Below are 57,343 nucleotides of genomic sequence, written 5' to 3'. Positions count from 1 at the left end.
TGCTTTTGCTGCTGCTGTTACTGATGATGCAACAACCAATACAATATGCAAAATAGTAGGCTATACTCACGGTATAGGCGGGCCTATGATTACAATAGTGATAATAGGTGCAGCTTTGCTGGCAATATTTGGCAGAATGCCATGGCCAGCGCTTTTTGCACTTGGTGCATTTACTGCTGTGTTTTTTGGTGCACCTGTAGTTGTTTCAAAAATAGTACCAGGTGGTGTGATTTGTAAAAATGGTGCAACTGCTTGCCCTGATGGTACAACATGGAATGCAACAACAAATACATGCGCATAATAAGCATTAAAGCTTCAAAACATTAGCAAAATGGTGCTTCTTTAAGGAGCACCATCATTGCACGAACTTGTGACTTAAGCCACCATAAAGGTGTTATTCGAGTAGTCCCTCCCTTGTCATTCCAGTGCGTGACACTGGGATCCAGGAAATTTGATTGGATATTAAGTTTATGAGCATAGAAGCAGTTAATTTTATGTTAAAACACAACATTTTTGATGAGGCTGTATTAAGAGATGGATCCCAGCGTCAGCTACTTGAATGACACCATTTGCTACGCAATTTACTTTCAAAAATGAATGCTCGTACAGCTGTATGTCAGCTACTTACATAACACCTCTCGAAAATTACTTTAGCTACAAATATTAAAAAATTTACCAAGCAAAAAAAAGCAAAAAAGTCCCCGTGTAACGAGTTTTAATAATTTAAATTGATAATGTGCTAACAAGCGTGATTTGGCTTAATGTAGAAAAAATTTAAAAAGCCGCTATAATTTTTATGTAATTTGCCAATAAATATTTGAGTTTTTTACTGATTTTTTGATTGAGCCTGCAGGTCAAAAATAAGGATAAATACTCTTATTATCATGGCAAGGGAGTTAGGGGAATTTGTAAAGTAATCTTTTTCGTTTGTATTCCCTTATGCTTGAGATAACTGCATGCAGGTTCATGGATCTCTTTACTCTTTAATTTCGATGAATTCCCTTTGAAGTTGAATATTGAAAATTAACTGGAGAATTGTGAATTACTTTGTATATGTGATAACAAGCCATGGCGCTCTCAGCAAAGCCATTTAGTATCAATTTTAGTTTGCCTGGATAAGTAGCTATATCTCCGATTGCATATATTCTATCTCTACTGGTTCTAAGTGTAGCTGGGTCGACAGTTATGCGGCCATGTTCTAACTCTATACCCCAACTGTTTATTGGCCCAAGATTCATTGACAATCCAAAAAATGGCAGCAGAAAATCAGCGGATATTTCTTTTTCTTCCTTAGAGGCAATGTTTTTTACTATCACTGCGCTCAATTGCCCATTACCTCCTGCTAGTTCGTGTAATTGATATGGCACTACCAGTTCTATCTTTCCATTATTTTCAAGTGATTCTAATTTATTTCTAGTTTCAGGAGTGCAGCGAAATTCCTTTCTCCTATGTATCACATAAATTTTCTTTGCAACTTTAGAAAGTTCTACAGTCCAATCAGCCGCAGAATCCCCCCCCCCTGCAATGACTATAGTTTTGTCCTGAAAATCAGAAATTTTATTTACATTATAAAATACAGATTTATTTTCATATTCTAATATACCACTTAAGGGTGGACGGTTAGGTTCAAACATTCCGTTACCTGCAGCAATGATAACGGCTTTGCATTTTACCTCTGTACCTATGTTCGTTATGATAGTAAAGTTTTCACCTTCGTTATTTGAAATCTTTTCCACTTTTTGACTTAAATGGTAAACAGGCTCAAACGGTGAAGCTTGCTCCATTAGTCGCTCAATTAATTTTTGGGCAGTAATTACAGGATAACCAGGTATATCATATATTGGCTTTTCTGAGTAAAGAGCTGTGCATTGTCCTCCTGCTTGATCCAAAACATCTATTACATGACATCTCATATCAAACATTCCCGCTTGAAAAGCAGTAAATATTCCAACAGGCCCTGCACCTATTATTACGATATCGGTTTCCATATTCAGATGGTGATCTATTTATAGATATTAGCTTTCTTTGCTAACAAGGTCAATTTACAAAGGGATTTATTTTTAAAAGATGTGGCTAGATTAGATAAGATTTACAGCGTTACGAATCATCTAAATAAGCTCTAAAAATTAACTAACATTTTAAATCTGAGAAGTAAGTGCGGACGGAATGGGATTCGAACCCATGGTACGTTTCCGTACGTCAGTTTTCAAGACTGGTGCCTTAAACCGCTCGGCCATCCGTCCACCTCTTTTTTACCACAATATTTAATTTCAAGCAATCTATAAAAATCTTACTTGCCTACACAAAAGCTACTAAACACACTATCCAATATTTCCTCAACATTAATAATTCCAATTACTGCACCAAGTTCAAATGCAGCAAGCCTCAAGTCTTCAGATATCAACTCAATTGGATTATAGATATTAAAACGCTGTAAATGTTCCAGTGCTTTCTGCATGTGATTCCTATGTCTTTGCCGAGTAATCACAGGAGTGTCTCTATCATGCCCAAATTTTTCCTTTGCCTTCTCTTTTATGAGAGAGATCAATTTGTTTGTACCTATTCCCTTTAGAATAGAAATGGGTAAAAGATCTATGCCATTAATTTTTATATTGTGATTATTGATAACATCGTCAGCTTTGCTCAATACATAAATAGTATCGCTATTTACAACGTTGCAATTGATATTATGACGCTGTTCAAAAGGAAATAGTTCTATTCTTAAATCAGCTTCAAAAGACCTTTTTTTCGCTCGACTTATACCTTCTGATTCTATTGGATCTGAACTCTCACGAATTCCAGCAGTATCAGAGAGAATGATTGGGTATCCACCAATGTCAATATGAGCTTCAAGTATATCTCTTGTTGTGCCTGCATATTCAGAAACAATAGCAATATCACGCTTGGCTAAGAAATTAAACAGAGTTGATTTACCGACATTTGGTTCACCAGTTATTACAATATGTAAACCCTCACGCAACCTTTCGCCCCGTCTATTATCATTTAAATGCTCTTGTATCAACTGCACGAGAGATTGCACTTCATTATTAATTTTTTCCAATTCACTTTTTTCTGCCCAAATGTTCTCTGGAAAGTCTATATATGCTTCGATTTTGGATTGTATCGTTATTAATCTTTGCCTCCAATTGCTGTATAGTCTCTCCAATTCTCCTGATATCTGCTTAATCGCTTGTTTAGCTTGCATTTTCGTCTCAGCATCAATTAAGTCTGCAATCCCTTCTATTTGCGTTAAGTCAAATTTACCATTTAGAAAAGCCCTAAGTGAGAATTCTCCAGGCCTGGCCATAACGAAAATTTTTGATAATTCCTCCAAGATGATTTTTATGACGGCCTTGCTTCCATGCACTTGTAACTCTATAACATCCTCGCCAGTGAAACTGTTTGGAGCAGGGAAATAGATGATTATTCCATTATCTATCAATTGACTGGAATCATCATATAGATCAACTAAAGTAGCAAGCCTTGGTTTAACTTCTTTCTTAATGTTAAAATGATTTAAAGCTTTAAGTGCATCGTTACCTGAAATTCTAATTACTGCAACTCCTGACTTACCAAATACAGTTGATAAGGCAAAGATAGTTTCATTTTTGTTTGTCATTAATTTATATACACTACTTAGCAATATTACACTTAAGAAACCAAAATACCTAAAAAGTCACCCAGGTGAAAATATTTATTTTGAAAACTGATAATATGATTTATAATGACTGACACAAGTTTTAAATATTTTATGCTCAAGAAATTAGCTTGGTACTGGTCTTTTGTAGAGTTAATTAAAGGGTTTGTTATTACATTAAAATATATGTTTAAGCCAAAGGTTACTTTGAGGTATCCTATAGAGAAGGGCCCTTTAAGTCCAAGGTTTCGTGGTGAGCATGCGTTGCGTAGGTATCCAAATGGTGAAGAACGATGCATAGCTTGTAAGTTATGCGAAGTTATCTGCCCTGCTCAATCAATAGTTATTGAAGCAGAGGAAAGAGAAGACGGTAGTCGCCGCACCACACGCTATGATATTGACATGACAAAATGCATATATTGTGGACTTTGCCAAGAAGCATGTCCAGTTGACGCAATTGTGGAGGGTCCTAACTTTGAATTTGCTACTGAAACAAGAGAGGAGCTAATGTACAATAAAGAAAAGCTATTGCGTAATGGTGAAGTTTGGGAAGAAGCAATTGCACTCAGGTTAAAAAAGAACAGGCCGTATTATTAACTAGGTATGTCAACAATTAAAATTTCTTACAGCAAGTATGTAATAGATCTCTTGTACAACTGTTATTTAACTGAAAGATCAGTAGCTCACCTTTTGGTGTCATTCCAGCGCGTGACGCTGGAATCTAGAAAAGAAAGAAACATGGATCCCAGTGTCAAGCACTGGGATGACAAAAGGTCTAATGAATGATAAAAGTTACCTTTTTATCCGAACAAAAAGTAAAAGAATACAGTGGTAGAGTCACTGGCTTTGATATATTACAACCGGATGCTTTGAGAGAAGCAATTGCCTTTAAGGTAAATGGTGAGTTGTATGATCTCTCACGTGAAATTGAATCTGATACAGAGATAGAGGTAATACAACTGAGTGACGAAGCGGGTTTAGATATAATAAGGCATGATGCTGCTCATATAATGGCGCAGGCAGTAAAAGAGCTCTTTCCTAATACTCAGATTACTATCGGGCCAACAATTCAAGATGGTTTCTACTATGATTTTGCTACAGATCGTGCCTTTACCACGGACGATCTTACTGCAATAGAAAAAAAAATGAAGGAAATTATAAAAAGTAACCACAGATTCGTCCGAGAAGTTTGGACTCGTAAGCAGGCAATTGATTTCTTTAGTGATATAGGTGAAAGATACAAGGTTGATATTGTTTCATCAATACCAGAAAACGAAAACCTAACTGTTTATAAACAAGGCAACTTTGTAGACCTATGTCGTGGTCCGCACTCACCATCAACTGGCAGAGTTAAAGCGTTTAAACTTATGAAAGTAGCAGGTGCATACTGGCGTGGCGATTCTAAGGGCCCAATGTTGCAAAGAATATATGGCACCGCGTGGAGAAATAAGGATGAATTAAATACTTATCTTAAACGTCTGGAGGAAGTAGAAAAACGCGACCACCGCAAAATTGCTAAGGATATGGACTTATTTCACATTCAAGAGGAAGCTGTTGGGCAGATTTTTTGGCATGAACAGGGATATACTTTATATAATGTTCTTGAGTCTTACATCAGAAAAAAGTTAATGAACAATGGCTACTTTGAGGTAAAAACACCTATTTTAGTAAGCAAAGAGCTGTGGGAAAAATCGGGACATTGGGATAAGTTTCGTGAAAATATGTTCATTATTGATGAATCTGAAAGTAAAAAGCTAGCAATAAAACCCATGAATTGCCCTTGTCATGTGCAGATTTTTAATTCTCACACCAGAAGCTATCGTGATTTACCGATACGTATGGCAGAGTTTGGCACATGCCATAGAAATGAAAGCTCAGGCTCATTGCATGGAATGATGCGAGTGCGTGGTTTTACGCAAGACGATGCACATATTTTTTGTATGGAAAAACAAGTGAATTCTGAAACTGTAAAGTTTTGTGACCTTTTAAAAGAAGTATATTCAGAACTTGGGTTCAATGAAATTTCTGTGAAATTTTCAGACCGTCCAGATACTAGATCAGGTAATGATGAAGTGTGGGATAGAGCTGAAAGAGCACTGCTTGAAGCAGTTAAAGAAGCAGGGCTTAGTTATGAACTTAATCCTGGTGAAGGTGCATTTTATGGTCCAAAGTTAGAGTTTGTTTTGAAAGATGCAATAGGTAGAAATTGGCAATGTGGAACGTTGCAAGTTGATTTTATTTTACCGGAGCGGCTTGGAGCTTTTTATATAGGAGCAGACGGACAAAAGCACCACCCTGTTATGCTACATAGAGCAATTCTTGGAACTTTTGAACGTTTTATTGGGATTTTGATAGAAAATTATGCAGGAAAATTTCCAATTTGGCTTGCTCCAACGCAACTTGCTATTCTGACCATTATAAATGAAGCTGATGGTTATGCTACTGAAATCAGCAATATTTTAAAAGAACAAGGTGTTAGAATTAAGACCGATTTGACCAATGAAAAAATTAGTTATAAGATACGCTTGCATAGTTCAAATAAGGTACCTATATTATGGGTTATAGGTAAAAATGAGATCATCAATAGAACTGTGTCAGTGAGAAATTTAGGGTCAGAAGAACAAGAGTCTTTTCCTTTGGAAAAGGCTACTGAATTGCTTTTAAAAAGTATTAATTTGAGTTAAGGGAGAAAAACTTGCAAGTTCAAAAGAATAATAAAAACAAAATTAATGAATTCATTACAGCTAAGGAAGTACGCTTAGTTGATCATAATGGTGAAATGGTTGGAATTGTGCCATTAAGACAAGCTTTGGAAGTTGCACAAGGTGTCAATTTAGACTTGGTAGAAATTGCACCTGATTCAACTCCTCCAGTATGTAAAATACTCGACTACAGTAAACAAAAATATGATGCAAAAAAGAAGGCAAGCGAGGCAAAAAAGAAACAAAGAGCATTAACTATAAAGGAAATTAAGCTGGGCCCCAATATTGATAATCATGACTATGAAACAAAATTGCGTCAAACAAGAGATTTTCTTATATCTGGGCATAAAATCAAGTGCACAATGAAATTTAGAGGTAGAGAGCTTATAAATACTGAGGTTGGAGTGGAAAAATTAGAACGGCTAATTCGAGACACTGAAGATATTGCAAAGGTAGAGCTAGCGCCTAAAAGGGAAGGAAATCAATATTTTCTAACTCTGGTTGCTAAGTAGTAAAACGACTTAAAAGTGTAAGTTAAGTTACTGCCCTATCTTCAATTACATGACGAAAATGTCTGATTAGCCCTTGCACTGGCCAAGCTGCAGCATCGCCAAGCGCACAAATTGTATGTCCTTCTATTTGAGTTGTAAGGTCAAGTAGCTTATCTACTTCACCAGGTTTAATATTTCCTGCTACCATTCTTCTCATAATTCTCCACATCCATCCAGTACCTTCACGACATGGTGTACATTGCCCACAGGACTCATGCATATAGAAATGTGATAATCTTTCTATTGCAGCTATTATGTCAGTTGATTTATCCATCACTATCACAGCAGCAGTACCAAGCCCTGATTGTACAGCTCTCAATGAATCAAAATCCATTTCAATAGTATCGCATATAGATTTTGGAATTAATGGTACTGAAGACCCACCAGGTATTACAGCAAGTAAGTTATCCCAACCTCCTCGCACTCCACCTGCATATTTTTCAATTAATTCACGTAGTGAAATTCCTAGCTCTTCTTCAACATTACATGGATTATTTACATGCCCTGAAATACAAAAGACCTTAGTGCCAGTATTATTTGGTTTACCAAGAGATGCAAACCACTCTCCTCCGCGATTTAGGATATCTGGAACCATAGATATAGTTTCAACGTTGTTTATTGTAGTGGGGCAGCCAAAAAGTCCAACACCTGCGGGAAATGGAGGTTTCATGCGAGGAAAGCCCTTTTTTCCTTCAATGGATTCGAGTTGAGCTGTTTCTTCCCCACATATGTAAGCTCCTGCACCCCTATGGATAAACACATCAAGATCATAACCTGACTTGCAGGCATTTTTTCCAATTAAGTTTTCTTTATAGGCTTCCTCAAGTGCTTTTTTTAGAACTAAATGTTCATTATAAAATTCACCCCTGATATAAATATACGCAGCTGATGCGCTGATCGCTCTGCCAGCCAGAAGAATTCCCTCAAGTAGCTTGTGTGGCTCATATCGTAATATGTTTCTGTCTTTACATGTACCAGGTTCTGACTCATCTGCATTGACTACTAAATATGCTTTTGGAGGATTTTTAGGCATAAAGCTCCACTTAAGGCCAGTAGAAAATCCTGCACCCCCTCGACCTCTCAAGCCAGATTTCTTTACTTCATCAATGATTTTTTCTGATCCTAAATCCAGTAATTCCTTTGTTTTTTGCCAACTACCACGTTTTTTTGCACCCTCAAGTAGTGGTGTTTCTTTACCATTTAAGTTTGTGAATATTTTGTCCTGTTCTTTTAGCATGCTTTTAAGATTCTAAGTGATCCCGACGCGATTCGAACGCGTGACCCACTGATTAAAAGTCAGTTGCTCTACCGGCTGAGCTACGGGATCATTTTATTTTTCAGCTATACTAAACAGTAATATAGTTTTTATCCATTTTAATCAAACTAAAATTTTCATGTGTGGTTAAATAAATTATATAATGTACTGTATTAGTGATAATTTAATCAAAAATTTTTGAAGGAAAACTTCTTGTTAATTCAAAGATTCATTTGGTAAAGCTGACGTACAACTCTAAAAAGATAGAGAATTATACATAAATGCAGAATTTGTGCACTATTTAGCAATAGCCTCACAAATAAATATTTCTTGCATTTCAGCCTGAGTGATTTATGCTTTAAGCAAAAGTTGGGGGCATAGCTCAGCTGGTAGAGCATCTGTTTTGCACGCAGAAGGTCAGCGGTTCGATCCCGCTTGCCTCCACCAATCCACAAACAAGAAAAGGGCGGTTAGCTCAGTTGGTAGAGCATCTCGTTTACACCGAGGGGGTCGGCACTGTCATCGCCCATTAAATGGAGAGTTTTTAGCCAAAATTTAAAATACAAAAATACGCTAAACACCGTTCAAATAAACACGGTATTTCACTTCAAATGTTTACCCATAAAAACTCCATATTTTTACATAATCTATTAACAATACTCTCTATTTCTCTACAATATAGGGTATTTTTCAACAATTTAGATAGAGTAAACAAGTCAATAAAAGAATTTAATTTGACAGTAGAGAGAGGTTTGTTTTGAAAAATATTTTAGATTGAGAAAAATTAGTGCTAAGTTGCAAAAATCTTTTTTTAACAGTATACTGTAATAACACTAAGGTACTAGTAGTGACAGGGATTACACAAGAAAAATACTCATCAAAAACTCTAGCATCAGAACTGCAAAATCTTCCAGAACCTAGAGCAAGTCTTAATTCAGCTTATGAAAGCAGTGATATTGATGAGAATATTATTTTAGAACTTCCACTCAATAATTTGCTTTGTCTATTAGAAGCTCCTAAAGATGGCGACGAAGGAAGAAATGCTCGGTCAGGGTATCAAACATGCGTAGATTTTATAAGAACTCATTATATTGTAAACGAGCAAGAAATAAACTCTAAAAGTATAGCTCTTTTCATAATAGTCCAAACGAGGTAAAATAAGGTTTTATAGTAGTGAAGGTAAGGATGCCAGCAGCATATAGTTATAAAAAAAGCAATGGAAGCACTAGAAGAAGGAGAAAGCAGGGAAACGGTGGCAGCAAGATTTAAAATTGGAAGAACTACGTTATGGGAGTGGCAGCAAAGAAGAAAAGAAACAGGAGATTTTCAGTCAAAAAAACTTGGAAATGGAGGTTATAATCACAAAATTACTGACTGGAATAAATTTACTGAATTTGCTAAAAAATATGGTGGTATCGGAAATGGCTAAGCTTTGGAGCAATGTTAGTATCCCAACGATCCATCGAGCTCTTAAAAAAATTGGACTCACACGCAAAAAAAGACATATGGATACAAAGAAAGAAACGAAGAAAAACGCGCTGAATTTTTGAAAATTATAGCAACAAAAGAACCTCAAAACTTAGTTTATATAGATGAGTCTGGCATTGATAACACCGAGTTATGGATATTGCCAGAAGGGACAGAGGTTTTATGCTCTAAAATCTGGTAAAAAAATTCAACGAATCAGTATGATTGCAGCCTTAAACGGCAGAAAAATAGTTGTTCCGTTAACATTTGAAGGCCACTGTAATATGGATATCTTTAATAAATGGTTTGAGCAGTTTCTGACACCGATTTTGAAACCTGGACAAACTGTTATCCTTGATAATGCTACTTTTCATAAGTCTAATAAGATTTGCTAAAGGAGTTGGCGCAGAAATTTTATATCTACCGCCTTATTCTCCCGATTTTAACAAAATTGAGCATTATTGGTTTGCTATAAAAAACAGAGCTAGGAAAAACATCCCTCTATTCACATCTTTTCGTCATGCTGTTGATTCCGCTTTTCTATAAGCTTTTCGGACTATTATGAAAAGAGCTATAAATGGCTGTTTTATAATGAATTTTGTCAGTAACTGCCAGTTCTTTTCACTTGAGCGATGCAACAAAGCCCACTGGGATCCAGCCTGTTTTATCTTTTATCATAGAATGAGACGTTCAGCATATTCATCTTTTTCCATTACCATATCATAAACAATCATTCCATGGGAGCGCATAATTTCAGGTGTATGATCACGAATCAATTTATCAATCTTGAAATAATTTTCTTTATACTTCCTTTGACGGATATCAAAACTTTATTTGGTAAAATCAAACCGTGACTTTCGATTTAACCCAATTATACAATTTACTCATTTTACCATCTTGACCGAGCATTCCAGAGTTATTTTTATAAAAAGTGTCAACTATTAGCTTGATAGAGCCTATGGCAGCAGAAAATACGGGATTTTTATCATACTCGCCATCAAGGCCACTGAGAGACTCAGGGCATCCAATGCGGACTTGTTTGTTGAATATATAGCTTGCAATCTCTTTCATGCTTGTGAGTTGACTGGTTCCACCTGTGAGCACTACTTTATTGATTGGATCTTTTTGTTCTTGAAATTGTTCTCTTACCAGTTCAAATATCTCCTCAACTCTAGGTCTTATGATGTCAATAAGTTCGGACTTGGGTACTCGAGTCGGTTCATCATTTTCACTGTTTTGCAGTGTAATATATTCGTTCTCATCTATTGAAGTTACGACAGTGCTACCGTATAGTATTTTTATGCGTTCAGCATGCTCTATACTTGTGCATAGTCCATAAGCTATATCTCGAGTGATGTGAATGCCACCAATTGGAATGCTGCTTGTGTATATAAGCTTTCCTCTCTTAAAAATTCCAATTGCAGTACACCCACCCCCTATGTCAACAATGGCAGTTCCTAGCTCTTTTTCATCTTCACTTAGACAGGCAAGGCCTGCAGAATATGCGGAAGCAATACAACCAGCCATACTTATCCCGCTATTATTAGTTATACAATTTTCAATGTTGGTAAGCGCTGGACGCGAAGCAGTGACGACATTAACATCAGCAGATAGTCTTTTTCCGTACAATCCACCAACCTCTTTTATATCAGTCATGTCATCCAAGTGATATTTCAGTGGTATATTGTGAATGATAACATTTTCTTCGATATATTTCTCAAACGTCTGAAAGACTACACGTTTTATATCTCGGTCTGAAATTTCGTGATTAGCTGCAATAATTTCGTTATATACGTTAAAAGATGAGACTCCACATCCGGCTACATTCACATATATCTGATCTATAGTCTCTTCTGATACTTGCTCAGCTAAACCTATAGTTGATGAAATAGAGTAACTTGCATGCTTTGCATCAGTTATTGATCCACCGCTTATACCTTCTGCACTTTTATAACCCGTTCCTATTATTTTATAGCTGAAGTTGCTATTGATCTTAACAATGAGACAGATAATTTTTGTTGTACCTACGTCTAAAACGGCAAAAACATTTCGCTTTGGTTTTATTATTACTGCAGAGTACATTAGTTGACCTTATGACACAATTCCATTCAAATTGTAGCTTCCTTTCATAATTTATATTTCTATTAAAAATACAGCAACATTTTAATATACCCAAAATACTGTACAAAGGAAAAAATAAAACATAAAATTTTAATTTTATGTCTAAATTGCCAATTGTAATTGCCCCTGATGAAAGGTTAACTACACGTGCCAGTGAAGTAACAGATATAAACGATAAAATTAAAGAATTAGTAAACGACATGTTCGAAACTATGTACCATGAAGATGGTCTTGGCCTTGCTGCAGTGCAAATTGGAGTGATGAAGAGAGTTTTTGTCATGGACGTTCAGCCAGAGAAGGCTGAAGATGGGCCAGCAGGATATGAATCAACTGGCAAATTTTGCATGATTAATCCTGAAATTACAGAATTATCGGGTGAACAAGTAATTCTCAAAGAAGGGTGCCTTTCAATTCCAGAGCAAAGCCATGAAATTAAGCGTCCAAAATATTTAACTGTGAAATATAAAAATTTAAATCACGAAGAACAGACGCTAAAAGCTAGTGGTTGGCTTGCAAGGTGTATTCAGCATGAGTTAGATCATTTAAATGGTATATTATACGTTAGACATTTGTCTAAATTGAAGTACGATATGGCTATGAAAAAAGCTCAAAAGGTTAAGAGGCACTATGAACAATGAAGATCTAGAATTGTTGAAGTTCTATCATGAAGTGGGTGTTGACTGCACGCTAACTGAAGGTGAAGAGGAAAAAAAAGTGGAAAATGAGAGAGCTGCACAGTCTTCTGTCATCGAGCAGAAAAAAGCCATGTTCCCAAGTGACTGGATCATTGAAGCAAGGAAGCTTGCAAGTGAATGTGGTAGTGTAGATGAACTAAGAAGTGCAGTTAAGTCATTTGAGGGTTGTGAAATAAAAAAAACTGCAACTAATACTGTTTTTTCTGATGGTAATCCGAATGCAAAAATCATGCTTATTGGTGAAGCACCAGGAGCAAATGAAGACCTGAAAGGCATACCATTTTGTGGTGCAAGCGGAATGCTGCTCGATAAGATGCTCGGTGCAATTAATCTGGACCGCACTAAGGTATATATAAGCAACACCGTGTTTTGGCGTCCACCAGGTAATAGAAAACCAACTGATCTAGAGCTTGATATGTGCAGACCATTTGTTGAGAAGCATATTGCTCTTGTTTTACCGCAGATTCTAATTTTAGTTGGAGGAATTGCATGTTATAGCCTTCTTGATAACACAAAGACTATATCGAACTTGCGTGGCAAATTTCATACTTATACTAACCAATATTTATCTCATGCAATTACCAAAGCCGCTATATTTCATCCAGCCTATCTACTTCGTCAACCAGCACAAAAACGCTTAGCTTGGGAAGATTTAAAGAAGATTAGAGAATATCTTGATAATACTAATAACCACACGGACGTTTAGCTCACTACTCGTTGTCATCCCAGTGCCGGCTAATTGCATTAAATATTGAAAAATTTACTAAACAGAGAAAAAGGCAAAAGAAAATCTATCAGCTACTACCTATTTTTTTTAATTGGCGTTTTTCATTGTATTAAATGCTTTGATAAGCGCATTTTAGCTTATGTGGGTAAAAGTTTTATAAAGACATAGAGTGCACATAGTGCAAAAAATTAAACATCAAGTATATTGAGCTTTTTGTCGTTTTATCTGCACAGACTGAAGATAAATAATATATCTTCACCCTTATTTTAAGGAGAATGGCGGAGTCCGTCAAGTAACTCTTGCCGTTGCTATAGCTGCTTGAGTTCCTGTAATCACAATGTTGGTGCAATGCACGCATGGAATTTTATTTACTCTATAATATGTTGGTTTATAGTAGTACTAATGCAGAAATAAAGGGAGGAGACATTGGAAAGCAATATAAAAAAATTGAAAGGAAATTTTTTAGAACAAGCAATTAGAGTAAATCATGCTGGCGAATATGGAGCCATTTGCATTTATTCCGGTCAAAAATTTATTCTTAAAAAATCTTCCATAATTGACAAAATAATTGAAATGGAGGAGCAGGAAAAAAAACATTTCCACTATTTTAATGAGAAAATCAAGGAGCAAAGAGTTCGTCCTACTGTTTTGTTGCCAGTTTGGGGTGCTTTAGGGGTATCACTTGGTGTTGTAACTGCCATGATGGGTAAAAAAGCCGCTATGGCTTGCACTGCTGCAGTTGAAGAAGTGATCGGAGAGCACTACAAGGAGCAAGTCTTACATTTAGAAGATGGGGAATTAAGAGAAACTATAAGTAAATTTCGCGATGAGGAATTAGAGCACAGAGATATTGCAATTCAGCACAATGCCGAAAGCGCACTTGGCTACAACGTTTTATCTTTGTTCATAAAAACAAGCTGCAAAGCTGCTATTTACCTCTCTAAATTGATTTAATCAATCACTATTTGACAACCAACCACATTTGCCTTTAGTTCTTGTGCTAATTGCTGCCCCATATCCTCTACTACAATCGAATGCGTATGAATGTTTATAATTAATTTCTTAATTATTATCCTAAAAATACATTAATTTAATTCCCTATTAGAGTTTTCTTGTTGTTGTAAACATGTTTGCATAAGACTAGTAGATGGAACGTTTTTAATAGTCTGAGTTAACTCCTCAGGAATATTTTCAAAACTCTTGCCCATAACTTCTAAAACACTTTTCCCCTGTATAAGACAATTCCCTCCAAAGCTTGATTTGTTTTCTAACTTGCTAAACCTTATTTTGCTTTTCTCATCAATTTCTACTACCATTTTGTTACCATCTTTCCGTAGATAAATACTAATCTCTCCTATTTTAGTAGTAAAAAATATTTCAATACCACCTTTTAAGATATCTGTGTAATTTCTTTTTCCATCTTCTGTAATTTCAACTTTTACTATACTTTCCTCAATCTGAAATATGCCAACTTCTAAATCCTTAGCTTTTTCATTATTTAAAGTTCTCGCAGTTTCAACAATACTACCTTGTGGATACTTAATATAAAAATATTTATTATCTACTTCTACTTCAAGATCATATTTATCAATTTGCTTGTTATTTTCTTTCACAATACCTTCATATGCTAGACCCTCTAGCATTTTTTTCTTACTCTTACATTGTTCGTTAAGATCATTTAAATAATTAGAGCCGTAATATCCGCCTTCAATATCGCTATAAAAAGATAATCCTTTTTCTACCCCACCTTTTAACACTAAATTACGAGTGATCTTTTGTATGATATTTTTTGTAGTTGAATTGTGTGGATTTGCATGAAAGCGATTAATTAATTCTTCCATTTTTTCAAATATAAAATTTGTTACAGTCTTATTATCCTTACCGTAATATGAGTTTAATCTTATTCCTTGATTTAAATAACCCTCTATTATGCGTTCCATGTACTTTAAAACGCTTTCTTGCTCATCGTGTTCTGTTATACCTTTTATCATCTCATCACAAAATTTTTTAACTAGAATTTGTTCATCTGTAATCAATGGTATTTGCAATTTCGTAGAAGATGAGTCTCGCTCAAAAAGATAAATTATTGACAATTCTTCTGCTCTTTTAATAAAGTCATAACTTCTTAGATATTCTGCAACATCTTTGTTTTTTGAGTACCTTTTCTTGATTAAATCCATATGCCTATCTTTACGACTTATAGTCGGTAATTTTGGATTTGATGAACTACTCTGTTGACTATTGAAGAAGCTGTTAGAGAACTGTTCAGGCTCTAAAATAAGATTACTTTCACCTTGTTTACCTACTTGCTTAGACATATTATATACCATAACCACTAAAACTTTTTAGTGATTACTTCAATACATAGATAAGTCAATAAAAATATCTTTTTCTCTTCAGTGCTAAAAAATTGTCAAAAATCTCAAAATTGGTTAATTGCATATAACCTACTTTCTGGTATACATCAAAACTACCGTAGAAAGCTTCAACTTTGAAAGGGATTAACAAATAAAATTCTTGTACTTTGCCTCTACTAAAGTACAATCAGGCTTTATTTAATATTTTTCATGCTTGATGAAGTACATGAGGAGTGCGGGGTATTTGGCATAAGTTATAACCAAAGTGCTGCTTTTAACTCTATACTTGCTCTCCACGCTTTGCAGCATAGAGGTCAAGAGTCTTTTGGCGTAGTAACCAGTAACAACGATAAGCTGCACTCTTATCACTTTCAAGGCCAAGTGAGCAGTGTATTTGATGATATAGATGAAATAAAGAAATCCTTACCTGGGGATTGTGCAATAGGTCATGTTCGATACTCAACAAGTGGTAGTAAATTTGGAGTGCAGCCCATGTTTGGCAAAAGTGGCAAATTTGGGGATTTTGCCATAGCACATAATGGTAATTTAATTAATATTTCTCCGATACGCGAACAATTAATTAAACAAGAGTGCGTTTTTCAGTCAGATATTGATACAGAAGTAGTAGTGCATCTGACAGCAAGCAGTGAAAAAGATAGCTTTTTAGAGAGTTTTATATATGCATTAAAGCAAATACAAGGTGCTTATTCTTTTGTGGCAATCAATCAAGAAGTAGTTATTGGAGTACGTGATCCATCTGGAATCAGGCCTCTTGTTTTAGGAAAGTTAAACGGTTCTTACGTTCTTGCATCTGAAACTTGTGCTCTTGATATAATAAATGCAGAGTTTATTAGAGAAATAGAACCAGGCGAATTAGTTACCATCAGTTCGGATAGTAAGCTAGCCTCAATGTTTCCTTTCCCACAGCAAAAATCAAGTTTTTGTATTTTTGAATACGTTTACTTCTCGAGACCAGACAGCATAATGGAGAAGAGGTCCATATATGATATAAGAAAAGAAATAGGAAGAATACTTGCAGAAGAGAGCCCACCAAAAAACAATGTAGATATGGTTGTACCAATACCTGATTCTGGAATACCTGCAGCTATTGGATATGCAAAGCATTCAGGATTACCTATGGAACTGGGGATAATTCGTAATCATTACATAGGAAGAACTTTTATACAACCCACCGCTGAAGTACGTAAAGTTAGAATAAAATTAAAATTCAATGCTAATAAGCACACTTTGAAAGGCAAAAACATAATTTTAATAGATGATAGTATAGTGCGTGGTAGTACGCTCAGAAATATAATAGTTATGCTAAAGGATGCAGAAGTAAAAGAGATTCACCTCAAAATTTCAAGTCCACCAATTAAGCACTCTTGTTTTTATGGAATAGATACACCAGATTGCAAAGATTTAATTGCTGCGACTCAATCTATAGAAGAGATAAAGGAAAGTATAGGAGTAGATAGCTTAGCCTTTTTGAGTATTGATGGGCTATACAGAGCTGTTAAAGCAGAAAAACGTAACAATGCTACACCGCAATATTGTGATGCTTGTTTCACTGGTGACTACCCAATTGGTAAGTAATCTATTATTAATGAAGGTGAGGTTTTTTCTATGTTATATTAACAGTTTTAAAAATAGATTTTTTGCATAACCATATAGTTTTTGCCTGGGCGTCATTTGAGTGAAAACTACTTTACAAATTTCGTCATTCCCTTTACTATGATACTAAGAGTATTTATCCTTATTTTTGACCTGCAGGCTCAATCACAAAATCAGTAAAAAACTCAAATATTTATTGGCAAATTACACAAAAATTATAGCGGCTTTTTTTATTTTTTCTACATTCAGCCAAAACGCGCTTGTTAGAACATTATTATAGCGCCAATTTACATTATAAAACTCGTCACACGAGGATTCTTCTGCCTTTTTTCTTCGTTTGGTAAATTTCTTAATATTTATAGCTAAAGCTTCAGGCTAGCACTTGATGCTGGAATCCAGAAATCTTTTGAGCACAAAAGTTATGCTAGGTTTTTGTTGGTAAGAAAGGCTGATTACTTTTATGCTAATAATTTTACTACTCTGCTGAACGGATACAATTGAATATAGTATAGTCTTCTGTTCTGACGAGAATAGTTTTATTCCATCCATCAAAAAATGCTAAATTGAGGTATGTATCACCCTTATAGGGCTTGTGAATTTCAGTTATAATAAATTCTGAGATTAGGTTATGCTCTAAAAAAAGGTGTGCTATTTGTGCCCCACCAATCACAAAGACTTGAGAACTACTTTGAATTGACAGAAATTCTTGCATGGAAGAGACAACAGTACATTTTGGACCTCTATTAAAACACTTGTTACGGGAGAAAACAATAGGTGTACGATTCTTTAGTATGCTTTGAGGCACGGTTTCAAATGTCTTTCTTCCCATCACAATAATTTGTTTGTCGGTCACTTGACAAAAATGTTTAAACTCACTTGGATAACGCCAGGGCAAATCATTATTTATTCCAATTACCCCATTAGGGTCAACAGCCATAATTCCAATAATCTTCATCCTTTTAAGACAGCTTGGGCTACAAAAAATCTCATGTGGTCGCGTACATTATGCACTCTAAGGAAATCAACCTTATTTTGCAGTATAGCAGATGTAGCAATTGTTTCTAAATCTCTATTAGAGGGAGATTCTATGGAAAAAGAGGAAATAAATGACTTTCTGGAATGGCCAACTAAAACCTTGCAGCCAAAATTTTGTAAAGTTTCTATACTGCGTAAAATCTGAATATTCTGATACATAGATTTGCCAAAACCAATACCAGGGTCAATAATTATTGAATTTTCATCAAAACCCAGTCCTAGTAGTTTGTTAATGCTCTTCTCTGCCCAATTATTTATGATATCAATTGGGTCAGTGTCATGTGGAATAATATTGTCCTTATGTGGTGGTATCGAAAGTGAATGCATAATAACGACACTACACCCACTGCTAGCAACTTCTTTTAAGGTATTACTACTCAGATCTCCCTTCTGATCATTTACCCAGGCAATATTGTAGTGCTTCAAAACGTTTAAAATAACGTCTGGCCAAAAACTATCAATGCTGACTTCAATATCACCATTTTTCATATAGTCGCTAAGATTATCAAGTACTGGTTTTAGACGTTCATACTCTTCCTCTGGCGTCTTTATTGAAGCTCCAGGCCTTGTTGATTGAGCTCCAAGATCAACTATGCTTGCACCATCTGATACCAGCTGCAATGCCTGCTTGGTTGCTCGATTCGCATCATAATAAAGACCACCATCTGAAAATGAATCAGGGGTAATATTGACGATACCCATAAGCTTTGGTGAAAGCGTAAAACTCTTTGAAAAACAGTCTTGAACATTGAAAGCAAAGGTTTTGTTAACCATTGCCATCAAGTGGAGCAAAAATGGTCTATTTACTAATTCTGGGTGAGGAATTTTAAGGTCAGGTATATCAAGCGTTAGATCATCCCATAACAAAATATCTAAATCAATAACACGAGGTGCCCATTTTTCGTAGACTTGTGGACGACCAATATCACATTCGATTTGTTTTAAGCCTTTTAGTAGATCCTCAGGAGAAGAAGAACAACTTCCATAGACAATCATGTTGAGAAATGGCTTGTTCCAATCAGGTGGAGCACCATTTAGTAAAATAGCCTTAGTTTCTAGAATGATCGAAGACTTTAAGTCTTTTAAATAGCGCTTCTTTAGTAACTCAGTAGCTCTTTGTAAATGGGAAAGGCGATTCCCTATATTTGATCCAATAGAAATATAGATCATTCTTGCAATTCATTACAGTAAGTAAAAAAAACGCCCCCATGCACACCAGGAACTGGTGGTGCGATTTTGTGAGTAGTCACCCTGACAGAAGAAATAATATGCTTCTTTCGCAGCAAAAGGTTATTAATGGCTCTGTATATCTCATGAGTTAAATGCTCGATTAAATTAAATTGCTTGCCCTGAACAAGAGATTGAATATTTTGCACTACTTCCAAATAGCAGATAGTATCTTTAAGTTGATCAGTTGTAAGCCCTGAAGGAGGAGATTTAAAAGTGAAATCAACGTCAATACTCACCAATTGGGGAGAAAACTTCTCTTCTGCACTACATCCCAAATGAACCCAAAGCCGTAAATCAGATATAAGAAGATTACATGCTACCACTGAATTTAGTATCTACTTATAATTAATGACAAACATCAACATTCATCATGCCATCAAGAAAACCCCATAAGAGTTTTGCTCCTTTTTCAGCGCCTTGCATAACTTTCTCTTGTTCTTCTTCGTTTAAATCTGCAATAAGGTTTGCACATTCTTCAGAATGCCACTCATCAGCTTCCATATGAACGGTAAAAAATTTGAGAGAACGCTCATCATTTATTGAATAGTGTTTTTTCAGACCTTCAATTTTAGACTTAGAAACCTCTGGAGTTTGACGTTCATAAGCGTACAGAGCTCCAAGACCTGCTGCAAAATCTGATTTTACAATGTCAAAATAACCATCAACTAATTCTCGTGTCTCCTTAATTTGTGCATTTTCACAAAGTTCTGAACGTGCTACTCCCAGTCCTTCAGCAAAACGCTGCCATAATTCTGGGTGATTCTCGTCGCCTTGTTCTTCCTCTATTAAATTACCAAGTAAAACTTGCCGCATTTTCAAATTCGGACACAAGGAATGTATACCGCTGATATAACGAGGAAAAGCAGCAACATGGTGATAATATTCCTTAGCGTAGGTTTGCAGAGCCTGCAGGCTTAAGCTACCTTCATTCCATGACTCGTAAAATGGGTGTTTTAATAAGTGTAAACTATCTAATTGATTATTAAGTAATTGAACAAATGTCATAAATAAACAGTAAATTGTTTTAGGCTACGTTTAGGTTTATCAAATGTCAAGAGGCATTTCTCACTACTACTTTAATTCCAACAAATATAAAGATAGATACGCTATAAGTTAATTTTTTAGTAAAATTGATTTTTTCTAAAATTTCATGTATTATTAAATCAATATAGTGAAAAACGCAAAATGAAAGTAACAGAAGAAAATACAATAAAAATTAGGGAAGAGTTCGTAGAAGTTCAAAATGGAATGCGAATTCAAAAGATAGTGATGTCAAACTCGAAGAGCAGTGCAGATAGCAGAAAGAAAAAGCATATAGTTTACTTTCCAGGGCTTACATATACTTTTGAAAAAGAGCCAAATGAAGACAAAAGTGAATGGAATTGGGCAGCTGAAGCAGGTATGGATGTTCACCTTATTAATTTTCCTGGTTCTGGAAAAAGCAAAGGCCATTCTTTAAACGGTCGAAATCGAGTAAATGCAGGAATTGGAGTCATTTCAGATCTTCTAAAGCAAGGCATTCACCCAGACAATATAGTACTGTATGGAAGCTGTGCTGGAGGACCAATAGCTGCGGAGGTTTATAAAAAGTTTAAAAAAGATGACAATATTCATTTAAGATGCATTATCAATAAATCCTTTAGCTCATTCAAAAAACTTGTAGTGAAATTACTACACATATCAAAACCTAAATGGCTATTTCCTCCTATAATAAAATTCATACTCAAATGCTTTGGTTGGCACTTTAAGCCACACACAATAGTAAACGACATTACTCCATACACAATTTGTTTTAACTTAGAGAACGATGGCTTTATTAGTAAGCAGGCAAATATAGGTACTAAAATTGCTGACATAGAAAAAAGTCATAGGAAAAAAAACTACCAAAAAAAAGAAACTTTTGAAGGTTTTGAGCAATATAAAGAGTTTTTTATGGAGCATGCCAACTTAGCTAAAATAAAAAACCTTGAACCTGAAGTTGGAATAATGAAAAAATGCTGGAATAAGTTTCTATCGTTACTACCTATTAAGGCAGATGATATTCACTTTTCTTCGATTACAGAATTGTGCTCATCAAGTGAACACAAATACAATCTTCCTGAGCTGATTTCACTCTTTTTAGAATTCACAGATAATTATTTTGAAAAGAAGGGCTCTCTCAATCAAGAGAAACAACCAGAGATAAAAACAGAAGCGATATGTGGAAAGAATAGTGAAAAAGAAATAGAGGAAAAGAAACAGTATTTTACCAATTTAAAGAATTATTCAATAAGTCAGAATATATCTAAAAAGCTAACATCTCTGCAAATATTGAAATAAGTGTTTCTTTTGTGATTAAAAAAACATTGCATCTAGAGTATCTGCCATAAGTGATAATTCTGTGCTTTCATCATAGAGATTGTTTTCACTAGCTAATAATTTCTCACTAATTTGTGGATAAAGTTTAGAAACGTACTTCTCATAGCATTCATCTAGACATTCTTGGTCTGTCCGTTTTGTTTTGTAGGAATGGCATTTCTCCTTACATTGATTATATCTAAATTTAATCCCTTGCTCTCTGTTTGATGCTTGTTGTTGCATAATATTCTCCAATTCAAATAATTCTAATATTAGCATACAAATATGAACATTATGTTAATATCATTACTTTTTAGGTATACATGGCAAATTTATGCCTGGAAACAGTTTTTGGTTATTTCCTAGATTTTCTTTATAAAAACCAAAGGCGCCAGTTGGTTTTTATTAGCTAAGGTAAAGGTCAAATATCTGGAATTTTGGACATAAAATCCTCCTGTGTGAAAAAAAAGATTAAAAAAAATGCAGCGCACATACGACAGAAATTAAGCATGTGTGTGCACTCACATACACTGAAGAAGATACGCTACGTTTTTTATGAAAAGTTAATTGAAAGTCTGCAGACAAATTTGAGCTCTTAAAATATCTCTAACTTTAATTATAATTAGATTGAAAATACGCGGAAGTAATTTTTTTTGACAATAGATTTCTTTCATAACCAGACAGCTGGGATCCAATAAGAAAATCTGATCACACGCTGGAATGACACCGTCCTGCCAGTGCATGATGCACCAAAAGTTGTGCATCAACAAGGGTATCATGTGAGTAGCCTCTCTTTTGTCGTTCGAGTAGCTCTTTTGTTGTCATCCCAGTGCCCAGACACTGGGATCCATTTTTTTTCTTCTAGATTCCAGCGTCACGCGCTGGAATGACACCCATTTAGTTTTCTTACCTGTCTACCTTATCTTGCTACTTTGCTGAACGGATACATTTTATTAATAGTGGTGGGATTGGTAGGACTCGAACCTACGACCAATTCGTTATGAGCGAACTGCTCTAACCGACTGAGCTACAATCCCTTTTATCAACACCTATAATACACGCAAAAGGAAATTTGTCTACTCGCTTATTTCACTATCAACCCAACTGTGTAAATCATTTATTGCGCCAATTTTGCGTGCAATTTCCTTACCATCTTGAAATATGATTAAAGTAGGTATAGATTGAACTCCATACTTACTTGGCACTTCAGTTTCTCCATCTATGTCGAACTTGCAGATCTTGATCTTGCCTTTTCTATCCTCAGCCAATTGCTCGATACGTGGCATCAGACTTTTGCATGGTCCACACCATTCTGCCCAAAAATCTACCAGCACAAATCCTTTGTGGTTAGCAACTTCAGATTCGAAATTTTGATCATTTACCGCTTTAATATCATCACTCATAAAATACCTAAATTTTTATAAATATAGCGTATCAATTAACAGCTGATCAACTAAATTTTTCTGGATTCAAGTGAAGTGATTACATATGATGATTAAAGATATCTACACTCCCCCAACCCATTGAATCTAGCTCAATACGAGTAGGAAGAAATTCAAAGCACTTTTCGGCTAATTCTTTTCTATTTTCACGTTCTAGCATTAAATCTAGCTTTTCCTTTATTTTATGGAGATATAAAACATCAGATGCAGCATAACTTTTTTGCTTGTCTGTTAAATTTTCATTTCCCCAATCAGAAGATTGTTGTTGCTTATTTAATTTTATATCAAGTAGTTCTAAGCACAACTCTTTTAAGCTATGATTATCTGTGTAGGTGCGAACTAAACGTGAGGCTATTTTCGTGCAATAGCAAGGCAGTGACCAAGTTTGCAGGTAGTAATGTATTATACTCACATCAAATCGCGCAAAGTGAAATATTTTGGTTATATTTTTATCCTCTAATATTTTTCTCAAATTTGGAGCTGTATAATCGTTTTTGAATTGAACTAAGTGAGCGTTGCCATCATTGAAAGAGAGCTGAACAAGGCATAATCTATCTCTGCTATGCAGTAGCCCCATTGCCTCTGTATCAACAGCTATAGATTTTATATCATTCGGTATTGCACTGGCTGGCAGGTCGTCCTTATATATAAATATTCTCATAAATTTAATATGTTTTATGACACATACAATAATCAAAAATGAGTTTTAAGTATACGAAAAGATCATAGAAAATTGGCTCTCATGATTTTCATGCATGTAGGGTTTACAAATTGTAATATGTACCTATAATTAGAAGTAGAATCTAAGCAGAATTTAACTGCGGGAGTAGCTCAGTTGGTAGAGCGCAACCTTGCCAAGGTTGAGGTCGAGGGTTCGAACCCCTTCTCCCGCTCTTTAATTTTAACATAAAAAATTTCCTTCCCCTATTCAACTAGTTCAGCTATACTAAAAGTAGCTAAAAGCTTTTTAGAAAATTATTATTTAGGAGGATTATATGGACAACAAGACTAAACCAATGTTATTTGCCTTAGGTATAGCTACATCAATAGGAGCACTTACAGGTTTGGGACTCAGTTTTACAGCTTTATCACCTTTAGTAATGGGTGGAATTATTGCTGCGGTTTCGGTAGCCTTACTTGCATGTAAATTTATTTATAATGAAAAATTTTCCAAAGAAAGTTTTTTTATTGGTGCTTGTTCATGTGCTGCAGCTTTGCAACTGGAGTTGGTCTTGCTGCAGCTGCAACTGCTGTTTTCCCTGGTGCAATGCTTGGAATGGGATCGGCAGCTTTAGCAGGTGCGGTGATAGCACCCATAGCAGTAATCGCAGGGGTATTTGTAACATTTTGTGTTATTGAACCAATAGCTGAAAAAGTGAATGATTATATTATATCACCTATAGTTGAGCGTTTTTCTTCAAAAGAGGAAGAGTGCAATCTACCTGCAAAATAATCAATTGACGTTAGCATTTAGTTTTCTTTATAATTTCCTTTGTGAAAGAAGAAAAATGCTTATTTGTAACGATAGCTGGTTTGCCAAATGCTGGAAAGTCAACGCTAATTAACAGCATCGTAGGCAAGAAAATTGCAATTGTCACCCCTAAAGTGCAGACAACAAGGACACAGGTAAGGGGTGTTGCTATATGCAACAATGCGCAAATTGTTTTTACTGACTCTCCGGGAGTGTTTTCAGCAGAAACAAATCTTGAAAAAGCTTTAGTCAAATCTGCATGGGGAGCAGTTAAGGATAGTGACATTACTTTATTGCTTGTTGATGTAAACAATTACCTAAAAAATATAGAAAGAATAAAAACGATATTTGCACGACTGGAGCGCACAAAAGGCAGATGCATTTTGATTATCAATAAAACTGATTTAGTAAAGAAATCAGAGCTCAAGATGGCACATGAGCACCTAAATTTGCTTTATAAGTTTGAAAAAATTTTTACGATCTCGGCACTGAAGAATGATGGACTTTCTGATCTGACTAGTTACTTGTCTGAAATTGCACCGATAGGCCCTTGGTTTTATGAAAAAGATCAAATAACTGATTCCTCAGCTGATTTTTTATCAGCGGAAATTACGAGAGAAAAGTTATTCTTGAACCTACGTGAAGAATTGCCATACTCTACAGCTGTTATAACTGAACAATTTGAGGAAAAAAAAGATAAGAGTTTAGTCATAAAACAGATCATATTTGTATTGAAAGATAATCATAAGAAAATAGTGCTAGGAAAAGACGGCAGTAGCATAAAAAAAATTAATATCGAGGCGCGTACAGAATTGGAAAAGTTATTTGAGTGTAAAGTTCATCTCTTTTTGTTCGTAAAAGTGCGACCTTGGACTGATCGCCCTGAGGAATATATAAGTAATGCTTAATTCTTTGTTAGTATTTGATATTGAAACTATACCAGATGTAAATTCCTGCAAGAATTTACTAAATATTAGTGATGATAGCAGTGTAGAAGAAAAGAGGAACGCATTAACAAAATATCATCTTGAAATAACAAACGGGCAAAACTCTTTTCTGCGTCAGCCCTTCCACCTTGTTGTAGTCATTAGTTTTTTACTTTGTAATATAACACGCCAGAGCGGTTATGAAATGTTCACACTACAAGAAATAAGATCTGGAGGCACAGTAAACTCCAATGAAAAAGAGCTAGTAAAGGGATTTTTTAACTACATATCAGAGAAAAAGCCAAGACTAGTTTCGTTCAATGGACGCACTTTTGATATACCGGTACTGAAGTACCGTGCTATGGTTCATGGCATTCAAGCAGAATATTTTCACAAAGCTGGCGATAAGTGGAATAGTTACAATCAGAGGTACAGTAGTGATTGGCATTGTGATTTGCTTGAATCTCTCTCTGATTTTGGAGCTTCTGCAAGAATGAAGATGAACGAAGTTTGCGCAGCATTTAATCTTCCCGGTAAGATTGGAGTTGATGGTTCACAAGTTATGGACTTATATGATAGTGGCAAAATACAAGAGATTCGCGATTATTGTGAAACAGATGTGATTAACACTTATTTGATTTATTTGAGGTTTATGCATCATCAAGGAAGAATTACTACAGAAAGCTATAATAAGAGCATAGAAGAACTGCTTTTAGAATGCGAAAAAAAAGAACACCTAAAGAAATTTAAAGAAGAATGGAAAATAACTTCTGGTGAAAATTTTTATATTGAACTTAAATGAATAGATGCTACAGAGCAATCTAATGATTGCTCTGTATAGTAGTTATAAACTCCTTGTAGTAGAAAAGACATTTTGATGTGCCCTTTGCTTAACTTCTGCTTGTTCAAGCTTAGAAAAATTTTCTAAGTTTTTATCTTGGTATTCCTTTTTTACTTTCTCGAAAAAATTTTGTCCACCAAGAATATAATTACCTAAATTAGCAGCATAATATTGAGCATTACCTAAAACTGCACAGTTAATTCGACTTAATATTCTCGAAGGGTAATAAAAGAGAGAAACGTTATTGTTCGATCGGAAATCCTTTTCATCCATTATTTTAATGGCTTCATGATAACCATCTATTTGATGAACAAAATATCCTTCAGGTACTGATATTCTCAATTGTGCACCTACATGAGCATAACCACAAATACCAGGTGATACCGCTGGTACTGGGTCTTGTCTATGTTGAGTTACTCTAATGGTTTTTTCTTGAAGAACATCATTATAAAATTCACTAGCAGTAAGATCAAAAACTCGTGGATCACCAAAAGTTGCAACATGAACATCTTCAGCTCCTTCTGTTTTATTGAGGCATAAAGCAGCTATCTTAGCAATAGCTCCTCCCATACTGTGACCTGTGAGATTAATTTTAAAATCCTTGATTTCTGATCCCTGTTTTTCAGCATGAGATTTCAAAATGCCATACAGATTAGGCCATGAATCCATAAATGAATTATAGAAACCACAATGAATTCTTCCACCTTCAGGTAAAAATTCCGAAGTAGCAAAAAGTACATTTATATCAGTAATTCCATCATTAAAACTCTGGCTCAGACGAGTACCATGGTAAGCTATTGTTATTTCTTTACCTTTTATAAAAACGTGACCAGCATCTTTTTCAAAGCTATTACCAAATGGAATAATTTCATAACCTTCGCTGATGAGTTCAGCTCTAGTTTTATACATTTTTTCAGTAGATGGAACAATTTCAAAATCTTCTACAATTTCAAATTCAGTTTTGTATACTCTTTGAGCTAGGTTGTTACATCTTTTTTTACTTAATTTACCATCATCATCGCCATAGCTTATCTTGCAGAAATTACCCATTTCTAATAATTTCTCTCGATCAAATCCTGCAATTTTTACAATACTTTCATCTATTTTATAGTCAGAAGGTAAAGAACATGGCTCATTTGGATCAGCACGATTTATAAATTCATAATCTTCAATGATCTCAAATTCATCGTCATATTCTTTCATCTCGTATTTGCCATCATCTACTGAAATAGAATCTGGCTGTTCAGTATTACCTGGCTCTGAGCCTGTAGCAGCACCTGTAGTGCTAAACCAATTTCGTAAAAAACTAAAATCCATAAATACCTTAATTATTAAAAATAAAACAATAATTCACTAATTATAATATAAACTAATATTATTGTCAATAGTTATATTAATATTTTAATCTTTATGTACTTTCACTTGAGTAAATTTTACTTCCATAGAATAAGTATAGAGTTATAATACACTAACAAGCAAACCTCTGTACTAAATTTTGGTTAATATACACGTTGAGCGTATTAAGAAAGTTGCTTTTAAAGTATTGCATTTTACTTTTATTTTCGCTATAAGGTTGCTTTAAGTTGGATTTTCAACACCTTTATACTATTTATGTTATGATTTTAAAATTTTTTGGGGGCACTTCATGAAAAAATCTATTTATACTAGAACTGCTCTAGCTTCTCTATTGACTTTATGTTCTTTCAGTGGCTTTGCTGCTGACTTTTCTGACGAGAGTATGAAGGAAGTAAAAAAGCAAGAAAGTAACGAGTCAATCAAAACTTCTGGAAAGATGGAAGTGATGAAGACGTCAAATAAGAAACTAAAAGAAAAAATGGACAGGATATGTAATGCTGATCCAAGAAAAAAAGCTGAGGAGCTTAAGAAAAAAGAAGAACTAAGATTAGCAGCTGAGCAGAAGAAAAAAGAGGAGTTAAAATTAGCAGCTGAACAAAAGAAGAAAAAAGAAGAGTTAAAATTAGTAGCAAAACAAAAGAAAAAAGATGAAATTAGGCTAGCAAAAGAGAAAAAAGCAAAGCTTATAGAGGATTCAAAGGCGAAAGCTCTAAGCACTAAAAATTCTAATGTAGAAAAGTCAAAAATTAAGGGTTCTAAAACTAAGAATGCTAAAATTGAAGCTAAAGATATAAAAAAGAATGTAAAAGTTGTTAACAGCAATACAGAGGAAAAAGGTAAGGCAAGTCCTGTTGTTTCAGTTGGTGGGATTGATATTATCAATACCAATCAAGGGGATGGTTTAAGAATAACTTTCGGTGGCGTTGTTGATTCTCAAGGTTATGGTAACCATGGGCTAAGTGGCTATAACCATTATAATGTTATGCCAGGTAAATCTACAGATTATTTTAACAATACTCCAGATAGTATAAAAGGAGCAAATCCAATATTTCCTAAAGGGATAGGGAATATTGGTGATTACAGTGAAAACATGGGCATGATTTCAGATGCAATATTGCACTTAAGAGCTGAAAATAAAAATGAGGATATTGGTCTTCGTTATGGTGCCGATGTACAATTCCATGTTCCAGTTACTGAAGGTAAAGGAGCTTCACAAGGCGTGAATGCTGCAAGAGATAGAAGTGCACATGTGTTTTTGAATTCAAAATATGGTGATCTGAAACTTGGCTATCAGTTTGGTCCTGAGTCTCTGATGAGACTTGATGCAACAAGAATTGCAACTGTTGATGGAGCTGCAGATAGTGACTGGTTCAGAAAAGTAAACTTAGAAGGAAGTGCTGCAAACTTCCCATTTTACGTAACACCACGTCTTTACACTGAAAGCTTCTCGAGCGAGAGCGAAAAACTCTCCTTCCGTATGGCAGGAAAATACAACAAAGACGTTATGACCACATTGCCGTTTAGAGCTGCTTACTACTCACCAAATTATATGGGTGCAAGATTTGGTCTTAGCTACTCACCTCGCTACGATAGTGGTTTATCCGTTGTAAAAGAAATAGCTCCAGATTTCCTCAAAGATTTAAGTAATAAGGTAACAGGGGTAAAGAATGAGGAAACGTTAAGACATGTTGGACCAGATTACCAGCATATAATAAGTGCTGGTGCATCATATGAATATGACTTTAGTAAACATAATGTAAAAGTTAAAACTTCCGTAGTTGGTGAATATGGGGTTTCAAAGCAACCGAGTAAAGATAAGCATCTTTATAAGGAATTTGTAGAGTACAATGACCTGATGGGTGTTAATTTGGGTGTAAGCGCTGATTATAAGATTGATGAAGGTCAAAATATAAAATTCGCTGCTTCTTTTGCATATTTAGGCAAATCTGGTCAACCGAAGAGTATCAAGGAACTCAACCCTACTTCAAAAGAATATAAAGAGACTACTGATATTGCTAGAAAAAATGGCTTAAAGCAATTTAATGACAAGGACACCATGTATTGGACTGCAGGTGCTGGTTATCAATATGAGAATGTTTATACAAGCTTGACATACTTTGGCAGTACAATGAATGATAAAGATATGCTTCATGATGTTGCACTTGGTGTTCAGTATGATCTATCTTCTTGCAATAAGAGCAAGTTTGTTCCTTATGCAGCCTTACATTATTTTATGACTGATGAAAAAGGTGCGCTGAAAGATGAAAATAATGCTGATGTACCTTCTAACCAAGGAATTCTTCTCCTCACTGGTGTGAAGTTTTCTTTCTAATTTGTTCTAGTAATACACACCACAACTTGAATGTGGTGTGTATCTTATCTGTTAGCATTTACTCATCGATCAAATAAACATAAGCCAGTGCGTAATAAACTCTACGAGTATTTATTTTATTCACACAATAAGTAATGTCATCCCAGTCACAGCTGTACGAAAATTGTGGCAATTTGCATAGTAAATGGTGTCATCCCAGTGCTTGACACTGGGATCCATTTTTCCATCATCATCAGAAACGTTGTATTTTAACATTACTTTTATACTCGTAAATTTAACTGGATGCCAATAGTCTGGGCGCTGGCATGACACCCTATGGCTACTCAGATAATGGATATAATCCCTTACCTATCGAACGTTTTCAAATTCAATCAATTAAGCAGTATGCAAACCAAACTAAAAAACCATTTAACTGGAGAATTACTTACCATCGCTACTTGCTGGAAATTAACACTTGTAAGTGGGGAGGTAATGGGATTCACTGACTATGATGAAGATTTAAATCTCAATAATATACTCTATAAATCTTCAAGCGGTTTTATAGCCAGCAGTATAATATTAAATAGCGATTTGAGAACTGATAATCTAGAAATTGAAGGAATATTAAATAGTGCTGATATTAAAGAAAAAGATGTTTTATCAGGAAGGCATGACTTTGCAAATATTGAAATATTTCTTGTGAATTATAAAGATTTGAGTCAGGGAATTATGAATTTGCATGCAGGAACTTTTGGTAAAGTAACATTAAATAGTGGGAGGTTTATCGCTGAAATTAGAGGTCTTGCGACAAAGCTTGAGAGAAGCATAACAGAGCTATATTCTCCTGTATGCAGGGCACAATTTTGCGATGATAGATGTAAAGCTGATGCTAAAAAGTTTAGTAGAATGAGCACAATTACTAAAGTGATAGATGAAAGAAGATTTGAAGACACTAATTTAATCGAAAGCGATGGATATTATAAGCACGGAGTGTTTAGTTCAGCAACATTTGAAGTTGTAGTTAAAGAATACAAAAATAAAGTAGTTACATTATTTGCTTCTCCTCCATATCAAATTTCTACCGGAGAGAAATATTCGATACTTGCAGGTTGTGATAAAGCGTTTTTAACGTGCAAAAACAAGTTTAACAATACTGTGAATTTCCGTGGCGAACCATATATACCAGTTGTTTAGCAGCATAATTTTTAATATTATGAATAAGTATGGAAAGGTGGCTGAGCGGTCTAAAGCACACGCTTGGAAAGCGTGCACATATGAAAATATGTCGGGGGTTCGAATCCCCCCTTTTCCGCACATTATTTCTAGTATAACATAGGATTTTCCGTTTTGTTCTTGAACGTAATAACCATATAGCATTAGCACTTCAGCTTCGCAATTTTTCAGAGTCATCTACGTCAATAAAAGAATAGAGTTATCAAGTTGCAGAGCTTTCTTGATTTTTGATGACGAAGAGTAGTTGTTATCATAGAAATACATCCAGTAGCCAGCATACCTTCCCTATTCCTAACAATATCTTGCAATACTATACTTAGTATGTGTCATTTCTCCCTAACCTCAGCAAACTCGTGTATACTTAACCTATCATAATTTGTCAATACAATTCTTTATTGAAAATTCCGGAAAACAAGAGAAGCCTCACGCTTTTTACTGTATCTGCTACAGAACAGACACTAAATCTTCGAGGATATAGAAGTTATCTCCAACATCTTCTGATGTATTCTTTGTATCACCAGAGAATTTGAATTTATCCTGCATATTACAACATTCCTTGCATGCTGGTCTTGAGATCAAGCCCTGGTAATTGTCCTCACACCACCTGTGGCAATCATGACTTACACCAACTTTAACACAACCTGAATTTTTTAAAGCTTTAGAACATTCCTCTGAAGAATATGGCACTGACCAATGATGTTTAAAGAAATTTTTATGACATTCGTTATCACACTTACCAATCTTTTCTGTGTTATCATCAAGACATTTTTTCAAAGTCTGGTAATAATCTTTAGGATAGCCTATAATCTCTTTCTTAGAAGATACATATTCATCACATTCTAATTTGCACCCTGGTCTTGAGAGTAAGCCCTGGTAATTGTCCTCACACCACCTGTGGCAATCATGCCTTATACCAACTTTAACACAACCTAAATTTTTTAAAGCTTTAGAACATTCCTCTGAAGAATATGGCACTGACCAATGATGTTTAAAGAAATTTTTATGACATTCGTTATCACACTTACCAATCTTTTCTGTGTTGTCATCAAGACATTTTTCCAAATTCTCCTTATACTCTTGAATATAAGACATAATATTCTCCTTAATTAAAAAATTAATACAATTTTAACATATAAATATTAATATATTAACAATGATATGGTTATTTCTCAATACAGTTTTCACGAAAGTTAAAACAAATTATACAGCCCTCCTTCCTCTTCACCTTAACAATTCTTTATTGAAAATTTCATGAAAATGTTGTATAATTGTTCAGTAGTAGAACTTGGTAAAACTTATGGCAAACGCTAATTTAGCTTTCAGTAAAGAAACTTTACAGCATCTTGCTGAATTATCTGAACTTACTAAGCAACCTGCTCAAGCATTAGCAGAAAAACTACTTAAAGAAGCAATCGAGCTTGAAATTGAAGACTTTTTAGTGTCTAAAATTTCTGATGAGCGTGATGTTGAAGGTGCAGAAACAGTTGATTACAAAGATGTAAAGTGGAGATCAAGTGGACTACAAGATTAAATTTTTGAAGAATGTCACTGAAAAAGATCTTCCAGTTTTACCGATAAAAATAGAATCAAGAGTAAATAAAGCAATACAGGAACGCCTTACAGTCGATCCATTGGTGAGCCTTTATACCATAGCTTTAAAGGGTTCAAAAGACTAAGGGTTGGTGACTATCGTATCATGTATTATACAGACACCAAAAAACATGAAGTAACTATCGTTACAATAGGACATAGGGATACCATTTACGAGAAAGCTTTGAAGGTACTTAAGAACCATGTTTTTCAATAAACTCTGCTTCGTTAAGTTACATAAGTAAATTATAAATATATTATTATACAGCCCTCCTTCCTGATCCATTCTTTATTGAAAATTTTAGAAAAATGTTGTATAATTATTAGTAGATTTTGGTAAAACTTATGGCTGATTCAAGTATTAACATTAGTGAAAAAGTTTTAAAAAACCTTACTCGTTTAGCTAAAGTAAAGAATCAATCAGCTCAAGAGCTAGCAGAGCAGTTTATACAAGAAGCAATTGAAAATGAAGAAGATATGGCAATAGCCAAACTTGCTATTCAACGTGACACTCGAAATGCAAAATTCATCAGGCATGAAGACATCAACTGGTGATAAGTATTTAATCTGCTATGAGGAAAATGTAGTTCACAAAGACATTCCAAATCTTCCAAAGACAATATGGTCAAGGGTAAAAGAAATCGTAAAAGAGCGTCTTACACTTTCTCCTGAGAAGGCAGGAGATCCCTTGCTCGGTGAGTTCAAAGGACATCGTAGAATAAGATTTGGTGATTATCGTTTGGTTTATAGGATAAGTAAATTAGAACGTACAGTAATAATTACTGCAATAGAGCATAGAGAATACATCTATAAAAGTTAGAACCTTCCTATAAGCATAGTATATTTCATTATACAGCCCTTCTTCCTCTTCACCTTAGGTGGCTTTGCTCAGCTCAAAAATAACTCATTTTTTGCTATACCCCTATAATTTTACTACTCTACAGACTATAAAATCGACGCTAATAACGAATTAGAGATAAACGTTGCAAAGAATCGCAGTGGCTCAACCGGAAAGGTTACAGTAAGTTAATACTGGAAGGATATTAATCTAGGATTCATAAATGTCTTTTCTGTGTTTTATTGAAACACTTCATACTTTGCAGCATTTATATGATACGATAATCACCAGTTCTCAGTCTTCTGTATCCTTTGAGTTTGTAACAAAACGATTCACCAAAATCAATTGGATTAACTGTAAGTCGCTCTTTTACTATCTCTTCAACTCTTAACTTTATTGTTTTTGGAAAAGCTCTTCTTACCAACATTTTTCAGGAATTTAATCTTATAGCGCTTTAGTCCCACCTATAGTGGTAAGATTATCTACTTATTCTTATATGGGAATTTACCAATTGTTAAGATGTGCAGTGTAGTAAAAACATATTCTAATAGTATGGAAAAATAAATGACACGTAAAAAAATGTATTTGAACAATATGTAGAAGATAAAATTATATTTTTAGATAGTTTGCGTAACAAAACAATAGGTGAGCTTATCGATTTTATGGACAAAAACCCAAATGTCAAAATCTTTGATTGGATAAGTAACAATACTAGTCATAGCCTAAAGCATAGAAGAGGTTACAATATTAGTAATAACATGAAACTTAGGTGCATAGGTGTAGGAATTGGTTTAGTTGCTGGTCTAGTTGCAGCATGTTGTTTATGGCAAGACACTTTAGCTCTTATTGGCGGTTCTGGTGTAGTGTTGATTGCATTTGCTATAGTTGGTGCGTTACTTGGAGCTGGAGCGAGCTATGTAGTAGGTAAATGTCTTGATAAAATTGAGGTTAGTAAGTGTGCAATAAGCAAATTTTCTTAGAGGTTCGTATTGAATTCTAGCTTTCTTTCAATACTTAAAGATTTACAATCAGAGCAAACTACCTGGCCACGTGGAACTGATTTCAGCTCATCAGTTGAAACTTTACTTGAGCAGAATATGCATTTTATTTTATCACTTGGGGCGAGTGAGTGATCAACAGCAATTCTATCATCAAAAACAAAACACTCGCCCTCCCAACTACCACTTTTGTTGTGAGTTTTTTCAAGGTAGGAAAGAATACCGCCTTTAAGGTGGTAAACATCGTTAAATCCAAGGCTTTTCATATATGCTGTAGATTTCTCGCATCTGATTCCACCAGTGCAGTACATAGCCACTTTCAGATCTTTACTCTCAGAGAAAGACTCTGCCCACTGAGGAAAATCTCGAAAACGCTGAGTATGTGGATTGATTGCATTTTTAAACTTGCCTAGTTTTACTTCGTAATCATTTCGTGTGTCTATCACTAAAACATCAGGTTGAGAGATAAAATCATCCCAATAATCTGGATCAATGTACTGACCTCTAACGGAAGTATCGAGATTACTTACACCAAGATTCACAATTTCTCTTTTTAATCTCACTTTCATCTTACTAAATGGTTGATATTCTGCTGCACTCTCTTTCCATGTAAGGTCCCTTAGTCTATAATCAGAACGTAGAAAATCGAATATTTTATCAATCGCGTTTCTTTCACCAGATACGGTTGCATTAATACCCTCTTCTGCAAGGAGTATAGTACCCTTTAATTCGACATTGTCGCATGCAACTTTTATTTCATCTTTCATGTCATAATAATTAGAGAGTTTTACAAAATGATAGAAAGTTGCAATGACAAAACTCATAATTAATTAGTTTATCGATTTAAAACATAATATATAAAATTATGAAGATATTCAATAGGACGGCTGTTAATTACTGGATATCTTTAGTTTTTGCATATAACATTTTAATATCAAATATAGATTCAAGTTAATGTTTCTGAGAGTATTTAAAAATATATTCTTGTTTTTAGTAAGTGTATTATTTGTCTGCCCTATACTATCGTTAATATCGATTCTATTTACAGAATCAGCAAACTCTGGATGGGTAATTAGTAGACTTTTTCCTGAATATATACTCAATACGTTGATTTTGATGGTAGGAGTAGGGTTAATATCCTTTATATTTGGAGTAATTCCAGCTTGGCTTACTACATTTTTTTCGTTTCCCGGAAGTAGAATTTTTGAGATTGCCTTATTCTTTCCGATATCAATTCCTGGATATATAGTATCGTTTGTTTATGTAAATACGCTAGAGTTTTCAGGTCCGATTCAGAGCTTGTTAAGAGATACTTTTCAATTGGGCAAAGGTGACTATTGGTTTCCCGAGATCAAATCCCTAGGTGGTGGAATATTAGTAATGGGATTTAGTCTATATCCATACGTTTATATGTTGGTCCGCTCAAGTCTAAAGAGCGTTAGTAACTCAGTCACTATTGCATCAACACTTGGGTTCTCCTCATTACAGAGTCTGTTTTCTGTCATCATACCCTCCATACGTCCATCAATTATAGCTGGGTTATCCTTGGTACTAATGGAAGTAATTACAGATTTCGGCACACCACAGTTTCTTGCTATCGATACTTTCACGACAGGAATATACCGTACTTGGTTTTTATTGCATGACAAATATTCAACTACTGTTTTGGCAGTTGCAGAACTGATTTTCGTTGCAACACTAATAGTTATCGAGAAAAAACTACAAAAAAGAGAAATATCTTACTCTTCAATCAATACTAATGCAGATTATCACAATAAACGTAGTATAAACGGTTCTATATCGTTGATCTTTTCTTATCTTATGTGTTTATTGCCGATATTAATAGGCTTTATTTTACCAATGATTCCACTTATATATTGGAGCATAGAGAAAGGCTTTTTCATATACGAAGCAAGATTTTACAATATAATAACAAACAGTATTAGTTTATCATTTATTACCGCGCTAATCTCGATCAGCATTGCAATAATTATTGGATATACAGCACGTAAAAATAAGGTAATAAGCAATATAGCACGTCTCATTTCTCTTGGATATGCAATTCCAAATGCAATTATTGCAATTAGCATAATAATGTTTTTAAGCAGAATATCCTCTTTAATTACTCAATATATTGTGGAAATTAGCTTGGTAGGAACTATTGGTGCATTAGTTTACTCATATTTATTTCGTTTTTTTGCTATATCTTTCAAGGCGATAGAGTCGGGACTCAAAAAAACACCAAATGAAATTGAATGGACTGCATATACTATGGGTCATGGGCCTATTTCCACGTGCCTGAATATTCATATTCCCCTTATCAAGAAAAGCATACTATCGGGATTTCTGCTCGTGTTTATGGATACGGTAAAAGAACTCACGGCAACACTAATTATCAGACCATTTAATTTTGAAACTATATCAACTAGAATATATGAACTTGTAAGCGACGAGCGTTATAGAGAAGCTGCCCCATTTTCGTTAATGATAGTTATTATAGGTTTAACCTCTACAATAATCTTATTCACACTTGATGATAAGAATCAAAAATAAACTATTTTGCATCTGTTCAGCAGAGTAACAAAATAAGATAGACGAAAAAAGACAACTATAGAAGCAAATGGTCAGTGCTTTCGTGTTTATCAACTTAGTTGGATCTCAGTATCAGCTACTCGGATGACATTATGGAAGCTCAAATGACAAAACAAGAAGCACTGGTTTCAGATGCACTTAAACAAATACACTATCTTGATGATCAATGAGGTCTAGTGTTAACGTATGGACTATCTAAGGAAAAGGGTGGTACCATAACATCAAAGGTTTTTATGCTCTCTTCGTTCAGAAATTCATATTTACCCTGCATTATTCCTGATGGTGTATTTAAGTATGTTCCACTTGTATATTTGAATACCTCTCCAGATTTTATTACAGGTTGTTCTCCAATAACACCAACTCCGGCAATTTCATTTATTTTGCCCTTATGATCTATTATTCGCCAATAGCGACTTAATAATTGAATGGTTGATGAGCTTTTATTTTTTATCTTAACATTATACATCCATACGTAACAATTTTCATAAGGAATGGATTGCTCTTCAATGTAAATTGGCAAAACTGTAACTTCAACAGAATTAGTAATAAGTGTGTATTTCATGGTCATCGTAAAGTGTTCATGATAAAAATTTAACACACTTCAATTATACACTTTTTTCATAGATTTTCCAAGCATATTATCGTACTCTAACTAGGAAATATTAATCTACATGATGAACAAAACAGATCCACTGGATAAAAAAGTGATAGGAATAATAGGAAGTGGGCAATTAGGTAAAATGACTGCTATCGCTGCAATAAAACTTGGGCACAAAACGCATATTTTTGCCAGTGCTAAAAACGATCCAGCTTGTTCTGTTGCTGATGATTTAACAATAGCAGACTTCTGTGATAAGAGGGCACTTGAATCTTTTGCACAGAGTGTGGATTTAGTCACTATTGAGTCTGAAAATATTCCATGTAGTGCAATTGATATTGTGTCGCTGCACGCAGATTTTTATCCAGGCAAAAAGGCGTTACACATTTCGCAAAATAGGCTGAGAGAGAAAGATTTTATTAGAGATTTAAGCATAAAAACTGCTGATTACAAAAGTATACAAAATTATAATCAGCTACTAGAAAGTAGTGAAACTTTTAGCTATCCAGTGAGGCTAAAAACAACAGAAATGGGTTATGATGGAAAAGGACAATATGTGATTGAAAATGATTCTGAACTGAAGCAATTTGCTTCCTTCGATTGGAATAAAGAGTACATTCTTGAAGCAAGTGTTGATTTACTGAAAGAGGTTTCAATAGTCGTTGCAAGAAATAAAAACGGTAAAGTAGCTTTTTTTCCTATAGCAGAGAATCACCACGTTGACGGAATACTTAATACTTCAATAGCACCAGCTAAAATAGATAATAAATTAGCCCAAGAGGTACAAAAAACTGCAAAGAAAATAGCAACTGCGCTTGATGTAGTAGGAATCCTAGCTATTGAATTTTTCATCACTCAAAATCATGAATTACTAGTTAATGAATTGGCCCCAAGACCCCACAATTCTTGCCACTGGAGCTTGGATGCATGCAACGTTAGTCAATTCGAGCAGCTGGTGAGGGTAATATGCGGATTACCTATGCAGGAAGTAGTATTACGCTTTCCTTGCATGACAAAAAATATAATAGGTAATGATATATATAATTCTCACAAATATTTGAGCAACGAAAAAGCTAGTTTAACCATATATGGGAAAAAAGAGGTTAGGGACAAGCGTAAAATGGGACATGTCAATATAGATTTAAGTTATTGAGCTATAAATGCTCTTTGATCAAGATCTCCAAGATCTGCACTATATTTAGTGCTGCACCTTTGCGTAGATTATCAGCTACTATCCACATATTTAATCCGTGTTTAACGGTATCGTCTTGTCTAATACGCGATATGTATACGGCATCCTCTTGCACAACATCAATCTGAGTCATATATCCACCATCTTCGCGCTTATCTTGTACTAAAACTCCATCGTCTTCACTGAGCATTTCACGAGCTTCTTCTTCAGTTATATGCTGATCAAATTCTACATTTACTGCTATAGCATGACCAACAAGAACAGGTACTCGTACACAAGTTGCAGTTACTTTTATATCCTCTTCTAAAATTTTTTTTGTCTCCTCTTGCATTTTCCACTCCTCTTTTGTAGAACCATCTTCCATGAACTCTCCTATATGAGGAATGCAATTAAATGCTATTTGCTTAGGAAATATTTCAGGTTTTTTAGCTTCATTCATAAAGATTTTTTTTGTCTGATTGTAAAGCTCATCCATTGCTGCTTTACCTACACCAGAAGTTGATTGATAAGTTGAAGCAACGATTCTCTTTATTTTTGCTTTTTTGTGTAATAAATGTAATGCCAGCAACATTTGTATTGTAGTACAGTTTGGATTAGATATTATGTTATGGTTTTTATATTCCGTAATTTTATCTTTGTTGATCTCTGGAATAACTAGTGGCACGCCTTCTTTCATCCTAAAGTAGGAAGTGTTATCTATCACAACGCACCCAGCCTCAGTTGCAATTGGTACGTATCTCTCAGAAACATGAGATTCTGCACAGAAAATGGCTATATTAGTTCCAACGAAGTCATAATCCTCAAGGCATAAAACTGTTAACTCTTTGTCACCAAAACTCACCTTTTTTCCCTTTGATTTTTTCGATGCAAAAGCAACAACAGAATCTATCGAAAATTTTCCCTCTTTTTGAAACTCAGCAAGCATGGTCAATACCTCATATCCTACTCTTCCTGTTGCTCCAATAACTGCAATCTTACATCCCATATAAATAAACCTCTGATTTTAAAACTATATTATATTTTTACTGATAAAATTTACAATTACTTTAATATTTTTACCTTGCAATTAACCATAATTTAGTTATAATTATAAGACACTAGTAATATTGCATGGTAGAATGAAATGAGTAAAAAACATGATGACACTAAGGTCAAACCTGCAGTATCTGCATTTCAAAAGCCTGAAAAAATCAATAGATTAGAGATTCAAAATGTTCTTTCGAAAAAAAGCAAGCCAGCGATAAATTTTGATGATAAAAAGTATGGTGTGAAAATTTCTAAGATAGACCAGCATCTTTCAAACAAGAAGCAAGAATCTTTTGGATTAAGAGATTTTTTAAGTTCAATACCAATAATAGGAAGATCTTTAGTGAAAATTTTCACGCCTGAAAAAGAAGAGTATAAAAAACTGCAATCGCAAATAGGTCTTTCTAATAAAGCAAAAAATGAGATCTACATAGATAATAAACGCACAGAAGAAGTAGGTAGCAAACTTGAGAATGGTAATATTGAACAAGTAGATAAAGAGAAAAAAAATCTTGGCCCATAAATATTAACCATTTAAAGTGTATCTCTCACTACTGAATTTGTTGCACAGAAGTTTTGCAGTACCAAAATAAATAAATGGGTATGCCACTTGCAGTGAACAGGCTCGAAGTCAGCAGAGTACCTACAGGGGTTTCTAATATCACCCAACAACAAAAGGTTGTTGCTATGCTACCAATTAAAAGCTTATAACAACTCCTCTCCTGTATAATAACCTTTAGAAAGGCAAAACAGCACGCAAGATAAACGAACAAAAATGAAATTACAGAAAAGTCAATAATCGACGTAATCTGCTGGGCAAAATTGTTGTTTGAAGTGAGAATTAGTAAAATTGCAGTTCCAATTGAACTAACTGTTATTCCCCAAAAAGGAGAGCCATGATTGTTCCTTTTAGCAAAGAATTTTGGCATTAGTCTATCTTCTGCAAGACCAAAAGCAACTTGTCCACTAGATAAAACCCAAGCGTTTAGACTGCCAACACAAAAAATGAATGCAACTATAGAAACAATTAAATGCCAATTACCAGAAAACATAATTTTTATCGCATCAACATATGGTGCTCTTGAACTTGCTAAATTGTTGCCATTGATCAATCCCATAATTGCAAAATTGTTGATAAAATATATAACAGCAACACAAACTGTGCCAAGCACCACAGCTTTTGGTATAGTTTTAGCTGGATTATCAACTGACCCTGCAGGTGCTGTTGCCAATTCAAGTCCAATAAAACACCATAAAGTAAGGAGTGTAGAGCGGGCAAGAATTTGCGATGTTGTAAGACTTAATATTTCTTCACTTATGATAAAATTATTTCTATCGAAAAAAAACAACGCTGCTACAGGTATTGCAAGCAATACAGCAACCTTCACAACCGTGAGCAGAAACTCAACGTGCCCTGCAGTAGCTATTCCCCTTAAATTTATTAATGTAATGATTGTAAATAACAACAGCTCTAAAAATAAACGCATACTTTTGATATCTTCATGGAAAAATGGTGTAAGATAGCCAACACCCACAACTATTAAAGCTGTTGTACTAACCCATGAGATTACCCAATATGTCCAACCAACAAAGAACGCTGCAGCAGGACCAAAAGTATGTTTCACATAAACGTGAGGACCTCCTGTTTCTGGAAACTTTGCACATAGCGTAGCAAAAACTAGCGCAAGAGACACAGCACCAGCTCCTGATATCATCCAACTTATAAGGCTATAAGCGCCATATGGAGCAAGGCTAATTGGAAGCATAAAAACCCCAGAGCCGATCTGACTACTAATGACTAAAGCAAAAACAGCCCAAAAACCTATTTTATTTGACACAATACCTCTTAATTCTATTAATGTAAGCCAGTAGTATAGCTTAAGAATTTTAGCAAATAAAAAATTTAAGTTAAGTTTTTAGTTTATGATACCAAAGTAGATAAATAAGTGTTCCGCTTAAAGGGAATAGACTTGATATTAACAATGTTTTTATAGAAGTCTCGTATATTACCCAACAGCAAAAAGATACAGCCACACCTCCAATTAAAAATTTGCAGTAGCTTTTGTCTTGTATATTAACTTTGAGAAAAGCAAGGCTACATGCTAAGTAGATAAACAAAAATGACACCACAGAGATATCAATTATTGAAGTTACTTGCTCAGCAAAACTTTTGTTTGACGTTAGGATAAGTAAAACTAACACCCCCAAAGTACTGAGTATTATTCCCCATAATGGAGCATCATGCTTATTTTTTTTGCCAAAAAATTGCGGCATTAACTTGTCTTTTGCAAGGCCTAAGGTGACCTGTCCATCAGCTAAAAACCAAGCATTTAAATTACTTACAGAAACGATAAAGGCAACAACAGAAATAATTAAATGCCAATTACCTGGAAACATAATTTTTATCGCATCAACATATGGTGCTTTTGAACTAGCTAGGTCATTACAACTTATCAATCCCATAATTGAAAGACTATTGATGAAATATATCACAGCAACACAGACTGTTCCAAGCACTATAGCCCTTGGTATTGTTTTAGAGGGATTATTGACATATCCTGCAGGTGCCGTTGCTGATTCAAGTCCAATAAAACACCATAGAGTAAGGAGTGTAGAACGAGCAAGAGTTTGTGATATTGTAAAGTTTGATACTTCCTCGCTTACAATAAAATTATTTTTATCAAAGAAAAACAACCCTGCGATAGGTATTGCGAGAAGTGCAATAATTTTAACAATGGTCAGCAGAAGCTCAACATGCCCAGCAGTAGTTACTCCCCTTAAGTTTATTAGCATAATAGCTAAAATTAATGTTATTTCTAAAAGCAAACGTATATCTTGTATATCATTATGAAAAAGCGGGGCTAAATAACCGATACTTGCAATTGTCACAGCTGTTGAGCTTACCCACGAGCTTACCCAATATGTCCAGCCAACAAAAAAAGCTGCTGTAGAGCCAAAGGCATGTTTCACATAAATATGAGGACCACCCGTTTCTGGAAATTTTGCGCAGAGTGAAGCAAAAACTAAAGCAAGAGATATAGCACCAAATCCTGATATAACCCAGCTTATGAGGCTATAAGCGCCGTATGGTGCAAGGCTAATTGGGAGCATAAAAATTCCAGAGCCGATTTGGCTACTGATCACCAAGGCGAAAATAGCCAAAAAGCCTATTTTATTTGACACGACAATGTTTAATTTTTATCTGAATATATTAACAATATAGCTGAAGCTCGAAAATTTCAATTGATCTTTTTTGTATAAAAATTTGCATTTTTTTAATTTAAGCATATAATGAGAAGTATATTAATAGGTTATTAAGAAGTGGTTTATGAATCCGAGGTTAAAAACATTTTTGGTTGTTTGTGGGTATGTTCTATTAGTTGGTGCTGCTATTGGAGCAATTTTTTTATTTGACTACTTACTTGAGATCTTTATTGATGCGCTTTATGCATTCCTTCTTGCCAAAACTTCAAGTGAGGTGTTAGCTGTTTTTGGAACACTTGCAGTTTTACTTGCCACTTGTGTTTTGTGCTACGGACTGCATAAGCTCTGTTCTATTTTTACAGAAAAGATTACAAGTAGCTATCAATCTTTCAAAAATGAAAATAGTGATGATAACATTTTTTCTGAAGTATATAATGACCCGACAATAGGGTTGAAAGATAAGATTTTATTTTTTTCTATATACTCAATATATTGTATCCAATTACCATTTTTGTATTGTTCATCGAAGATATCAGAGCTTAGCAGAACATTATCAAATAGTAGAGCGTTGGGTCTTAGAATATGTTTAGTGCTTATTAATACTATATTATTGATCCCAGTAGCACTTCTTGAGTTAATAAAGTATCCATTAATAAAGCTCTTCTCGCCTCTGGGTTTAAGTGTAAAGCAAATGAGCTTTTTGTTTAATGTAAGTGATGTAGGTACTGGTAATCAGAATGTTCATACTAGAAGTTTTGAGCAAAGCGTTATTGAGTGTGCCAAAAAATTAAAAAGAATATGGTAGTCCGTCAAACGAGCTGAATGAAGAATTTAAAAGTTATATAAGAGGTTTGACAAATCCTCAGAAAGAACTGATAGCACCTTATTTGAAGGTAGATAATTATAGAGAAGGAGAATGGGTAAGATGGGTAGATTCTAAAACCGGACTGACATTAACACAGGCCATAAATTTAGTTTTAATTGCAGCAACAAAGCAAAATGCAGATGTAGAGCTGTTGAAATCCATATTGCTGGTTCGTTTTGAGGAAAGTAATCGCCAATGTGGTCCTGGAATGCTTAATCGTATCATTTATGCATTAAGTGGCCTTGAAGCAGAAAATAATTTTGCAGCTCAACTAGAACCTCAGATAATAGGAGAGTTGGCAGGTAATGCTACTAAAAAATTTCTTGAGCAATCTGTAGATAAGCACTACTTTAAAATAAAGATTTTAAAAGAAAATTTTGATGACTTATATTCGCCAGGTTCTGAAGTGGATTTGAGCAATGCAAATGATGAAGTAAAGGATGGAATTTCTCATATGAGAAGTGCTATAAAAGAATTTGTATTGAAAGAGTTATATGTGAAGTTTTATAATGACTATGGAGAACATATTCGTAGAGGACAGATAAAACAAAGGCTGAGAGAATTAATAACAGATGAAGTCATAGATGCAGCAATATCTTATCAGATAAATGAGATAGAAGTTCCTGCAGAACCATCTACTTATCTTGAAAAGATGAAAGAATTTTTTGCAGGGCATACAAAATTCTCTGCTGCTTAGAGCTCTGAGACTTGCCTAAGCTTTGATTGTGAGTTAGGCGTGAAGCTAAAATTGGTATTTGCAGTTAACTCATAGCAAACTAAACGATGGCAATCTGGCCATCTTCTAATTTTTCCTTATTGATTTATAGCAGGTTCTTTGTTATGGTTATGAAAAGAAACTTCAAACCTCATTAGTATACTTTGATAGGTGAGTATTACATATGATAATATTGATAACAAATGATGATGGTTTTGAAAGTGAAGGAATAAGACTACTTAAAGAAATTGCACACAATTTTGCATCGGAAGTATGGATAGTGGCACCAGATACTGACAGGAGTGGATCTGCAAGATCTCTTGATTACCCAGTGAAACAATCTATTAGAATAAACCAACATAGTGAAAGGGAGTTTAGTATGTCTGGTACTCCCGCAGATTGTGTTATTATCGCGTTAAATAAAATTATGAATAAGAAACCAGACTTAATATTATCTGGAGTAAATATTGGATCAAATGTCGGAGATGATATTTGTTATTCAGGCACAATCGGTGCTGCAATGGAAGGTGCTGCAAGATCTATACCTTCTATTGCGCTGAGCCAAGTTTATCATGATAAAATAGACTGGAACAATACAAAAGTTTTTGCACCAAAGGTTATCAGCAAGCTAATGAAAGTTGGTTGGCCTAAAGATATAGTGATGAGTATAAATTTTCCTGCTACAGAAAAAGTGAAAGGGGTCGAATTTGCTGAACAAGGTGAATATAACATTGATGGTGATTTAACTTTTACTGAAAACTTAAATGGTTCTTTGAGCTTAAATTGGTCTCGGGAACACTCAGGCAGTGGTAGTGTAGATAAAATAAAAGGAGGTTTTATTACTATTACACCGATAAAATTAGATTTTACAGATTATGATATATTAAACGCTATGAAAAATTCTTGTGCAGAGGAATTTTCTTCTATAGCTAACACTCCTATTGCTTCTGATTAGATATTTTCTACGGTTTTATCGCGAGCAATCATTTTTTCTTCACCCGTGTCCATATTTTTAATTTTTAAAGTTTTACTGCTTAGCTCTTCATCACCAAAGATTAATACAACTTTTGCATTTGCTTGATTTGCTTTTTTCATTCGGGTTTTTAGAGTTTCACTATATTCGTAAATCACATATAAACCATTTCTGCGTAATTCACTTGCAAGTGTTAGAGCATGTTCTTCAGCTTCTCCACCGATTGGAATTATATAAATAGGCCTCTCTTTTTTTTCAGCATAGTTGATTAATTCCATTATACGCTCAATCCCCCCTGCAAATCCTATTGCTGGAGTGTGTTTTCCACCTACTGAAGATACTAGATTATCGTATCTTCCACCGGCAAAAACTGCTCCTTGTGCACCTAAATCTTCTGTGACAAATTCAAATACTGTGTGACAATAATAGTCTAGACCTCGAACTAATTTGCTATTTACAGTGTAAGGTATGCCAAGAGCTTGCAGTCCATTTAACACCTGGTCAAAGAAATATGAAGATTCTTTTGTATAATAATCACTGATTTTTGGTGCGTCAGAGATTATTTCTTTATCTGTCTTATCCTTAGAGTCTAATATTCTGAGTGGGTTTTTAATCAATCTATTTTGACTATCTTCTGATAGGTCATTTTGAAACTTTTTTAAATACGATATCAAAGCTTCTCTATACTGAGTTATTGTTTCACTATCACCCAGAGAGTTGATTTCCAGCTTTACATTTTTATTGATGCCAAATTCAGTTAGTAAGTGCTGAGCGAGTGATATCAATTCAATATCAGCTTTTGGATCTTCTATGCCAAAAACCTCAAAATTTATCTGATGAAATTGCCTTTGTCTTCCCTTTTGCGGTCTTTCATAGCGAAATGCAGGCCCTATTGAAAATAATTTTATCGGCGTTTGCAGTTTTTTTTCAATGAGTAACCTAACAATAGCTGCAGTGAACTCAGGACGCAGAGTTATGCTCTTTCCCCCTTTATCAATAAAAGTATACATCTCTTTAGTGATAATATCTGAGCTATCACCTAAAGTCTTTGTAAAGACTTCTGTGTATTCAAATATCGGAGTTTGAACAGGTAAAAAGCCGTATAAACTTGAGATTCTGCTTGCTGTTTGCTCTATGTGTTTAAACTTGTACCATTCATCAAACAGGAGATCTTTTGTTCCTCTAACTGTTTGATTAGTCATAGCATAGTCTCTATACCTGAAACTTCTGGTATGTGATAGCTTAGCATATTCTGCACTCCTTGTTTTAAGGTAATTGCAGCACTTGGGCACCCAGAGCAAGCTCCTTGCAGTTCAACGTAAACTATTCCGTCTTTATAGCCACGGAACTTGATATCACCACCATCTTGAGCAACTGCAGGTTTAATATAACTTTCCATCAATTCTTTTATTCTATTTACAATTTCTATATCATTTTCATTAAAGAATTCTTCCTCTAGCATTTTATTATCACTTACTCCTTCTTTATCAAATGCTTTTCCACCAGAAGTAAAGTGATCCATAATTGTAGTTAAAATTTCCACCTTTACTATATCCCAATTCATTCTATCTGATTTTGTTACCGAAATAAAATCATGACCAAAAAATACTCTTACAACATGTTCTATTTGAAAAAGATTTACTGCTAGTTTGGAGTTCTTTATTTCATCTGCATTTGAAAAATCAGCTGTTTCTCCTTCGCTCAGAATTTCAAAACCAGGAAGAAATTTCAGCGTGTTTGGGTTTGGTGTTTCTTCAATCTGGATAAACATGTTATTTACCATGACAATTATAATTGTTACTATTTAATCATAAAATGATAAAAAAATATACATGTCATTCATCTTCTTCCTTTTTTTGATATTCACAATAATCACGTTTGTTTTACCTAGCGTTGTTGTATTTTTTCTCTTTTTGGCAAAGAGAAATAACATAAGTTTTATGATGAACTCTATATTAAGTAAGTTTTTGAACGAATTTAACAGCAGTAAAAGTTACACCAAAAATTACACTGGTGATAATATGTCCAAAGATGAAGCATTAAAAATACTGGGGCTGAATTCCGAGGCAAGCCAAAATGAAATCAATAAGGCATACCAAAATTTAATGAAACTGGTCCATCCAGACAAGGGAGGCTCGGAATATTTTGCACAAAAGTTAAACGCAGCACGTGATAGATTGCTAAAGACCTAATTTTTAACTATTGTTTTCTCTGTAAATTTTACTTGTAAATACTAAATCATGTGATACAAAGCCAAGGGCGTTGTCTGATAGGAGGTATTTGATGCGAAAATACAGAATAGAAGAGTTAAGGAATAAATTGTTTATTGCTATAAACAAACTTGATTTTGAGAAAGTTAAAAGATGTGTTAGAAAGGCAAAGATTAAAGGTGTACAAAATGATATTATTAATGGTAAGCAATATGGCATGGCACCTATACATTTTGCTACTTACAGAGCTAACTCAAAGATATTGCAGTTTTTGATTAACAATGGTGCTCGTGTTAATGCTGTGAGTGATGCGTGCATTGTTCCTTCCGTATCCATTATTGTAACATATGATATGGAGAAAGTTGTATTTGATTGTATTCACGGCAACACTAGCTTTCAAGGAATGCAAAATTTTACAGCTTTACACTTAGCACTTTATCATTGTCGATTAGATATAGCAAAAGTTCTGCTTGATCATAATATTGATGTTAACATTAGAAGTACAAATGGCAAAATAGCATTTGAGGTTATTCCAGGTTATGAAAGTCTTTGCAGTGATGGCTGTGACATAAAAAAAATATTCTTAGCTGTGTTAAGATTTCATAAAAATAATTGTACAGAACTATTACTTTCTGCTAGAATAAATACTAAGTTAGAATTAGAAGCTGGTGATACTCCAGATGCAGCAAGTAGTACAGCGAACCCTTTCTCAGCCTCCACCAGGGCAAATACTAAGATAGGATTGAAAGCTGGTGATACTCCAGATCCTGCACCAAGCAGTGCAGTAAAACCTTTTTCTTTTATTAATAGTATATTTAGTTGGGTAACCACTGCCACACTCAATGGCTTATTCAGCAGTGCTCCTACTTTACTTCCTGCACAGCAATCTGTTGATCACTTGGCTGGTAGCCCAATTGGTTCTTCACAAGTTGATTTTAATGCAACAGCTCTACTAGTTGATGTAGTGGTCAAAAAGTTCACAGGGAAAAAGTATTCAAGGCTACTGGACAATCCACCTCTGACAAGACTTTCTATTATAGAAAAAAAACTCGAGACGGCAATTAGTAGTTGTGAAAAACTTTATCAATGTCCTGAAAGTTCATTAAGCAATTTAACGATATCTAAAGGTATGCATCAAAAGTCCCTCTAAATCAGTTAAAATAAGCACTAGAATTCGAGTGCTTATTTACAAAACTTATCCCTTATTTCCTTTTCTAAAGCATATTGCTTCTTATTAAGAGCAAAAAAATTTGAATAAGGAAGCTCAGCATGTCTTGTACGAAAGTTAAAGTGATAGATTGCTGAAGACCTAATTTTTAACTATTGAAATTTTTTCTCTGTAAATTTCACTTGCACATACTAAATTGTGTGATATAGAGCCGGGAACGTTGTCTTTTAGGAGGTATTTGATGGAAAGACAAGAAATAATTGAGAGCCTGAGAAAAAAATTATTTTCTGCTATAAACAGAGATGATTTTGAGAAAGTTAAAGAATATATTAAAGAGGCAGAACATAGACACATAAAAAATGAGATTTTGAATAATGAAAAATATAGTATGAAGCCTATGCATTCTGCTACTTACATAGGTAACTTAAAGGTATTGCAGTTTTTGTGTGACAGTGGTGCTGATGTTAATACTACTATTAGCAGTCGATATTTGAGTACTCCCTTACACATTGCTGCTATTAATGGCAAACTAGAAATAGCACAGTTTTTACTTGATCGTGATGCTAACATCAATGCTACAAATTATAAAGGCTTTACACCTTTGTACTTAGCATTTAACCATTGTCATTTAGATATGGTAAAACTCCTACTCTGTAGAGGTGCTGATGCTAGTATTCAAAGTCAGTACGGCAAAACAGCATTAGATGTTGTTGGAGGTTATAGAAAAGATAGATGTAATAGCAATAGTAAAATTCAAGAGATAGAATCTGTATTGAGCAGTGCTACTGAAGATGATTGTGAAGCAAAATTAACTTCTATAAAAGCAGGTGTTAAGGTAGGGTTAGATGCTAATGACGCCACAGATTCTGTAAGTAGTGCAGCGAATCTTTCATTGTTCCCTACCAAAGCAATCAAGATAGAATTGGAAGTTAGTAATACCACAGACTTGGCAAGTAGAACAGTGAATTCTTCCTTCACTCTTATCAGAGAAAATTTTGAAGAAGTTAGCAGCACTGCAAGCAATGCAGTAAAACCTTCTTCTTTTATTAATAGTATATTTAGTTGGATAACTACCACCATCAGTTGCTTATTCAGCAGCGCTCCTGCTTTACCTACTGTACAGCAATCTGTTGCACATTTAACTGGAAGTCCTATTGGTTCTTCACAAATTGATTGTAATGGAACAGTTCTGCTAACTGCTTTAGCAATAAGTAAGTTCACAAGAAAACAACATTTTAGGCCACTAGACGATTCACCTTTGACAGCAGAAAAAAATAAAGAAAGAGAACTTGACATTATAGAAAAAAAATTCGAGACGGCACTTAGTAAGTGTGAAAAACTTTATCAATGTCCTCGAAGTTCATTAAGCAATTCAACAATATCTAAAGGTGTATGTCATCAAAAATCCCTTTAAAACAAGCACTCAAATTTGAGTGCTTGTTTTTGTGAAATCTACTCTTTAAACTTAAACTTTTTATTGTTTATTAGCGTTAAATTGTTACAATACAATGAGTTAAGATGACAAAGCTTTAAGTTATGGAAGATGATAGCAAAAAAGAAATAATAGAAGAAAAAGGTATATTAGGTTGGGTAGAGTATAGACTGCCTATATTTTCTTTTCTAAAACATACTGCTTCTTATCAAGTACCAAAAAATTTAAATTATGCTTGGAATTTTGGTTCTTTAGCTGGTATAGCGCTGATTTTACAAATAATAACAGGTATATTTCTTGCCATGCACTACACTCCGCATGTTGATCATGCATTTAATAGTGTGGAGCGTATAATGCGTGACGTAAGTTATGGATGGCTGATACGTTATACTCATGCTGTTGGGGCGTCGCTCTTCTTTATGGTGGTCTATGTTCATATCATGCGTGGATTATATTACGGATCTTATAAGAGACCGCGAGAAATGGTATGGTTTATTGGCATATTTATATTTTTTGCAATGATGGCAACTGCCTTTATGGGATATGTTCTTCCATGGGGACAAATGAGTTTTTGGGGTGCAACAGTTATAACTAATTTATTCTCGGCTATACCTTTAATTGGTGATAAAATAGTTATATGGCTATGGGGAAGTTTCTCTGTTGATAATCCAACGCTCAATCGTTTTTTTGCGCTGCATTATCTTATGCCTTTCATTATTATCGCTTTAGCTATGTTGCATGTTGTTGCTCTGCATAGGTTTGGCTCTAATAATCCAAGTGGAATAGAAGTCAGGTCAGATAAGGATACCATTCCTTTTTATCCTTACTATATAGCAAAGGACTGCATAACTTTTGGTTTATTTTTTATAATTTTATTTGCATTTGTTTTTTATGCCCCTAATTATCTTGGGCATCCTGATAATTATATAGAGGCTGATCCTATGGTAACTCCAGTACATATAGTGCCAGAGTGGTATTTCTTACCTTTTTATGCGATGCTGCGTTCAATTCCAAATAAACTTATTGGTGTACTTACCATGTTTGGATCTATTTTAGTGTGGTTTCTTTTGCCTTGGCTTGATAAATCAAAGGTTAAAAGTGGTGCTTATCGCCCATTATTTAAGAAATTTTTTTGGGTTTTTGCAATAAATTTTGCATTTCTTGCCTGGCTTGGGGGACAAGAAGTTAAGGAGCCTTACATTACTTTAAGTAGGCTCTCAACTCTTTATTATTTTTCATATTTTGTGATAGTTTTACCTTTACTTAGTAAGTATGAGAAACCAAAAAAATTACCAAAAACAATAAGCGATTCCGTTCCGGAGATGAAGTGATGCTGTTGGTTAAAGTTGCTGTATTTTGTATATTACTTCTCACTAATTCTTTGTCTGCAGAGGAGTTTAAACCTTTACCAAATAAGAAAATCGACTGGAGTTTTGATGGAATTACTGGATCTTTCGATAGAGAGTCAATTCAGCGTGGCTATAAAGTATACAAGGAAGTCTGTGCTGCTTGCCATTCAATGAATAGAATAGCGTTTCGTAATTTGCAAGATGTTGGTTTTTCTGAAGAGGATGTAAAACAAATTGCAGCCTCTTACCAAGTTAAAGATGGTCCGAATGATTTGGGTGAAATGTTTGATAGGCCGGGAGTGTCTTCGGATTATTTTATTGCACCTTTTGATACAAAAGAAGCAGCTGCAGCAAGCAACAATGGAGCAATTCCACCGGACTTATCATTAATTGTCAAAGCAAGACATGATGGTGGAAATTATGTCTATTCACTACTAATTGGTTATCAAAACGGTGAACATGATGAGAACGGTTTATATTTTAATCCATATTTTTCAACAGGCAGGTTAGCTATGGCACCACCACTCTCTGAAGGAATGGTAGAATATGATGGTACAAGGCAAGCCACAGTTGAAAATATGGCATATGATGTGGTAAATTTCTTACAATGGGCAGCAGAGCCAGAACTGGAGCGCCGACATAAACTTGGGCTAAAAATAGTGACATATTTTATAATTTTGACGGTGTTTTTTGTATTAACCAACAACAGGATTTGGAGCAGGCTCTATAAAAAGAAAAAATAGAGTTTTTTATGTTCATTCTTTCATACCTTATTTACACTAGCAAATGTATTGTATAGTAATAAATACATTATGAAAATATAAAGGTATGGAATTTCAAATAGTTACACATTTTCAGCCAGCTGGAGATCAACCACAGGCAATAGACAACTTAGTTGCAGGGTTAAATAGTAATAAAAGAGATCAGGTTTTGCTTGGAGTTACTGGCTCTGGAAAAACCTTCACTATGGCAAATGTTATTGCAAGAACAAACAGGCCTGCATTAATTATGGCACATAATAAAACTTTAGCGGCGCAGCTTTACGAGGAGATGAGAGGATTTTTCCCTCACAATGCTGTTGGATACTTCATTTCTTATTATGATTATTATCAGCCTGAGGCTTATTCGCCACAAACAGACACTTATATTGAAAAAGACTCTTTAATAAATGAAAGAATTGATATGCTACGCTATTCTGCTATATGCTCTCTTTTGGAGCGTAGGGACACGATTGTAGTTGCGAGTGTTTCTTGTATATATGGTCTTGGTTCGCCTGAGAGCTATCTCAGCATGACCTTGACTTTAAGTGCTGGAGATAAGATTCATGTTAATGACTTTCTGAATAATTTAGTTAATCTCCAATATAAACGTTCTGATGTCAGATTTGAGCGAGGATATTTCAGAGTGCGCGGCGATATTATTGATATATTTCCTGCCTATTATGAAAATAAAGCTTGGCGTTTATCATTGTTTGGTGATGAAATAGAGGAAATTTCTGAGATTGATGCCATGAACGGCAATATTATCAGACGCATAGATACAGTCACCATTTTTCCAAATAGCTATTACACTACATCACGTGAGACTCTTTTGCAAGCAGTTCAATTGATTAAAAAAGAACTACATGAACGCCTGGATTATTACTATTCACAGAACAAAATTGTTGAAGCAAAACGCCTTGAGCAGCGTACTAATTTTGATATTGAAATGATGATAGCAACGGGAGTGTGTAAAGGTATTGAAAATTATTCGCGTTATCTTTACGGAATGAAAGCCGGAGATCCACCGCCTACATTGTTTGAGTATTTACCTAAAGATGTAATTTTATTTGTTGATGAAAGCCATGTAACCGTTCCCCAGATAGGTGCAATGTATAGCGGTAATGAAGCACGTAAAAAGAAATTGATAGATTATGGTTTTAGGCTACCTTCTGCTTTTGATAACCGTCCATTAAAATTGGAAGAGTGGGAGGCAATACGGCCACAGACTATTTACGTTTCGGCTACTCCAGGAAAATATGAATTAGAAAAGACTAATCACGCATTTATAGAGCAAGTTATCCGCCCAACAGGACTGACAGATCCCATCTGCATCATAAAACCAACAGGGAGTCAGGTTGATGATGTGATTCATGAGGCACAAGTGACGATAAAAAAAGGGTTTTGTATTCTAATTACCACATTGACAAAAAAAATGGCTGAAAAACTAGCTGAGCATATGAGTGAGCTCAGTATGAAAGTAACTTACCTACATTCAGATATTGGTGCACTGGAAAGAATTGAAATTATATGCAAATTAAGATCTAAAGAAATAGATGTTCTTGTTGGCGTTAACTTGTTGCGGGAAGGTCTTGATATTCCCGAGTGTGGATTGGTTGCAATTTTAGATGCTGACAAAGAAGGGTTTTTACGATCAGAGACTTCGCTCATTCAAACGATAGGTCGTGCTGCACGAAATGTTGAAGGCAGAGTAATTTTATATGCAGACAAAATTACTAATTCTATGGATCGTGCACTGAAAGAAACTGAAAGGAGAAGAAAGAAACAGACAGAGCATAATACACTGCATAATATTGTACCAAAAACTATAATAAAGCCTATATCAAATACTTTACGGGAAAAAGTGGTGATTGAGGATTTTAGTCAGAATGATCTAAGCAGTTTGAAAAAACAAATGTTGAAGCATGCTGAAAATTTAGAGTTTGAAGAGGCAGCAAAAATAAAAAGTATTATTGAAAGGTTTAATAATAGATCCACTGCATAATTAGAAAAAAGATGAATAATTAATAGCTAAACTGACTTTGATTTATCAACAATTTGAAAAAACATCATCTAAGTGGCAGAAAAATGAGCCAGTTCATGATAATTTCAAATTTTCACCTTTTATCTTATAGGTAATGATTGTTGAACTTATTTCTTTCTTGAGATTATGTACAGACTCTAACAAATTAAATCTCACAACAAATTTGTTGTTTCATAGCTTTTATATCATACTATAATTGCAACTGTTTTAACAATAATCAGAGCCTAAAAGAGGTTTATTATCAATGGACTATTTATAAAAAATCTTATGGAAAATAAAGCTTGGTTCATTTGGCTAATCAGTAACTTGATTGTTGTATTCAGCAATATGCAGATAATCTACACCTTTATAAGCGTGAATCTTGAAAAAGAACTTGGGCTCACAATCGCGCAAGTTGCACTAGCTAATTCAGCATATACTTGGACTTTTGCTATCTCACAATTTTTTAGTGGGGCAATGTTTAATGTTTTTTCCAGCAAAAAAATTTATTTTTTCTCATTGTCAATCATGCTCTTTGGTTTTTTTGTCCTTATCAAGAGTGACAATTTTGCCCATTTAATTTTATCTCAATTTTTGATCGCAATTGGAGCATCGTTTGGTTTTATTGGCGCTGCTCATGTAAGTAGCACATATTTTCCCCTTACTCAATTTGGACTGATGTTCTCACTAGTGCAGACAATTTCAAGTCTTTCTGCTTTGATGATTCAAATGTGCTTCTCTAGCTTGCTTGCCGAAGGTGCAGATTGGAAAAATCTTATTGTATGCGTAATATTATTTGGCGTATCGATATTTGTACTTATGTTTTTTTATCCGAAAGGACTTTCAAAAAAAAATTTGGGGGAATACACAATAAAGAGCTCTATAAAAACAGTAATATGTTCTGTACTAACAGTGCTAAAATTAAGAGATATCTGGATAACCTCAATAGTGGGTGCTATTACTTTTGGAACATTTTTAGCGCTTAATATGCTGTGGGCACCAAGGTTACTAAGCAACTTAGAACTCAATACAATGGAGTTAGGTGTGGCAACTGCAATATTGTGGCTTGGTCTTGCAGTTGGTGCTCCAATTGCAGATCTAATCTCAAATCTATTTAAAAATAGAAGGCACGTAATCTCTGCTTTTGCCACATTGCAAAGTATTTCAGCTATTATTTTACTATGCGGTAATTTAACAGTTCATATTATATACTTTTGTATGTTAATGTTTGGTTTTTTTGCAGGAGGACATATGCTTAATTTTACTGTTGGTAGTGAGATTGTTGAGCAGAAGTATATTAGCACATCATCATCCATTATCAATGGATTTATGTTTGTTATGAGTGGAATTTTAGTGTCAATTTTAGCACTTTTTTCAGATCATCAAATGGCGCTTTTCACAATATTTGCAATGTTAACATTTGCTAGTATTTTTAATTACGCTACAAAAGAAACATACTATAAAAATATAGTAGCTGAATCTTGAGTCGATTGTTATATTATATTAACATACTGTAATAAATTATGACAACAAAAGACACAACAGTAACTAAGGCAACAATAGCTGAATGTATAAACCAGGAAATTGGATTATCGAAAGAAGACTCTATTGCAATAATAGATGATATATTGGATGAGATAAAAACGAGCTTAGCAAAGGATGGAATAGTAAAAATATCTTCATTTGGAACATTTTTGGTTAAAAACAAGAAAGAAAGACCAGGAAATATACCAAAGACATCGGAAAGGGTAGTAATTAAAGCGAGAAAATCAATTTCTTTTAGACCTTCAAAAATGATGAAGAAATTAATAAACAACCGATGAATAAGGAAAAATTATTTTACACAATTGGAGAAGTAGCTGAAGAACTACATTTGGAGCAGCATGTTTTAAGATTCTGGGAAAGTCAATTCCATCAAATTAAACCCATAAAACGGAAGGGAAGAAGACTATATGATCATAAGTGTATAGAGGCAATAAAGAAAATAAAATATATGCTATATGACAAAGGATATACAATAAAAGGAGTACAAAAGGAATTTGGTAACGATGTAAGAATTGATCATTATTCAAGAAATTTGTTGCAAGAACTTACCGATTTAAGAGACTATTTGACTGATAAAATAAATGAAGAAAGTAATAAATAGACGAAAAACACTATAAAGTTTTGTGAAAGTTGATATATCTAGAGATAAGTGTATGTGTCGTATAGCCTTGTTCTTTATATTATCAGCAATACTGATAAGCTGTGGCCTGCAAAAACCTGCACCTGTACTACTTAAAGGCGAAGAATTTTATGGGAAAAGAGACCTAGAGTACACAAGGGAGTATCATTTGATTAAAGAAAATGTTGATTCTTCGCTGCGAAAAGAAAGTAGAAAAGCCTTTGTAGATAAGGTATATAACAATAATGCACAAAGCATGTGTAAATTTGTAATACCGGTTAAAGGTGCAGTTACCTCTTCTGATAAAATATGTCAAGATGGCATAAAAATTACTGCTCAA

Annotated in this window: 59 protein-coding genes, 7 tRNA genes and 1 pseudogene (2 of these 67 only partly in view); 42 read left to right on the top strand and 25 right to left on the bottom strand. The window is 34.5% G+C overall.

The features are described 5' to 3' along the window. Positions 1-301: the 3' portion of a TrbC/VirB2 family protein gene (locus OOL01_RS00635; RefSeq protein ID WP_264686882.1), read on the top strand. The gene continues 53 nt to the left of window position 1, outside the view; only the last 301 of its 354 coding nucleotides appear in the window; the start codon falls outside the window, past its left edge; the stop codon is at positions 299-301. Positions 302-983: 682 nt separating this feature from the next. On the opposite strand, the gene OOL01_RS00630 is transcribed toward OOL01_RS00635, so the two are convergent. The 3 genes from OOL01_RS00630 to mnmE all read right to left on the bottom strand — a co-directional run bounded on the left by OOL01_RS00630 (position 984) and on the right by mnmE (position 3,619). Then, the gene (locus OOL01_RS00630; protein ID WP_264686881.1) at positions 984-1,988 is read right to left on the bottom strand and encodes an NAD(P)/FAD-dependent oxidoreductase; all 1,005 of its coding nucleotides are present in this window, start codon (positions 1,986-1,988) and stop codon (positions 984-986) included. 170 nt (positions 1,989-2,158) lie between these two features. Then, positions 2,159-2,243, bottom strand: a tRNA-Ser gene (locus OOL01_RS00625). 47 nt (positions 2,244-2,290) lie between these two features. Then, the gene (gene mnmE / locus OOL01_RS00620; RefSeq protein WP_264686880.1) at positions 2,291-3,619 is read right to left on the bottom strand and encodes a tRNA uridine-5-carboxymethylaminomethyl(34) synthesis GTPase MnmE; all 1,329 of its coding nucleotides are present in this window, start codon (positions 3,617-3,619) and stop codon (positions 2,291-2,293) included. A 132-nt stretch (positions 3,620-3,751) separates the two neighbouring features. On the opposite strand from mnmE, the gene nuoI reads away from it, so the two are divergent. From nuoI to infC, 3 genes are all read left to right on the top strand, one after another. After that, the gene (gene nuoI / locus OOL01_RS00615; RefSeq protein ID WP_264376017.1) at positions 3,752-4,234 is read left to right on the top strand and encodes an NADH-quinone oxidoreductase subunit NuoI; all 483 of its coding nucleotides are present in this window, start codon (positions 3,752-3,754) and stop codon (positions 4,232-4,234) included. A gap of 185 nt (positions 4,235-4,419) precedes the next feature. Beyond that, on the top strand, positions 4,420-6,321 hold the full coding sequence (gene thrS / locus OOL01_RS00610; RefSeq protein WP_264686879.1) for a threonine--tRNA ligase: 1,902 nt from the start codon (positions 4,420-4,422) through the stop codon (positions 6,319-6,321). A gap of 11 nt (positions 6,322-6,332) precedes the next feature. Then, positions 6,333-6,851, top strand: coding sequence for a translation initiation factor IF-3 (gene infC, locus OOL01_RS00605; protein ID WP_010404127.1), 519 nt, complete (start codon positions 6,333-6,335; stop codon positions 6,849-6,851). Positions 6,852-6,873: 22 nt separating this feature from the next. On the opposite strand, the gene nuoF is transcribed toward infC, so the two are convergent. Both nuoF and OOL01_RS00595 read right to left on the bottom strand, forming a co-directional pair. After that, positions 6,874-8,127 (bottom strand): NADH-quinone oxidoreductase subunit NuoF, encoded by a 1,254-nt coding sequence (gene nuoF / locus OOL01_RS00600; protein WP_064085745.1) that lies wholly within the window; start codon positions 8,125-8,127, stop codon positions 6,874-6,876. A gap of 17 nt (positions 8,128-8,144) precedes the next feature. Then, positions 8,145-8,217, bottom strand: a tRNA-Lys gene (locus OOL01_RS00595). A gap of 299 nt (positions 8,218-8,516) precedes the next feature. Here OOL01_RS00595 and OOL01_RS00590 point away from each other — a divergent pair. From OOL01_RS00590 to OOL01_RS00575, 4 genes and pseudogenes are all read left to right on the top strand, one after another. Further along, positions 8,517-8,592: transfer RNA gene (locus OOL01_RS00590), tRNA-Ala, on the top strand. A 17-nt stretch (positions 8,593-8,609) separates the two neighbouring features. Next, positions 8,610-8,674 (top strand) — tRNA-Val (locus OOL01_RS00585). 318 nt (positions 8,675-8,992) lie between these two features. Next, positions 8,993-9,301 (top strand): hypothetical protein, encoded by a 309-nt coding sequence (locus OOL01_RS00580; protein WP_264686878.1) that lies wholly within the window; start codon positions 8,993-8,995, stop codon positions 9,299-9,301. 29 nt (positions 9,302-9,330) lie between these two features. Then, positions 9,331-10,158: pseudogene (locus OOL01_RS00575) on the top strand (IS630 family transposase). A gap of 297 nt (positions 10,159-10,455) precedes the next feature. Here OOL01_RS00575 and ftsA read toward each other — a convergent pair. Then, the gene (ftsA, locus tag OOL01_RS00570) at positions 10,456-11,694 is read right to left on the bottom strand and encodes a cell division protein FtsA (RefSeq protein ID WP_010403853.1); all 1,239 of its coding nucleotides are present in this window, start codon (positions 11,692-11,694) and stop codon (positions 10,456-10,458) included. 137 nt (positions 11,695-11,831) lie between these two features. Between ftsA and def the strand changes: the two genes are divergently transcribed. The 3 genes from def to OOL01_RS00555 all read left to right on the top strand — a co-directional run bounded on the left by def (position 11,832) and on the right by OOL01_RS00555 (position 14,109). Further along, positions 11,832-12,371, top strand: coding sequence for a peptide deformylase (gene def, locus OOL01_RS00565; protein ID WP_064085644.1), 540 nt, complete (start codon positions 11,832-11,834; stop codon positions 12,369-12,371). Continuing rightward, on the top strand, positions 12,361-13,134 hold the full coding sequence (locus OOL01_RS00560; RefSeq protein WP_264686877.1) for a uracil-DNA glycosylase: 774 nt from the start codon (positions 12,361-12,363) through the stop codon (positions 13,132-13,134). The genes def and OOL01_RS00560 overlap by 11 nt, the downstream gene beginning before the upstream one ends. A 447-nt stretch (positions 13,135-13,581) precedes the next feature. Then, positions 13,582-14,109 (top strand): demethoxyubiquinone hydroxylase family protein, encoded by a 528-nt coding sequence (locus tag OOL01_RS00555; RefSeq protein ID WP_007302313.1) that lies wholly within the window; start codon positions 13,582-13,584, stop codon positions 14,107-14,109. 131 nt (positions 14,110-14,240) lie between these two features. Here OOL01_RS00555 and OOL01_RS00550 read toward each other — a convergent pair whose 3' ends face one another. After that, a complete protein-coding gene (locus OOL01_RS00550; RefSeq protein ID WP_264686876.1) occupies positions 14,241-15,473 on the bottom strand; it encodes a hypothetical protein in 1,233 nt (410 codons plus the stop codon). Positions 15,474-15,722: 249 nt separating this feature from the next. Here OOL01_RS00550 and purF point away from each other — a divergent pair, with 249 nt between their 5' ends. Beyond that, entirely contained in the window at positions 15,723-17,108 is a 1,386-nt protein-coding gene (purF, locus tag OOL01_RS00545) for an amidophosphoribosyltransferase (protein WP_264375095.1), read from the top strand. 493 nt (positions 17,109-17,601) lie between these two features. Here purF and OOL01_RS00540 read toward each other — a convergent pair whose 3' ends face one another. The 4 genes from OOL01_RS00540 to OOL01_RS00525 are packed head-to-tail and all read right to left on the bottom strand — an operon-like array spanning position 17,602 to position 20,396. Further along, positions 17,602-18,081 carry a dihydrofolate reductase gene (locus tag OOL01_RS00540; protein ID WP_064085991.1) on the bottom strand — a complete coding sequence of 160 codons (480 nt, stop codon included), beginning with the start codon at positions 18,079-18,081 and terminating at the stop codon, positions 17,602-17,604. Beyond that, positions 18,078-19,331, bottom strand: a complete 1,254-nt coding sequence (folP, locus tag OOL01_RS00535) for a dihydropteroate synthase (protein WP_264686875.1) — start codon at positions 19,329-19,331, stop codon at positions 18,078-18,080. The genes OOL01_RS00540 and folP overlap by 4 nt, the downstream gene beginning before the upstream one ends. Next, positions 19,328-19,714, bottom strand: a complete 387-nt coding sequence (locus OOL01_RS00530; RefSeq protein WP_143689820.1) for a dihydroneopterin aldolase — start codon at positions 19,712-19,714, stop codon at positions 19,328-19,330. The genes folP and OOL01_RS00530 overlap by 4 nt, the downstream gene beginning before the upstream one ends. A 22-nt stretch (positions 19,715-19,736) precedes the next feature. Further along, entirely contained in the window at positions 19,737-20,396 is a 660-nt protein-coding gene (locus tag OOL01_RS00525) for a CADD family putative folate metabolism protein (protein ID WP_052264774.1), read from the bottom strand. Positions 20,397-20,576: 180 nt separating this feature from the next. Between OOL01_RS00525 and OOL01_RS00520 the strand changes: the two genes are divergently transcribed. After that, on the top strand, positions 20,577-21,710 hold the full coding sequence (locus OOL01_RS00520) for an alpha/beta hydrolase (RefSeq protein WP_264375098.1): 1,134 nt from the start codon (positions 20,577-20,579) through the stop codon (positions 21,708-21,710). Between the two features lie 15 nt (positions 21,711-21,725). Here the strand turns inward: OOL01_RS00520 and OOL01_RS00515 are convergent, their stop codons facing one another. From OOL01_RS00515 to OOL01_RS00500, 4 genes are all read right to left on the bottom strand, one after another. After that, positions 21,726-22,007 (bottom strand): hypothetical protein, encoded by a 282-nt coding sequence (locus OOL01_RS00515; RefSeq protein ID WP_264686874.1) that lies wholly within the window; start codon positions 22,005-22,007, stop codon positions 21,726-21,728. A gap of 681 nt (positions 22,008-22,688) precedes the next feature. Then, positions 22,689-22,765: transfer RNA gene (locus OOL01_RS00510), tRNA-Ile, on the bottom strand. 39 nt (positions 22,766-22,804) lie between these two features. Continuing rightward, entirely contained in the window at positions 22,805-23,131 is a 327-nt protein-coding gene (trxA, locus tag OOL01_RS00505; RefSeq protein ID WP_007302120.1) for a thioredoxin, read from the bottom strand. 79 nt (positions 23,132-23,210) lie between these two features. Beyond that, on the bottom strand, positions 23,211-23,831 hold the full coding sequence (locus OOL01_RS00500; protein WP_149168681.1) for a ribonuclease D: 621 nt from the start codon (positions 23,829-23,831) through the stop codon (positions 23,211-23,213). Positions 23,832-23,990: 159 nt separating this feature from the next. On the opposite strand from OOL01_RS00500, the gene OOL01_RS00495 reads away from it, so the two are divergent. From OOL01_RS00495 to OOL01_RS00480, 4 genes are all read left to right on the top strand, one after another. After that, positions 23,991-24,063 (top strand) — tRNA-Gly (locus tag OOL01_RS00495). 308 nt (positions 24,064-24,371) lie between these two features. Beyond that, positions 24,372-24,623 carry a hypothetical protein gene (locus OOL01_RS00490; protein ID WP_264686873.1) on the top strand — a complete coding sequence of 84 codons (252 nt, stop codon included), beginning with the start codon at positions 24,372-24,374 and terminating at the stop codon, positions 24,621-24,623. A gap of 41 nt (positions 24,624-24,664) precedes the next feature. Next, complete coding sequence (gene era / locus OOL01_RS00485; protein ID WP_264686872.1) at positions 24,665-25,549, top strand: GTPase Era; 885 nt, start codon at positions 24,665-24,667, stop codon at positions 25,547-25,549. Beyond that, entirely contained in the window at positions 25,542-26,369 is an 828-nt protein-coding gene (locus tag OOL01_RS00480; protein ID WP_264686871.1) for a 3'-5' exonuclease, read from the top strand. The genes era and OOL01_RS00480 overlap by 8 nt, the downstream gene beginning before the upstream one ends. A 42-nt stretch (positions 26,370-26,411) precedes the next feature. On the opposite strand, the gene OOL01_RS00475 is transcribed toward OOL01_RS00480, so the two are convergent. Further along, positions 26,412-27,725, bottom strand: a complete 1,314-nt coding sequence (locus OOL01_RS00475) for a lipase family protein (protein WP_007302125.1) — start codon at positions 27,723-27,725, stop codon at positions 26,412-26,414. Positions 27,726-28,053: 328 nt separating this feature from the next. On the opposite strand from OOL01_RS00475, the gene OOL01_RS00470 reads away from it, so the two are divergent. The 3 genes from OOL01_RS00470 (at position 28,054) to OOL01_RS00460 (ending at position 31,387) form a co-directional block, all read left to right on the top strand. Further along, positions 28,054-30,096 carry a WD0745 family porin gene (locus OOL01_RS00470; RefSeq protein ID WP_264686870.1) on the top strand — a complete coding sequence of 681 codons (2,043 nt, stop codon included), beginning with the start codon at positions 28,054-28,056 and terminating at the stop codon, positions 30,094-30,096. A 384-nt stretch (positions 30,097-30,480) separates the two neighbouring features. Next, positions 30,481-31,269, top strand: coding sequence for a DUF2163 domain-containing protein (locus OOL01_RS00465; RefSeq protein ID WP_264686869.1), 789 nt, complete (start codon positions 30,481-30,483; stop codon positions 31,267-31,269). A gap of 31 nt (positions 31,270-31,300) precedes the next feature. Continuing rightward, positions 31,301-31,387 (top strand) — tRNA-Ser (locus OOL01_RS00460). Positions 31,388-31,752: 365 nt separating this feature from the next. Here the strand turns inward: OOL01_RS00460 and OOL01_RS00455 are convergent. Next, positions 31,753-32,400, bottom strand: a complete 648-nt coding sequence (locus OOL01_RS00455; RefSeq protein WP_264686868.1) for a hypothetical protein — start codon at positions 32,398-32,400, stop codon at positions 31,753-31,755. 205 nt (positions 32,401-32,605) lie between these two features. Between OOL01_RS00455 and OOL01_RS00450 the strand changes: the two genes are divergently transcribed. The 5 genes from OOL01_RS00450 (at position 32,606) to OOL01_RS00430 (ending at position 33,718) form a co-directional block, all read left to right on the top strand. After that, positions 32,606-32,839: a hypothetical protein gene (locus OOL01_RS00450; protein ID WP_264686867.1), complete on the top strand. Its 234-nt coding sequence runs from the start codon at positions 32,606-32,608 to the stop codon at positions 32,837-32,839. Further along, complete coding sequence (locus OOL01_RS00445) at positions 32,823-32,984, top strand: hypothetical protein (RefSeq protein ID WP_264686866.1); 162 nt, start codon at positions 32,823-32,825, stop codon at positions 32,982-32,984. Before OOL01_RS00450 ends, OOL01_RS00445 begins: the two co-directional genes overlap by 17 nt. Before the next feature lie 20 nt (positions 32,985-33,004). Next, positions 33,005-33,115 (top strand): hypothetical protein, encoded by a 111-nt coding sequence (locus OOL01_RS00440; protein WP_264686865.1) that lies wholly within the window; start codon positions 33,005-33,007, stop codon positions 33,113-33,115. Positions 33,116-33,243: 128 nt separating this feature from the next. After that, a complete protein-coding gene (locus OOL01_RS00435) occupies positions 33,244-33,453 on the top strand; it encodes a DUF6290 family protein (RefSeq protein ID WP_007302130.1) in 210 nt (69 codons plus the stop codon). Next, on the top strand, positions 33,416-33,718 hold the full coding sequence (locus OOL01_RS00430) for a type II toxin-antitoxin system RelE family toxin (protein WP_264686864.1): 303 nt from the start codon (positions 33,416-33,418) through the stop codon (positions 33,716-33,718). The genes OOL01_RS00435 and OOL01_RS00430 overlap by 38 nt, the downstream gene beginning before the upstream one ends. 286 nt (positions 33,719-34,004) lie before the next feature. Here the strand turns inward: OOL01_RS00430 and OOL01_RS00425 are convergent, their stop codons facing one another. Then, a complete protein-coding gene (locus tag OOL01_RS00425; RefSeq protein WP_007302132.1) occupies positions 34,005-34,163 on the bottom strand; it encodes a type II toxin-antitoxin system RelE family toxin in 159 nt (52 codons plus the stop codon). 181 nt (positions 34,164-34,344) lie between these two features. Between OOL01_RS00425 and OOL01_RS00420 the strand changes: the two genes are divergently transcribed. Further along, positions 34,345-34,716: a hypothetical protein gene (locus OOL01_RS00420; RefSeq protein ID WP_406718778.1), complete on the top strand. Its 372-nt coding sequence runs from the start codon at positions 34,345-34,347 to the stop codon at positions 34,714-34,716. On the opposite strand, the gene trhO is transcribed toward OOL01_RS00420, so the two are convergent. After that, a complete protein-coding gene (gene trhO / locus OOL01_RS00415) occupies positions 34,713-35,558 on the bottom strand; it encodes an oxygen-dependent tRNA uridine(34) hydroxylase TrhO (protein ID WP_264686862.1) in 846 nt (281 codons plus the stop codon). The two genes, OOL01_RS00420 and trhO, sit on opposite strands and share 4 nt — an antisense overlap. Before the next feature lie 130 nt (positions 35,559-35,688). Between trhO and OOL01_RS00410 the strand changes: the two genes are divergently transcribed. Further along, on the top strand, positions 35,689-37,287 hold the full coding sequence (locus tag OOL01_RS00410; RefSeq protein ID WP_017532203.1) for an ABC transporter permease: 1,599 nt from the start codon (positions 35,689-35,691) through the stop codon (positions 37,285-37,287). A 202-nt stretch (positions 37,288-37,489) separates the two neighbouring features. On the opposite strand, the gene apaG is transcribed toward OOL01_RS00410, so the two are convergent. Continuing rightward, the gene (gene apaG, locus OOL01_RS00405) at positions 37,490-37,894 is read right to left on the bottom strand and encodes a Co2+/Mg2+ efflux protein ApaG (protein WP_010402892.1); all 405 of its coding nucleotides are present in this window, start codon (positions 37,892-37,894) and stop codon (positions 37,490-37,492) included. Positions 37,895-38,000: 106 nt separating this feature from the next. On the opposite strand from apaG, the gene OOL01_RS00400 reads away from it, so the two are divergent. After that, entirely contained in the window at positions 38,001-39,077 is a 1,077-nt protein-coding gene (locus tag OOL01_RS00400) for a 5-(carboxyamino)imidazole ribonucleotide synthase (RefSeq protein ID WP_010402894.1), read from the top strand. A 1-nt stretch (position 39,078) separates the two neighbouring features. On the opposite strand, the gene OOL01_RS00395 is transcribed toward OOL01_RS00400, so the two are convergent. Then, entirely contained in the window at positions 39,079-40,101 is a 1,023-nt protein-coding gene (locus OOL01_RS00395; RefSeq protein ID WP_010402896.1) for an aspartate-semialdehyde dehydrogenase, read from the bottom strand. 138 nt (positions 40,102-40,239) lie between these two features. Here OOL01_RS00395 and OOL01_RS00390 point away from each other — a divergent pair, with 138 nt between their 5' ends. Then, positions 40,240-40,665, top strand: coding sequence for a hypothetical protein (locus OOL01_RS00390; protein ID WP_264375113.1), 426 nt, complete (start codon positions 40,240-40,242; stop codon positions 40,663-40,665). A gap of 28 nt (positions 40,666-40,693) precedes the next feature. Here the strand turns inward: OOL01_RS00390 and OOL01_RS00385 are convergent, their stop codons facing one another. Together OOL01_RS00385 and OOL01_RS00380 are read right to left on the bottom strand one after the other, a co-directional pair. After that, complete coding sequence (locus OOL01_RS00385) at positions 40,694-41,980, bottom strand: APC family permease (protein WP_264686861.1); 1,287 nt, start codon at positions 41,978-41,980, stop codon at positions 40,694-40,696. Between the two features lie 70 nt (positions 41,981-42,050). Beyond that, complete coding sequence (locus OOL01_RS00380) at positions 42,051-43,325, bottom strand: APC family permease (RefSeq protein ID WP_029237623.1); 1,275 nt, start codon at positions 43,323-43,325, stop codon at positions 42,051-42,053. Between the two features lie 145 nt (positions 43,326-43,470). Here OOL01_RS00380 and OOL01_RS00375 point away from each other — a divergent pair, with 145 nt between their 5' ends. The 3 genes from OOL01_RS00375 (at position 43,471) to surE (ending at position 45,881) form a co-directional block, all read left to right on the top strand. Then, positions 43,471-44,151, top strand: coding sequence for a hypothetical protein (locus OOL01_RS00375; protein ID WP_264686860.1), 681 nt, complete (start codon positions 43,471-43,473; stop codon positions 44,149-44,151). 46 nt (positions 44,152-44,197) lie between these two features. Beyond that, positions 44,198-44,908 (top strand): hypothetical protein, encoded by a 711-nt coding sequence (locus OOL01_RS00370; RefSeq protein ID WP_264686859.1) that lies wholly within the window; start codon positions 44,198-44,200, stop codon positions 44,906-44,908. A gap of 202 nt (positions 44,909-45,110) precedes the next feature. Beyond that, positions 45,111-45,881 (top strand): 5'/3'-nucleotidase SurE, encoded by a 771-nt coding sequence (gene surE / locus OOL01_RS00365; RefSeq protein ID WP_264686858.1) that lies wholly within the window; start codon positions 45,111-45,113, stop codon positions 45,879-45,881. Here the strand turns inward: surE and hisS are convergent. Beyond that, the gene (hisS, locus tag OOL01_RS00360; RefSeq protein ID WP_264686857.1) at positions 45,878-47,101 is read right to left on the bottom strand and encodes a histidine--tRNA ligase; all 1,224 of its coding nucleotides are present in this window, start codon (positions 47,099-47,101) and stop codon (positions 45,878-45,880) included. The two genes, surE and hisS, sit on opposite strands and share 4 nt — an antisense overlap. After that, entirely contained in the window at positions 47,098-47,670 is a 573-nt protein-coding gene (locus OOL01_RS00355; protein ID WP_006015115.1) for a NifU family protein, read from the bottom strand. The genes hisS and OOL01_RS00355 overlap by 4 nt, the downstream gene beginning before the upstream one ends. Before the next feature lie 169 nt (positions 47,671-47,839). Between OOL01_RS00355 and OOL01_RS00350 the strand changes: the two genes are divergently transcribed. The 10 genes from OOL01_RS00350 to OOL01_RS00305 all read left to right on the top strand — a co-directional run. After that, positions 47,840-48,091 carry a DnaJ domain-containing protein gene (locus OOL01_RS00350; protein WP_236607909.1) on the top strand — a complete coding sequence of 84 codons (252 nt, stop codon included), beginning with the start codon at positions 47,840-47,842 and terminating at the stop codon, positions 48,089-48,091. Between the two features lie 91 nt (positions 48,092-48,182). Beyond that, on the top strand, positions 48,183-49,259 hold the full coding sequence (locus tag OOL01_RS00345) for an ankyrin repeat domain-containing protein (RefSeq protein ID WP_264686856.1): 1,077 nt from the start codon (positions 48,183-48,185) through the stop codon (positions 49,257-49,259). A gap of 259 nt (positions 49,260-49,518) precedes the next feature. Further along, complete coding sequence (locus OOL01_RS00340) at positions 49,519-50,691, top strand: ankyrin repeat domain-containing protein (RefSeq protein ID WP_264686855.1); 1,173 nt, start codon at positions 49,519-49,521, stop codon at positions 50,689-50,691. Positions 50,692-50,813: 122 nt separating this feature from the next. Then, positions 50,814-52,040 carry a cytochrome b gene (locus OOL01_RS00335; RefSeq protein WP_264686854.1) on the top strand — a complete coding sequence of 409 codons (1,227 nt, stop codon included), beginning with the start codon at positions 50,814-50,816 and terminating at the stop codon, positions 52,038-52,040. Then, a complete protein-coding gene (locus tag OOL01_RS00330; protein WP_264686853.1) occupies positions 52,040-52,801 on the top strand; it encodes a cytochrome c1 in 762 nt (253 codons plus the stop codon). Before OOL01_RS00335 ends, OOL01_RS00330 begins: the two co-directional genes overlap by 1 nt. A gap of 85 nt (positions 52,802-52,886) precedes the next feature. Then, positions 52,887-54,821, top strand: coding sequence for an excinuclease ABC subunit UvrB (gene uvrB / locus OOL01_RS00325; RefSeq protein WP_264686852.1), 1,935 nt, complete (start codon positions 52,887-52,889; stop codon positions 54,819-54,821). A gap of 306 nt (positions 54,822-55,127) precedes the next feature. Further along, positions 55,128-56,324 carry an MFS transporter gene (locus OOL01_RS00320; RefSeq protein WP_264686851.1) on the top strand — a complete coding sequence of 399 codons (1,197 nt, stop codon included), beginning with the start codon at positions 55,128-55,130 and terminating at the stop codon, positions 56,322-56,324. A gap of 38 nt (positions 56,325-56,362) precedes the next feature. Next, complete coding sequence (locus tag OOL01_RS00315) at positions 56,363-56,662, top strand: integration host factor subunit alpha (protein ID WP_007302154.1); 300 nt, start codon at positions 56,363-56,365, stop codon at positions 56,660-56,662. Continuing rightward, a complete protein-coding gene (locus OOL01_RS00310) occupies positions 56,659-56,985 on the top strand; it encodes a MerR family transcriptional regulator (RefSeq protein WP_010402982.1) in 327 nt (108 codons plus the stop codon). The genes OOL01_RS00315 and OOL01_RS00310 overlap by 4 nt, the downstream gene beginning before the upstream one ends. 52 nt (positions 56,986-57,037) lie before the next feature. Next, positions 57,038-57,343 carry the 5' portion of a murein hydrolase activator EnvC family protein gene (locus OOL01_RS00305; protein ID WP_007302156.1) on the top strand. Its footprint extends 285 nt past the window's final position, so 306 of the gene's 591 nt are visible here — the first part of the coding sequence; the start codon lies at positions 57,038-57,040; the stop codon falls past the right edge of the window.

The sequence above is a fragment of the Wolbachia endosymbiont (group B) of Rhopobota naevana genome, assembly GCF_947250615.1.
GTDB lineage: Bacteria > Pseudomonadota > Alphaproteobacteria > Rickettsiales > Anaplasmataceae > Wolbachia.
The sequence above is the reverse complement of the archived record's forward strand: the minus strand, read 5'-3'. Positions and strand labels throughout refer to the sequence as shown.

What these genes read in the sequence shown, in the direction of transcription:
- OOL01_RS00630 (WP_264686881.1), bottom strand. Translation starts at nt 1,988, where the DNA reads ATGGAAACCGATATCGTAATAATAGGTGCAGGGCCTGTTGGAATATTT.
- OOL01_RS00470 (WP_264686870.1), top strand. Translation starts at nt 28,054, where the DNA reads ATGAAAAAATCTATTTATACTAGAACTGCTCTAGCTTCTCTATTGACT.
- nuoF (WP_064085745.1), bottom strand. Translation starts at nt 8,127, where the DNA reads ATGCTAAAAGAACAGGACAAAATATTCACAAACTTAAATGGTAAAGAA.
- OOL01_RS00515 (WP_264686874.1), bottom strand. Translation starts at nt 22,007, where the DNA reads ATGCTAATATTAGAATTATTTGAATTGGAGAATATTATGCAACAACAA.
- OOL01_RS00525 (WP_052264774.1), bottom strand. Translation starts at nt 20,396, where the DNA reads ATGACATTTGTTCAATTACTTAATAATCAATTAGATAGTTTACACTTA.
- OOL01_RS00395 (WP_010402896.1), bottom strand. Translation starts at nt 40,101, where the DNA reads ATGGGATGTAAGATTGCAGTTATTGGAGCAACAGGAAGAGTAGGATAT.
- OOL01_RS00540 (WP_064085991.1), bottom strand. Translation starts at nt 18,081, where the DNA reads ATGAAGATTATTGGAATTATGGCTGTTGACCCTAATGGGGTAATTGGA.
- OOL01_RS00455 (WP_264686868.1), bottom strand. Translation starts at nt 32,400, where the DNA reads ATGTCTTATATTCAAGAGTATAAGGAGAATTTGGAAAAATGTCTTGAT.
- OOL01_RS00550 (WP_264686876.1), bottom strand. Translation starts at nt 15,473, where the DNA reads ATGTCTAAGCAAGTAGGTAAACAAGGTGAAAGTAATCTTATTTTAGAG.
- OOL01_RS00335 (WP_264686854.1), top strand. Translation starts at nt 50,814, where the DNA reads ATGGAAGATGATAGCAAAAAAGAAATAATAGAAGAAAAAGGTATATTA.
- OOL01_RS00520 (WP_264375098.1), top strand. Translation starts at nt 20,577, where the DNA reads ATGAAAGTAACAGAAGAAAATACAATAAAAATTAGGGAAGAGTTCGTA.
- OOL01_RS00330 (WP_264686853.1), top strand. Translation starts at nt 52,040, where the DNA reads ATGCTGTTGGTTAAAGTTGCTGTATTTTGTATATTACTTCTCACTAAT.
- OOL01_RS00450 (WP_264686867.1), top strand. Translation starts at nt 32,606, where the DNA reads ATGGCAAACGCTAATTTAGCTTTCAGTAAAGAAACTTTACAGCATCTT.
- OOL01_RS00350 (WP_236607909.1), top strand. Translation starts at nt 47,840, where the DNA reads ATGATGAACTCTATATTAAGTAAGTTTTTGAACGAATTTAACAGCAGT.
- OOL01_RS00310 (WP_010402982.1), top strand. Translation starts at nt 56,659, where the DNA reads ATGAATAAGGAAAAATTATTTTACACAATTGGAGAAGTAGCTGAAGAA.
- mnmE (WP_264686880.1), bottom strand. Translation starts at nt 3,619, where the DNA reads ATGACAAACAAAAATGAAACTATCTTTGCCTTATCAACTGTATTTGGT.
- OOL01_RS00465 (WP_264686869.1), top strand. Translation starts at nt 30,481, where the DNA reads ATGCAAACCAAACTAAAAAACCATTTAACTGGAGAATTACTTACCATC.
- OOL01_RS00490 (WP_264686873.1), top strand. Translation starts at nt 24,372, where the DNA reads ATGTGCTGCAGCTTTGCAACTGGAGTTGGTCTTGCTGCAGCTGCAACT.
- surE (WP_264686858.1), top strand. Translation starts at nt 45,111, where the DNA reads ATGATAATATTGATAACAAATGATGATGGTTTTGAAAGTGAAGGAATA.
- OOL01_RS00500 (WP_149168681.1), bottom strand. Translation starts at nt 23,831, where the DNA reads ATGAGAATATTTATATATAAGGACGACCTGCCAGCCAGTGCAATACCG.
- OOL01_RS00480 (WP_264686871.1), top strand. Translation starts at nt 25,542, where the DNA reads ATGCTTAATTCTTTGTTAGTATTTGATATTGAAACTATACCAGATGTA.
- nuoI (WP_264376017.1), top strand. Translation starts at nt 3,752, where the DNA reads ATGCTCAAGAAATTAGCTTGGTACTGGTCTTTTGTAGAGTTAATTAAA.
- OOL01_RS00440 (WP_264686865.1), top strand. Translation starts at nt 33,005, where the DNA reads ATGTATTATACAGACACCAAAAAACATGAAGTAACTATCGTTACAATA.
- OOL01_RS00410 (WP_017532203.1), top strand. Translation starts at nt 35,689, where the DNA reads ATGTTTCTGAGAGTATTTAAAAATATATTCTTGTTTTTAGTAAGTGTA.
- purF (WP_264375095.1), top strand. Translation starts at nt 15,723, where the DNA reads ATGCTTGATGAAGTACATGAGGAGTGCGGGGTATTTGGCATAAGTTAT.
- OOL01_RS00560 (WP_264686877.1), top strand. Translation starts at nt 12,361, where the DNA reads ATGAACAATGAAGATCTAGAATTGTTGAAGTTCTATCATGAAGTGGGT.
- folP (WP_264686875.1), bottom strand. Translation starts at nt 19,331, where the DNA reads ATGATCTATATTTCTATTGGATCAAATATAGGGAATCGCCTTTCCCAT.
- trhO (WP_264686862.1), bottom strand. Translation starts at nt 35,558, where the DNA reads ATGAGTTTTGTCATTGCAACTTTCTATCATTTTGTAAAACTCTCTAAT.
- OOL01_RS00375 (WP_264686860.1), top strand. Translation starts at nt 43,471, where the DNA reads ATGAATCCGAGGTTAAAAACATTTTTGGTTGTTTGTGGGTATGTTCTA.
- OOL01_RS00400 (WP_010402894.1), top strand. Translation starts at nt 38,001, where the DNA reads ATGAACAAAACAGATCCACTGGATAAAAAAGTGATAGGAATAATAGGA.
- OOL01_RS00315 (WP_007302154.1), top strand. Translation starts at nt 56,363, where the DNA reads ATGACAACAAAAGACACAACAGTAACTAAGGCAACAATAGCTGAATGT.
- OOL01_RS00320 (WP_264686851.1), top strand. Translation starts at nt 55,128, where the DNA reads ATGGAAAATAAAGCTTGGTTCATTTGGCTAATCAGTAACTTGATTGTT.
- trxA (WP_007302120.1), bottom strand. Translation starts at nt 23,131, where the DNA reads ATGAGTGATGATATTAAAGCGGTAAATGATCAAAATTTCGAATCTGAA.
- OOL01_RS00340 (WP_264686855.1), top strand. Translation starts at nt 49,519, where the DNA reads ATGGAAAGACAAGAAATAATTGAGAGCCTGAGAAAAAAATTATTTTCT.
- OOL01_RS00355 (WP_006015115.1), bottom strand. Translation starts at nt 47,670, where the DNA reads ATGTTTATCCAGATTGAAGAAACACCAAACCCAAACACGCTGAAATTT.
- hisS (WP_264686857.1), bottom strand. Translation starts at nt 47,101, where the DNA reads ATGACTAATCAAACAGTTAGAGGAACAAAAGATCTCCTGTTTGATGAA.
- OOL01_RS00345 (WP_264686856.1), top strand. Translation starts at nt 48,183, where the DNA reads ATGCGAAAATACAGAATAGAAGAGTTAAGGAATAAATTGTTTATTGCT.
- OOL01_RS00425 (WP_007302132.1), bottom strand. Translation starts at nt 34,163, where the DNA reads ATGTTGGTAAGAAGAGCTTTTCCAAAAACAATAAAGTTAAGAGTTGAA.
- OOL01_RS00475 (WP_007302125.1), bottom strand. Translation starts at nt 27,725, where the DNA reads ATGGATTTTAGTTTTTTACGAAATTGGTTTAGCACTACAGGTGCTGCT.
- ftsA (WP_010403853.1), bottom strand. Translation starts at nt 11,694, where the DNA reads ATGTACTCTGCAGTAATAATAAAACCAAAGCGAAATGTTTTTGCCGTT.
- OOL01_RS00435 (WP_007302130.1), top strand. Translation starts at nt 33,244, where the DNA reads ATGGCTGATTCAAGTATTAACATTAGTGAAAAAGTTTTAAAAAACCTT.
- thrS (WP_264686879.1), top strand. Translation starts at nt 4,420, where the DNA reads ATGATAAAAGTTACCTTTTTATCCGAACAAAAAGTAAAAGAATACAGT.
- def (WP_064085644.1), top strand. Translation starts at nt 11,832, where the DNA reads ATGTCTAAATTGCCAATTGTAATTGCCCCTGATGAAAGGTTAACTACA.
- apaG (WP_010402892.1), bottom strand. Translation starts at nt 37,894, where the DNA reads ATGACCATGAAATACACACTTATTACTAATTCTGTTGAAGTTACAGTT.
- uvrB (WP_264686852.1), top strand. Translation starts at nt 52,887, where the DNA reads ATGGAATTTCAAATAGTTACACATTTTCAGCCAGCTGGAGATCAACCA.
- OOL01_RS00430 (WP_264686864.1), top strand. Translation starts at nt 33,416, where the DNA reads ATGCAAAATTCATCAGGCATGAAGACATCAACTGGTGATAAGTATTTA.
- OOL01_RS00390 (WP_264375113.1), top strand. Translation starts at nt 40,240, where the DNA reads ATGAGTAAAAAACATGATGACACTAAGGTCAAACCTGCAGTATCTGCA.